The sequence below is a fragment of the Domibacillus iocasae genome, assembly GCF_001750285.1.
GTDB classification, from domain to species: Bacteria; Bacillota; Bacilli; order Bacillales; family Domibacillaceae; genus Domibacillus; species Domibacillus iocasae.
The window spans coordinates 57,672-115,342 of the sequence record NZ_MAMP01000006.1 but is presented as its reverse complement, the minus strand read 5'-3'; the positions used below and the strand labels follow the sequence as shown (position 1 = coordinate 115,342).

At 44.0% G+C, this 57,671-nt stretch carries 58 protein-coding genes (2 of these 58 cut by a window edge); 8 read left to right on the top strand and 50 right to left on the bottom strand.

The window, feature by feature from the left end; genetic code table 11:
• From uvrB to BA724_RS03315, 18 genes are all read right to left on the bottom strand, one after another.
• On the bottom strand, positions 1-810 hold the 5' end (the start) of the coding sequence (gene uvrB / locus BA724_RS03390; RefSeq protein WP_069937278.1) for an excinuclease ABC subunit UvrB. The gene continues 1,167 nt to the left of window position 1, outside the view; only the first 810 of its 1,977 coding nucleotides appear in the window; the start codon lies at positions 808-810; its stop codon lies beyond the left edge, outside the window.
• A gap of 251 nt (positions 811-1,061) precedes the next feature.
• Positions 1,062-1,298 carry a CsbA family protein gene (locus BA724_RS03385; RefSeq protein WP_069937277.1) on the bottom strand — a complete coding sequence of 79 codons (237 nt, stop codon included), beginning with the start codon at positions 1,296-1,298 and terminating at the stop codon, positions 1,062-1,064.
• 63 nt (positions 1,299-1,361) lie between these two features.
• A complete protein-coding gene (locus BA724_RS03380; protein WP_069937276.1) occupies positions 1,362-2,000 on the bottom strand; it encodes a YfbR-like 5'-deoxynucleotidase in 639 nt (212 codons plus the stop codon).
• Between the two features lie 121 nt (positions 2,001-2,121).
• Complete coding sequence (gene yhfH, locus BA724_RS17785; protein ID WP_083256032.1) at positions 2,122-2,250, bottom strand: protein YhfH; 129 nt, start codon at positions 2,248-2,250, stop codon at positions 2,122-2,124.
• Positions 2,251-2,383: 133 nt separating this feature from the next.
• Positions 2,384-3,577, bottom strand: coding sequence for a PDZ domain-containing protein (locus BA724_RS03375; protein WP_069937275.1), 1,194 nt, complete (start codon positions 3,575-3,577; stop codon positions 2,384-2,386).
• Positions 3,578-3,668: 91 nt separating this feature from the next.
• Positions 3,669-4,799 (bottom strand): trans-sulfuration enzyme family protein, encoded by a 1,131-nt coding sequence (locus BA724_RS03370; protein WP_069937274.1) that lies wholly within the window; start codon positions 4,797-4,799, stop codon positions 3,669-3,671.
• 76 nt (positions 4,800-4,875) lie between these two features.
• Positions 4,876-5,415: a redoxin domain-containing protein gene (locus BA724_RS03365; protein WP_069937273.1), complete on the bottom strand. Its 540-nt coding sequence runs from the start codon at positions 5,413-5,415 to the stop codon at positions 4,876-4,878.
• Positions 5,412-5,981, bottom strand: coding sequence for a hypothetical protein (locus BA724_RS03360; RefSeq protein WP_069937272.1), 570 nt, complete (start codon positions 5,979-5,981; stop codon positions 5,412-5,414). The genes BA724_RS03365 and BA724_RS03360 overlap by 4 nt, the downstream gene beginning before the upstream one ends.
• 101 nt (positions 5,982-6,082) lie before the next feature.
• Positions 6,083-6,190, bottom strand: coding sequence for a YjcZ family sporulation protein (locus BA724_RS17780; protein WP_083256031.1), 108 nt, complete (start codon positions 6,188-6,190; stop codon positions 6,083-6,085).
• 137 nt (positions 6,191-6,327) lie between these two features.
• Positions 6,328-7,686: a murein hydrolase activator EnvC family protein gene (locus BA724_RS03355; protein ID WP_083256030.1), complete on the bottom strand. Its 1,359-nt coding sequence runs from the start codon at positions 7,684-7,686 to the stop codon at positions 6,328-6,330.
• Between the two features lie 36 nt (positions 7,687-7,722).
• Positions 7,723-8,607: a permease-like cell division protein FtsX gene (ftsX, locus tag BA724_RS03350; protein ID WP_069937270.1), complete on the bottom strand. Its 885-nt coding sequence runs from the start codon at positions 8,605-8,607 to the stop codon at positions 7,723-7,725.
• On the bottom strand, positions 8,597-9,283 hold the full coding sequence (gene ftsE / locus BA724_RS03345) for a cell division ATP-binding protein FtsE (protein ID WP_069937269.1): 687 nt from the start codon (positions 9,281-9,283) through the stop codon (positions 8,597-8,599). Before ftsE ends, ftsX begins: the two co-directional genes overlap by 11 nt.
• A 363-nt stretch (positions 9,284-9,646) precedes the next feature.
• Positions 9,647-10,030, bottom strand: coding sequence for a cytochrome c551 (gene cccB, locus BA724_RS03340; RefSeq protein WP_342669984.1), 384 nt, complete (start codon positions 10,028-10,030; stop codon positions 9,647-9,649).
• Between the two features lie 201 nt (positions 10,031-10,231).
• Positions 10,232-11,092 carry a DUF421 domain-containing protein gene (locus BA724_RS03335; protein WP_069937268.1) on the bottom strand — a complete coding sequence of 287 codons (861 nt, stop codon included), beginning with the start codon at positions 11,090-11,092 and terminating at the stop codon, positions 10,232-10,234.
• A 31-nt stretch (positions 11,093-11,123) separates the two neighbouring features.
• Positions 11,124-11,330, bottom strand: coding sequence for a DUF1657 domain-containing protein (locus tag BA724_RS03330; RefSeq protein ID WP_069937345.1), 207 nt, complete (start codon positions 11,328-11,330; stop codon positions 11,124-11,126).
• A 19-nt stretch (positions 11,331-11,349) separates the two neighbouring features.
• Entirely contained in the window at positions 11,350-12,357 is a 1,008-nt protein-coding gene (gene spoVAD, locus BA724_RS03325) for a stage V sporulation protein AD (protein WP_069937267.1), read from the bottom strand.
• A complete protein-coding gene (gene spoVAC / locus BA724_RS03320; RefSeq protein ID WP_069937266.1) occupies positions 12,357-12,836 on the bottom strand; it encodes a stage V sporulation protein AC in 480 nt (159 codons plus the stop codon). Before spoVAC ends, spoVAD begins: the two co-directional genes overlap by 1 nt.
• A 92-nt stretch (positions 12,837-12,928) precedes the next feature.
• A complete protein-coding gene (locus tag BA724_RS03315) occupies positions 12,929-13,135 on the bottom strand; it encodes a DUF1657 domain-containing protein (protein WP_069937265.1) in 207 nt (68 codons plus the stop codon).
• A gap of 137 nt (positions 13,136-13,272) precedes the next feature.
• Here BA724_RS03315 and BA724_RS03310 point away from each other — a divergent pair, with 137 nt between their 5' ends.
• Positions 13,273-14,247, top strand: coding sequence for a M23 family metallopeptidase (locus BA724_RS03310; RefSeq protein WP_069937264.1), 975 nt, complete (start codon positions 13,273-13,275; stop codon positions 14,245-14,247).
• Positions 14,248-14,414: 167 nt separating this feature from the next.
• Here BA724_RS03310 and prfB read toward each other — a convergent pair.
• From prfB to flaG, 8 genes are all read right to left on the bottom strand, one after another.
• Positions 14,415-15,513, bottom strand: a protein-coding gene (gene prfB / locus BA724_RS03305; RefSeq protein WP_141719860.1) for a peptide chain release factor 2 whose coding sequence is annotated in 2 segments (ribosomal slippage) — positions 14,415-15,440 and positions 15,442-15,513 — 1,098 coding nt in all. Because the reading frame shifts where the segments join, the coding sequence is not laid out codon by codon here.
• A gap of 54 nt (positions 15,514-15,567) precedes the next feature.
• A complete protein-coding gene (gene secA, locus BA724_RS03300; protein WP_069937263.1) occupies positions 15,568-18,078 on the bottom strand; it encodes a preprotein translocase subunit SecA in 2,511 nt (836 codons plus the stop codon).
• A gap of 253 nt (positions 18,079-18,331) precedes the next feature.
• Entirely contained in the window at positions 18,332-19,381 is a 1,050-nt protein-coding gene (locus tag BA724_RS03295; RefSeq protein ID WP_069937262.1) for an SEC-C metal-binding domain-containing protein, read from the bottom strand.
• Positions 19,382-19,482: 101 nt separating this feature from the next.
• On the bottom strand, positions 19,483-20,034 hold the full coding sequence (hpf, locus tag BA724_RS03290; RefSeq protein WP_069937261.1) for a ribosome hibernation-promoting factor, HPF/YfiA family: 552 nt from the start codon (positions 20,032-20,034) through the stop codon (positions 19,483-19,485).
• A gap of 144 nt (positions 20,035-20,178) precedes the next feature.
• On the bottom strand, positions 20,179-20,523 hold the full coding sequence (gene fliT, locus BA724_RS03285) for a flagellar protein FliT (RefSeq protein ID WP_069937260.1): 345 nt from the start codon (positions 20,521-20,523) through the stop codon (positions 20,179-20,181).
• A complete protein-coding gene (gene fliS / locus BA724_RS03280; RefSeq protein WP_069937259.1) occupies positions 20,523-20,927 on the bottom strand; it encodes a flagellar export chaperone FliS in 405 nt (134 codons plus the stop codon). Before fliS ends, fliT begins: the two co-directional genes overlap by 1 nt.
• Positions 20,928-20,956: 29 nt before the next feature.
• Positions 20,957-22,783, bottom strand: a complete 1,827-nt coding sequence (fliD, locus tag BA724_RS03275) for a flagellar filament capping protein FliD (RefSeq protein ID WP_083256029.1) — start codon at positions 22,781-22,783, stop codon at positions 20,957-20,959.
• A gap of 14 nt (positions 22,784-22,797) precedes the next feature.
• Positions 22,798-23,148 (bottom strand): flagellar protein FlaG, encoded by a 351-nt coding sequence (flaG, locus tag BA724_RS03270; protein ID WP_069937258.1) that lies wholly within the window; start codon positions 23,146-23,148, stop codon positions 22,798-22,800.
• Between the two features lie 176 nt (positions 23,149-23,324).
• On the opposite strand from flaG, the gene BA724_RS03265 reads away from it, so the two are divergent.
• Positions 23,325-23,783, top strand: a complete 459-nt coding sequence (locus tag BA724_RS03265) for a choice-of-anchor I domain-containing protein (protein WP_069937257.1) — start codon at positions 23,325-23,327, stop codon at positions 23,781-23,783.
• Between the two features lie 123 nt (positions 23,784-23,906).
• Complete coding sequence (locus BA724_RS03260; protein ID WP_141719859.1) at positions 23,907-24,452, top strand: S-layer homology domain-containing protein; 546 nt, start codon at positions 23,907-23,909, stop codon at positions 24,450-24,452.
• Positions 24,453-24,625: 173 nt separating this feature from the next.
• Here BA724_RS03260 and BA724_RS03255 read toward each other — a convergent pair whose 3' ends face one another.
• The 16 genes from BA724_RS03255 to recQ all read right to left on the bottom strand — a co-directional run bounded on the left by BA724_RS03255 (position 24,626) and on the right by recQ (position 44,998).
• Positions 24,626-25,492 (bottom strand): alpha/beta fold hydrolase, encoded by an 867-nt coding sequence (locus tag BA724_RS03255; RefSeq protein WP_069937255.1) that lies wholly within the window; start codon positions 25,490-25,492, stop codon positions 24,626-24,628.
• Positions 25,493-25,518: 26 nt separating this feature from the next.
• Positions 25,519-25,911 carry a hypothetical protein gene (locus tag BA724_RS03250; RefSeq protein WP_046178161.1) on the bottom strand — a complete coding sequence of 131 codons (393 nt, stop codon included), beginning with the start codon at positions 25,909-25,911 and terminating at the stop codon, positions 25,519-25,521.
• Positions 25,912-26,185: 274 nt separating this feature from the next.
• A complete protein-coding gene (locus tag BA724_RS03245) occupies positions 26,186-28,075 on the bottom strand; it encodes a sigma-54-dependent Fis family transcriptional regulator (protein ID WP_069937254.1) in 1,890 nt (629 codons plus the stop codon).
• 140 nt (positions 28,076-28,215) lie between these two features.
• On the bottom strand, positions 28,216-29,268 hold the full coding sequence (locus BA724_RS03240; protein WP_069937253.1) for an alpha/beta fold hydrolase: 1,053 nt from the start codon (positions 29,266-29,268) through the stop codon (positions 28,216-28,218).
• 307 nt (positions 29,269-29,575) lie between these two features.
• A complete protein-coding gene (locus tag BA724_RS03235; protein ID WP_069937252.1) occupies positions 29,576-30,550 on the bottom strand; it encodes a ring-cleaving dioxygenase in 975 nt (324 codons plus the stop codon).
• Between the two features lie 12 nt (positions 30,551-30,562).
• Complete coding sequence (locus BA724_RS03230) at positions 30,563-31,003, bottom strand: MarR family winged helix-turn-helix transcriptional regulator (RefSeq protein ID WP_069937251.1); 441 nt, start codon at positions 31,001-31,003, stop codon at positions 30,563-30,565.
• A 515-nt stretch (positions 31,004-31,518) separates the two neighbouring features.
• On the bottom strand, positions 31,519-32,160 hold the full coding sequence (locus BA724_RS03225; protein WP_069937250.1) for a YitT family protein: 642 nt from the start codon (positions 32,158-32,160) through the stop codon (positions 31,519-31,521).
• Between the two features lie 26 nt (positions 32,161-32,186).
• On the bottom strand, positions 32,187-33,158 hold the full coding sequence (locus BA724_RS03220) for a 2-hydroxyacid dehydrogenase (protein WP_069937249.1): 972 nt from the start codon (positions 33,156-33,158) through the stop codon (positions 32,187-32,189).
• A gap of 54 nt (positions 33,159-33,212) precedes the next feature.
• On the bottom strand, positions 33,213-34,217 hold the full coding sequence (gene pdxA, locus BA724_RS03215) for a 4-hydroxythreonine-4-phosphate dehydrogenase PdxA (protein ID WP_069937248.1): 1,005 nt from the start codon (positions 34,215-34,217) through the stop codon (positions 33,213-33,215).
• Between the two features lie 23 nt (positions 34,218-34,240).
• The gene (locus BA724_RS03210; protein WP_069937247.1) at positions 34,241-35,446 is read right to left on the bottom strand and encodes a hydroxyacid-oxoacid transhydrogenase; all 1,206 of its coding nucleotides are present in this window, start codon (positions 35,444-35,446) and stop codon (positions 34,241-34,243) included.
• A gap of 12 nt (positions 35,447-35,458) precedes the next feature.
• A complete protein-coding gene (locus BA724_RS03205; RefSeq protein WP_069937246.1) occupies positions 35,459-36,892 on the bottom strand; it encodes an aldehyde dehydrogenase family protein in 1,434 nt (477 codons plus the stop codon).
• 19 nt (positions 36,893-36,911) lie between these two features.
• Positions 36,912-38,177: a nickel pincer cofactor-dependent isomerase, group 22 gene (locus BA724_RS03200; protein WP_069937245.1), complete on the bottom strand. Its 1,266-nt coding sequence runs from the start codon at positions 38,175-38,177 to the stop codon at positions 36,912-36,914.
• Between the two features lie 92 nt (positions 38,178-38,269).
• Complete coding sequence (locus BA724_RS03195; RefSeq protein WP_069937244.1) at positions 38,270-39,562, bottom strand: four-carbon acid sugar kinase family protein; 1,293 nt, start codon at positions 39,560-39,562, stop codon at positions 38,270-38,272.
• Between the two features lie 188 nt (positions 39,563-39,750).
• Entirely contained in the window at positions 39,751-41,637 is a 1,887-nt protein-coding gene (locus tag BA724_RS03190) for a PrpR N-terminal domain-containing protein (RefSeq protein ID WP_069937243.1), read from the bottom strand.
• Between the two features lie 300 nt (positions 41,638-41,937).
• The gene (locus tag BA724_RS03185; protein ID WP_083256027.1) at positions 41,938-42,882 is read right to left on the bottom strand and encodes a PD-(D/E)XK nuclease family protein; all 945 of its coding nucleotides are present in this window, start codon (positions 42,880-42,882) and stop codon (positions 41,938-41,940) included.
• Positions 42,875-44,998, bottom strand: coding sequence for a DNA helicase RecQ (gene recQ / locus BA724_RS03180; RefSeq protein ID WP_069937242.1), 2,124 nt, complete (start codon positions 44,996-44,998; stop codon positions 42,875-42,877). The genes BA724_RS03185 and recQ overlap by 8 nt, the downstream gene beginning before the upstream one ends.
• Before the next feature lie 230 nt (positions 44,999-45,228).
• Here recQ and BA724_RS03175 point away from each other — a divergent pair, with 230 nt between their 5' ends.
• From BA724_RS03175 to BA724_RS03155, 5 genes are all read left to right on the top strand, one after another.
• Positions 45,229-46,146: a proline dehydrogenase family protein gene (locus tag BA724_RS03175; protein ID WP_069937241.1), complete on the top strand. Its 918-nt coding sequence runs from the start codon at positions 45,229-45,231 to the stop codon at positions 46,144-46,146.
• 15 nt (positions 46,147-46,161) lie between these two features.
• Positions 46,162-47,703 (top strand): L-glutamate gamma-semialdehyde dehydrogenase, encoded by a 1,542-nt coding sequence (pruA, locus tag BA724_RS03170; protein ID WP_069937240.1) that lies wholly within the window; start codon positions 46,162-46,164, stop codon positions 47,701-47,703.
• A 281-nt stretch (positions 47,704-47,984) separates the two neighbouring features.
• A complete protein-coding gene (gene putP / locus BA724_RS03165) occupies positions 47,985-49,457 on the top strand; it encodes a sodium/proline symporter PutP (RefSeq protein WP_083256026.1) in 1,473 nt (490 codons plus the stop codon).
• 12 nt (positions 49,458-49,469) lie between these two features.
• Positions 49,470-50,699 carry a PucR family transcriptional regulator gene (locus BA724_RS03160; protein ID WP_069937239.1) on the top strand — a complete coding sequence of 410 codons (1,230 nt, stop codon included), beginning with the start codon at positions 49,470-49,472 and terminating at the stop codon, positions 50,697-50,699.
• A 34-nt stretch (positions 50,700-50,733) separates the two neighbouring features.
• Complete coding sequence (locus tag BA724_RS03155; RefSeq protein WP_069937238.1) at positions 50,734-51,201, top strand: low molecular weight protein-tyrosine-phosphatase; 468 nt, start codon at positions 50,734-50,736, stop codon at positions 51,199-51,201.
• 398 nt (positions 51,202-51,599) lie between these two features.
• Here BA724_RS03155 and BA724_RS03145 read toward each other — a convergent pair whose 3' ends face one another.
• From BA724_RS03145 to BA724_RS03115, 8 genes are all read right to left on the bottom strand, one after another.
• On the bottom strand, positions 51,600-52,214 hold the full coding sequence (locus BA724_RS03145) for a histidine phosphatase family protein (protein ID WP_069937236.1): 615 nt from the start codon (positions 52,212-52,214) through the stop codon (positions 51,600-51,602).
• Positions 52,215-52,258: 44 nt separating this feature from the next.
• The gene (allB, locus tag BA724_RS03140; protein ID WP_069937235.1) at positions 52,259-53,629 is read right to left on the bottom strand and encodes an allantoinase AllB; all 1,371 of its coding nucleotides are present in this window, start codon (positions 53,627-53,629) and stop codon (positions 52,259-52,261) included.
• Between the two features lie 34 nt (positions 53,630-53,663).
• A complete protein-coding gene (locus BA724_RS03135; RefSeq protein ID WP_069937234.1) occupies positions 53,664-54,740 on the bottom strand; it encodes an ABC transporter substrate-binding protein in 1,077 nt (358 codons plus the stop codon).
• Positions 54,741-54,772: 32 nt separating this feature from the next.
• Complete coding sequence (locus BA724_RS03130; protein ID WP_069937233.1) at positions 54,773-55,630, bottom strand: ABC transporter permease; 858 nt, start codon at positions 55,628-55,630, stop codon at positions 54,773-54,775.
• Between the two features lie 14 nt (positions 55,631-55,644).
• Positions 55,645-56,367, bottom strand: a complete 723-nt coding sequence (locus tag BA724_RS03125) for an ABC transporter ATP-binding protein (protein ID WP_069937232.1) — start codon at positions 56,365-56,367, stop codon at positions 55,645-55,647.
• A gap of 211 nt (positions 56,368-56,578) precedes the next feature.
• Complete coding sequence (locus tag BA724_RS19105; protein WP_342669983.1) at positions 56,579-56,881, bottom strand: hypothetical protein; 303 nt, start codon at positions 56,879-56,881, stop codon at positions 56,579-56,581.
• Positions 56,878-57,000 carry a hypothetical protein gene (locus tag BA724_RS19100; protein ID WP_342669982.1) on the bottom strand — a complete coding sequence of 41 codons (123 nt, stop codon included), beginning with the start codon at positions 56,998-57,000 and terminating at the stop codon, positions 56,878-56,880. Before BA724_RS19100 ends, BA724_RS19105 begins: the two co-directional genes overlap by 4 nt.
• Positions 57,001-57,315: 315 nt before the next feature.
• On the bottom strand, positions 57,316-57,671 hold the end of the coding sequence (locus BA724_RS03115) for an OmpL47-type beta-barrel domain-containing protein (protein ID WP_069937231.1). It continues 4,477 nt past the right edge of the window; 356 of the gene's 4,833 nt are visible here — the last part of the coding sequence; the start codon falls outside the window, past its right edge; its stop codon occupies positions 57,316-57,318.

Here is a 57,671-nt window from a genome sequence, read left to right as displayed (position 1 = left end):
CCGCTCTTCCAGCTCCTGTTCAATATTGCCGATCGCAATGTTCATTTTTTCTTCCCGGGTAACGAAGTGGCTTGCCGGGAAAATAGCAACGTGATCACGGTCGCCCATAATTTCACCAGTTAAAGCGTCCACTTCCCGAATACGGTCAATATCATCGCCGAAAAATTCAACCCGAATACATCGTTCATCTCTTGATGCTGGAAAAATCTCGACAACGTCGCCGCGAACCCGAAAAGTACCGCGCTTAAAATCAATATCGTTCCGTTCATATTGAATGTCAACGAGCCGCCGCAGCAAATCGTTCCGGGCAATTTCCATGCCGGTCCGGAGCGAAATAACCATCTCTTTATATTCTTCCGGCGAACCGAGGCCGTAAATACACGAAACAGACGCGATAATAATCACATCATCGCGTTCAAATAAAGAAGACGTTGCCGAATGGCGAAGCTTATCAATCTCATCATTGATGCTGGCGTCTTTTTCAATAAATGTATCGGTCTGCGGCACGTAAGCTTCCGGTTGATAATAGTCGTAATAACTGACAAAATACTCAACAGCATTGTCGGGAAAAAATTCTTTGAATTCGCTATATAACTGACCGGCGAGCGTCTTATTGTGCGCAATAACAAGCGTTGGTTTCTTTACTTCCTGTATGACATTGGAGATCGTAAATGTTTTTCCTGTACCGGTCGCACCAAGCAGTGTTTGATGTTTTTTACCGCCGCGGATGCCCTCCGTTAATTCTTTGATTGCGGCAGGCTGATCCCCCTCCGGCTTATATTTAGAAACTAAATTAAATTGCTGCGCCAACGTGCAGGCCCCCTGTCTTTATCCGTTCTTTCTTTTTATACTTCCCATTTTAACACGATCAAAACAAAAAAAGCCAACAAAAAGCACACACTTGTTCGGACCGCATGCTTTTGCTGCTTTTTAAAGAACATCAATCCAAATTTCGGATTTTGCACCCGCGATTAAAAAGCTGGGAGCCATTATAAAACTTTTATGTTCATTTTTTGGCCGGCTTAAAAGCAACAAAAAAACACCGAAGTATTTTTTCGGTGTCAGTTGAGCTTCACTTTTAGCTGCTTCATCATCCGGTTAGATAACCAAAGACCGGCTGTTAGTGAAAAAGCATCAATAATAATTAATTCCCACATATGGGTGTATCCTTTATAGGCGGATGCGGCAATAAGTGCGACTGTTAAAATCAGACCGAGAAACTGGTTGTACGTTACGCGTGAAAAAAGCAAAACGAGCAAAGCGGGCATAAACAACGCCAGAATCATCTTATCAACCATCATCTTCCTCCCAGCTGTTTTCTTTTATCATACTGGATTTTTCCGAATTCGAAAAGACCCGATTCATTCAGACCGGCTGATAATGCGCTCTGTTAAATCACGCAGCTCGCTGTGCGGCATAAATTTTTCCGCCAGCATGTCGGGCATAATGTGATCAATAAAATATTGAACACAGTGAAGATCCTGAAATTTCAAGATGGTGTTTAGCGCCTCTTCGTAAATTTCAAAAAAAAGCGGGTCCGGATTGCGCTTTAAAATTTCACCGTACGCTTCATATAGTAAATCCACTTTATCCGCTACTGATAAAATACGTCCTTCAAGCGAGCTGTCTTTCCCTTCCTTCAAACGGCGGAAATACGCTTCGTGGAATTCTGCCGGAAATTCCGCTTCAATAAACCGTCGCGCCATTTTTTCTTCCACTTGAGAAAACAATTCTTTTAACTCGACTGTCGCATATTTGACTGGTGTTTTTATATCACCGGTAAACAATTCTGCATAGTCATGATTGAGCGCTTTTTCGTAAAGCGACCGCCAATCGACTGTTTCCCCGTTCATTTCTTCCACCGTTCCTAAAAACTGCGCAATTTTCGTCACTTTAAATGAATGAGCCGCTACGTTATGCGACTGGAATTTAAATTTTCCCGGCAGGCGGTATAAGTGCTCCAGATCTGATAACGTTTTAAAATATGTATGAACTCCCATAACACCCACTCCTTTTTCTACATTTTAACGATAAATAAACAGAAAAAAAAGAAAAATCCGCTCTGTTAGTTAAGAAACAGACGGATTTTTCAAATGAATTCGGTTACATTGTTCAATACAGTTACTCCTCTATTTTGCTTAAGCAGCGCTCACATTCTGTGTGATAAGACTCGTGCTGTTCTGTTATTTGTGAACCACACTGGCAGCACTCTTTTCCTGGAATGTTACGGTAAAATTCTAATGGCATCATGTTGATTTCCTCCTTTAATTTTTTATTAGTGTGTTGCTGTTAAATTCATTGTATTATAACAGTGATAATAAGTCAACAACTGTTATACAATAATTTTTAAAAAAATAAAAAACGCCCTCTTGATTGAGGACGTTTAATCAGAAAACACGGAGTCATCCATATATTCTTTTTCTTCAGGTGCAAACAGCAGCCCAAGCTCATGATGCTCATTTTCATAAATAGAGCCTTGCACAAATCGCAGCTGGCCGTTTTTCCCAATGACTTCAAGCTTGCAATACGCTGCATTTTTTTGCAGTGCTTTATAAAATTCCGGCTCTGTATGGACTGGTATACCGTTTACTTTAGTGATGATCTCACCAATGACAAGCCCCATTTTCCGGGCAAGAGCTCCAGGCAGTACCCCAACAATCATAATCCCTTTAGGCTGCGTTGTAAAAAAGTACGGGCGATGCTTTTCATAGCTGTAGTGGCGGCGGGTGATTGCGATTCTAGCAACGGCAGCAAACAGAACGGCTATAGCCGAAAGCTGCCATACCCAATAAGAGCCTGCTGCTATAAGCAAAGCAAGGATGCCTGCAAAAATCACACTTCTGCCTGTCGACTGCACAGCGAGCTCCGGCAGTGTACTGCGGATCGTCATTGAAAAGCCAATTAAAAATGGAAACAAAACAAGGTAGTAGCTTTCTGCCCCAATTGGAATGATCGGCCACCAGTCCGCAAATGAATCAAGAGGGCGGCTTGCCGGTACCGGCAAAAAGACGGGCACGAGCCAAAGGCGGCGGGCAAGGTGAACAGCCGTTTTTTGCCCCCGCTTGCTTATTTCCAAACGGGGAGATGTCCCTTGATGACCGCGCTTGCGGATAAGCACGCCTTCTGCTATGACGAGAAGAGCCGTTAAGACCGCTAAAATGGTCAAGATGGCACTCATTTTAAGAGATTCATAGGAAATAAACGAATAACCGAGCCGTTCAGACAGGAAAAAAACGGCGTATGCGGCTGTTAATGTCCATGCAGGCGATAGAAGGAAAAAACCGCCAATGCTGAAGATAATGAACAATGCAGCAATAAAACTTAACAGATCAGCCGGGAGTGCCAGCCCAAGCGTAAGTCCGATCAATGATAATACCAAACCGACCGCTAAGCTGGACGGCAAAATAAAACGGATTTCCTGATATATGTCATACACGCGCGTGTCGAAATCTTTGCGCTCACGTGTGACACGAAACATGCCAACGATAAAAGCGAGAATAAATGAAAAATAAAAGATAGGATGAAGCAATAATTTTCCTGCCGCAGCACCGAGCTGCATAAGCCAGTCCAAAGCCATAAAAGTCCCTCCAAAGCGTTGCACAAAAGTCTTTCTCTTTATTGTATCAGAAAGTTCGTGCAATCGTTAACAGACTTATGACGCTTTTTCATCAAGCTTCGTTCAGCGCCTTTTCAAGCTCCTTAATAATATCTTCTGCTTCTTCAATACCGATTGAAATGCGCACGGTCTTTTCCGACACACCGACTGCCGCTTTTTCTCCAGCCGTAAGCGAACGATGAGACGTGCCAAACGGCCATGAAACAGATGTTTCAACACCTGCTAAGGAAGGGACAATTTGAATCCAGCCAAGCGAACGGAAAAAAGCAGATTCATCGGCCTGATCGGCTAAATGAATCGTGACAATGGCGCCGTTGCCTTTTTTGGATACGCCTTTTGGGTAAAATACGTTTTTTACCTTCGGCTGTGTGCTGAGCCAGTCCGACACTTTCTGCGCATTCGCTGACTGGCGTTCCATCCGCAAACCAAGCGTCTTTGCTCCCCGGCAGGCAAGCCACGACTCAAATGGGCTTAAATTTAAGCCAATGTTCACAACCCGGCTGCGTGCAGCTGCTATATATTCTTCTTTTCCGACCACAACACCTGCTGAAACGTCGCTATGTCCGCCGATATATTTTGTCGCAGAATGAACGATCATGTCCGCGCCCAGCTCAAAAGGCTTTACAAGATATGGCGTTGCAAACGTATTGTCTACAATAAACACGAGTTCTTTTTCTTTTGCGAGCGCTGATATGAATGCTAAATTTTCAACGCGTAAAAACGGATTTGTAATCGATTCTGTATATAAAATGACCGTTTCCGGACGAATTGCTGCCTTGATCGCCTTTTCATCTTCAAAATCCACAAATGATGTGTCAATGCCCATCCGCGCCAGTTCTTCTTTCAGCATATAAAATGTGCCGCCATAAACGTCCCGTGCCGCCACGATGTGGTCGCCGCTTTTCGCTACGGCAAGCAACGCTGCCATAATGGCACCTAGTCCTGACGATGCAGCGACACCAGCCGGGGCACCTTCAAGCCGTGCCGTCACGTTAGCCAGCTCGTCCGCGTTTGGGTTGCCAACTCGTGTATATAAATACGGCGCTTCGCCGTTATAATAGCCTTCCATTTCTTCTAAACTATCAAATGAAAAAACCGATGTCTGGTAAATCGGCGTCACTTTGCTTTGAATATTTTTTGGCAGCTTTTCGCCGTGTACAGCTTTTGTATTAAATGAATCCATGGTTCCCACTCCTTTTCACCTGTTTATTATATTCCGAAAATTGCACAAAAACAAATCCGCCTTTTGAAAAGGCGGATTACTTTACAAGTTCTTTCATCATTGGCTCATCCATCGGGCCCACGATTTTCTGATGCACCGTGCCGTCTTCATTTAACACATATGTGGTCGGGATCGTATATACTTCATATATTTCTGCCACTGTACCATCCTTGTCCATTAAAACTGGGAACGTTAATTCATATTGATCAGCAAAATCCTTCGCTTTCTCATTGCTTTCTTCTACATTAACCGCTAAAATTTCAACGTTCTCCGGTTTTTCCTCATAAAAAGACTGCATATGCGGCATTTCCGCTTTACACGGAGGGCACCACGTTGCCCAGAAATTTAAAAAAACTTTTTTCCCTTCGTAATCCGATAGTTTGACTTCTTTTCCATCTACTCTCTGCAGTGTAAAGTCAGGCGCTTTGTCACCAACTTCTATCCCATTTTGGTCATTATTAACTGCAATGCCCGCTTCTCCGATATCGGTGACCTCTTTACGGTCATTGTATAAATTAAAGCCGGCAATACCGACTAATAAAGCAATCAGCAAAATGCCAAACCACTTTTTGCTCATGTCTTTTTCCTCCAAATGATAATATAAGCCGTAACGACTGTATATACGATTGCTTCGGCGCCAAAAGCCTGTCCATCCGCTGACAAAAAAAGCAGCTGCCAAAACAGCAGTAAAATAAGCGCACGCTCCACACCTTCTTTGGCGACAAAGAAAAAGAGCATGCTTCCGGCTGCTTGAATTCCATCCCAATAAGTCCATGACCCACTTAACAGAGCAAACGCGAGCGGATAAATAACGACCATGACCGCCCAGACCAGTGCCGCTTTATAGGCGGACATTTTTTTCATCCACATATAAGCAAGAGCCGCTGCAATGCCAAGAATAAAACCATTTGTACCGCCATTAAAATAAAGAAGGGATAATGGCGCTTTAACAACAAGGTCAAATTGAAATAACAAAATACTTAATTTCCAAACAGCAATAAAAAGAAATGCCGCACTGCTTACCTGTTCTGAGAATGCTTTACTGATGATTAAGCGTGCATACAGCCATGATCCAAATAAAGCAAGCGCCACGGCTGGCTGCGCGACAGGAAACGTTATATTCCCAATTTGAATAACATCCATATTTTATCCTTTCTATCATATCATATGACTCTTTTTCATTCATTATATACACATATGGGTATAAAACAAAAAAAGCCGCCTGTTCAGCGGCTTTTCATTCATCAGCTGCCCCAGCCAATATAAGCGGCGCCTACGATGATAAGCAAAATGAACAACACGACCACCAACGCGAAACCACTGCCGTACCCGTTGTCTTTGTATTCGCTCATGCTAATCCACCTCCCTGCTCGTTACTCTTACAGCGTATGCACAAAAGGAAGAAGGGGGAAGAGCACGCCGCCTATAGTAATAAAAAAGTGCCTGTTCCCCAAAACGCGTCAAAGCGGTGGGGAACAGGCACTGATCATTAAAAACTAATATATTGCGCCGGATCTACAGCATTTTCTTTTCCGAGTGTCCAGGGACCTTTATGAATTTCAAAGTGAAGGTGCTGACCGTAAGAACGGCCTGTATTGCCCATATATCCGATTGTCTGGCCTTTTGACACACTTCCGCTATTCACAACACGTTCTGACAGGTGCCCGTATACAGTTGTGTACACTTGTCCATTAATAGAGTGTGAAATAAAGATCGCATTTCCGTATGTATCCGAGTAATACGAACGGCTGACAACACCATCTGCCGCTGCAACAATCGGCACACTTGCGCTATTCGCGATATCGATGCCTTTATGATCACCTAAAGAACGCTGCCCAAAACCTGATGTGAATGTTCCTTGTGCCGGACGCATAAACATGCCGCCTGAATCAGCAGGTGCTTCTGTTGCACGAGGAGCCGGAGCCGGATCTGGCTCTGAAGTTTTTTCAGCCACAGCCGCTTTTGAAGCAGAAGACTCTGCTGACGCTTTTGCAGAAGCTGCTGCTTCCTCTGCTTTCTTTTTCTCTGCTTTCTTTTTCTCTGCCGCAGCAGCAGCTGCAGCGCGCTCTTCTTCCACAATACGCGCTTTTTCTGCCTTGATAGCAGCCTGAATAGACGCTTCCTGTGAATCAAGCAGACTCTGTTCTTCTTCAAGACTCAGCTTTTGTTCATGTGCTTCATGCTCATCTGCCACGAGCCCTTTCATGACATTATTTTTAGCCGTGCGCTGCTTTTGGAGCTCTGCATTCATTTTTTCCAGTTCGGCAAGCATCTCTTCTAAACTCGCAAGCTGCTCTTTTACTTTTTGTTCATTTGCTTCAAGCTGCTTTTTATCGTTTTCCTGCTCTTGCAAAATATCTTTATCTGCATTAACAAGCGTCGTTACCGCTGTTGCACGATTGACAAAATCACTAAAGCTTTCAGCACCCAGCAAAACATCAATGTAGCTTGCTGATCCGCCGCTTTGCTGGATCGAGCGGGCGCGGTCTTCCAAGACAACGGTACGCTCTGCAATACGAATCTTTAATTCTTCGATTTCCGCACGAAGCCGTTCAATCTCTGCTTTCGTTTCAGCGATTTCTTGTTCTTTCGCACGAATCTTTGACTCTGATTCTGTGATGGCGCTGTCCAGCTTACGGATTTGGGCTGTTACGCTGTCCTGTTGCTGCTGAAGTTCAGAAATTGTTTGTTCTTTTTCGGTAATGTTGTTTTCTAGTCCGGATTTTTGCGACTCAATTTGCTGCTGACGCTTTTGCAGGTCAGACAAACTTTCCGCAGAAGCCCCCCCTGCAAAGCTGAATCCGAGTGACGCTGCGACTGCAAGCGCCATGTATGAACGTCTTTTCAACTGATTGACCCCTCTCGTCCCTGTATCCATTTTTCTTTATACATTCAAAAAGCGTCTGACTGAAATAAAGCTGCCCCAGATGCCGATAAAAACCGCAATGACAAGCATAAGAGCCGTCACTGGCACAACAAGTGGAATGTAACCAATAAATTCAACGAAATGTCCGGTGAGCTTAGCTGAAATCGCTTGCTCCGCATAATAATAACCAACTGCAACCGCTGTAATCGGGATAATCGAACCTAGCAGCCCGATCCATAATCCTTCCAATAAAAACGGCCAGCGAATAAACCAGTTTGTTGCTCCGACGAGTTTCATAATTTCAATTTCTTTCCGGCGGGCAAAAATAGTAATTTTAATTGTGTTTGAGATTAAAAACATCGCAGTAAACAGAAGGCCTGCTACGAGGACAACCCCAACGTTTCGTGCTGTTTTCATAAAGCTGAATAAGTTTTCAACCTTTTCTTCTCCATACACCGCTTTTTCTGTTTGAGAAAACTGCTCGATTTTCCGCGCTGCCCCTGGTGTCTCCTGCGGCCGTACTGTTTTCACTACAAATACATCGTACAGCGGATTACTTTGTTCAAACAATGTGTAGTCGCTGCCCATATCTTTAATGAGGTTTTGCAGTTCCTGTTCTTTTGACGAATACTCGACATCTTCAACTTCAGGCAGATTTTCAATTTGCGTCCTCAGCTGCTCTTTATCAGCTTCAGCTGCATCCAGCTTCACGTGAACACGAATTTCCACATCGTTTTCAATATCTGTGCCTATTTTGTTTAAATTAAGCATAATGACAAGGAAAATACCGGTTAATAGCAGTGTTACTGTAACAGCCGAGACAGCCGCGAATGTCATCCAGCCGTTACGACGAAGGTTTTTAAAACTTTCTCTAAAATGACGGCGAAATGTTCTAGGCTTCATAGCCGTAATCACCCCGCTGTTCATCCCGGACAATCCGTCCATTTTCAATTGCAATCACGCGGCGGCGAATCGTATTCACAATATCTTTATTGTGCGTTGCCATCACAATGGTGGTTCCACGTTCATTGATGGTTTCAAATAACCGCATAATATCCCACGATGTGTCTGGATCCAGATTCCCTGTCGGTTCATCGGCGATGACCACCTTTGGGTCATTAACGATCGAGCGGGCAATCGCAATTCGCTGCTGTTCGCCGCCAGACAACTCTGTCGGCAGCATGCGGGCTTTATGTTTCAATCCCACCAAATCCAATACTTCCATCACCTGTTTGCGAATGACAGCGGGCTCTTCCTCAATCACTTCAAGTGCAAATGCCACATTTTCATATACATTTAAAAGCGGCAGAAGCTTAAAATCCTGGAAGACAACCCCGACTTTCCGTCTCAGCGCTGGAATGGACCGCTGTTTTAATGTTGCAATATTCATCCCGCCAACTATAACCGTTCCGCCAGTTGGCTTTTCTTCTCGATATATTAATTTAATAAAAGTTGATTTCCCGGCACCGCTCGGACCGACAATATATACGAACTCTCCTTGCTTTATCGTGACATCAACGCCTGATAGTGCAGTGACTCCGTTTGGGTATTTTTTTGTCACGCCTTGCATATCGATCATTACATCACCTTGTTTCTTTAATTCGGGGCGCTTATTACCCTCTTTTGCCGCCCAAAAAACATTATAACACTCTTTCTTTTGTCACAATGAAAAGAATTTGTTACAGATTCATTTCATTACGTAACATTGTTTTGCTTTTTAACAAACAAAAAAAGCGCCTTGATGGACGCTTCAAAGTATAGACACACCTCTTTTCTCCACAAAATGAATGAAGAGAAGATCACTGGACTTTTAACGGCACCATATTTAGATTTCCGGCGCCTGAAAACTTCTAGATATTGGGGTCTTTTTTAAAATGAAAAATGGCTGCCGACTTTGTCGACAGCCTAAAGAGCCGACTCCAGTCAGCTCTTTTTTCATTCATTATTTTTTTTCTGCAAGCCATGCTGCTACAGCTTCAGCTTCTTCGCCTTCTACAACGTTTGGCGGCATTTGTCCTTTTCCGTTATGAATAATGTCTAAAATCTCATCTTTGCTGTATTCTGCGCCTGCTTTGTCAAGTGCCGGACCAAATCCGCCTTCAAGATTGCCGCCGTGGCAGCTTAAACAGCTTTGCTGATACACTTCTTCACCGGCGGAAGCAGTTGTTTCTTCCGTGCCTTCATCCGTTGCCGGCGCTTCTGTTTCCGTTTCTTCTACCGTTGCGTCATCGGCTGTATCTTTCGCCGCATCGTCTCCGCCACCGCATGCCGCCAGCATAATAGATGAGCCCAACATAAGCGCCAATACTGATTTTTTAAATTCCAATGGTAATCCCCCTCTTTTGTATGAAATCCACCGTTAGTATACCAAAATCTGCTGTTTTAAAAACGTACGTACTCGTGACGAAATAAGCAAGATTGGTTTCTAGGGAACATTTCCCTCATTTATCCTATAAAAAACGGAAAGAAATGAATTTTTATAGATGATGTGCATGTTTTGACCGTTTACTCATAAAAAAGACCACCATTATCCTTTCAAGATGGTGGTCACTTGATCTATTGTCTTTTGCAGCTTTTCACTATTTTTTGCATACATTTCTTTCGCTTCTTTCGCTTCTGTTGAAAAAGAAAATAATTCCAGATCAGCCTGGCATTTTTTCATCGCCGCAAGCAGCAGCGGCTTTTCCTGAGGAGGCGGGACCTCAAGTTTATCATCAAAAAGATCAACCGTTAATTGACCGGAGGAATCCACTTGGCCGAGAAAAACATTCTCAATGGCCACCCCCAGCTTGTCTAACTCTGTTTTCAGCCATCCCCTGCTTAAGTTAACCGTTGACAATGGTTCATCAAGTACTTTCCCGTCCATAATGACGGTCTGCGGCTCCTTTATAGGCGCGACTTTTACACCCAAATCTTTTGCTGTCAACGGCTGGTTTTCTTTTTTCAGCAAAACACTTAAATCACCGGTGGCTTCTAATACGGCAAATTCCACATCCGCAACTTGAAAAACATCCTTTTTGCGTAGCAGCTCCAGTAATTCGTCCGTTGTATATCGTTCTTTTTTTAAATTTTCCTCCATAATTTTTCCGTTTTTAATAAATACGACCCCTTTACCTTCCATGAGGTCACGAAACTTTTTGCTTTTTAACGAAATCATGCCTGCTAAAAAAGGGATACCCGCAAAAACCACTAGTCCGAGTATTCCATGCATAATGTTTCGTTCCAGTCCCGTTACAACCTCCGCCCCAATACTCCCAATCGTAATCCCGGTAACATATTCAAAAAAAGATAGCTGGGAAAGCTGCTTTTTCCCAAGTAACTTTGTAATGGCAAAAAGAACGACTAAAAACAAAAGCCCCCGCAGTACAATTTCTACCCACTCCGGCACGGCTTATCACCTCCTGCAAAAATTCGTTCGTTTAAAACCCTTTATACTGCCCTTCTTCCCGTTCCAATTCTCCGACTCTTTTTTGCACGTCCGCTACTGTTTCACTTACTGTCATCATGGCGCTGTGCAGCGTTCTTTTCGATTCATTGTCCTGCGAGAGCATCGCTAAAGTCGATAAACTGGCCTCAATTCCTTTCAAGCTGGATAAGCACTGCTTTACTTCTGATGCAACGGTCATTTCATCTCCTCCTTCTTCTTTATTCGCCGAATTCAATTGAAACGGCATGAGCAATACAAGGAATCGTTTCCCCTTGCTGAAAGCTTAGCGGAGACAGTAAAGCACCTGTTGCGACAACGAGTATTCGTTTAAACTCCCCCTTTTTCATCCGGTTGAGCAGGTGTCCATATACAACGGTTGCCGAGCAGGCTGGTCCGCTTGCTCCCGAGAGAACAGGCTGCCCTTCCCGGTAAATCATCATTCCGCAATCTTTATATTGTTCTTCTTGTATCGCAGTACCATGTTTTTTAAATAAATCAAGCGACACTTCATGTCCGATTTTCCCTAAATCACCGGTTACAATAAGGTCGTAATAGGAAGGATCTACATTTCGATCGGTTAAGTGTGCTTCGATCGTATCAACCGCAGCCGGCGCCATGGCACCACCCATATTAAATGGATCTGTCAGTCCCATATCCACTACACGCCCAATCGTAGCGGATGTAACACGCGGTCCCTCTCCTTCATCGCTTAACAAGGCAGCACCGGCACCTGTTACCGTCCATTGAGCAGTAGGCGGCTTTTGTCCGCCATATTCCGTTGGGTAACGAAACTGCTTTTCAACGGCGGCATTATGACTTGAAGCTCCCGTCAGTAAATACTTCGCACTTTTTGAATTTACTATTAAAGCTCCAAGTGCCAGTCCTTCCATTGATGTTGAACAGGCGCCAAATAAGCCGATGTACGGTGCACCTAATGTATGGCAGGCGAAACTGGTCGGGGTAATCTGGTTAATTAAATCCCCCCCAAGGATAAATTGAACCTGCTCTTTCCGAAGTCCCCCTTTTTCCATTGCTTTTAGGCAGGCTTCTTCGAAGAGTACTTTATGGGCTTTTTCGTAAGATTCCTGTTCCAGCCATAAATCGCTGTGAAGGAGATCAAAATCATCTGCCAGCATCCCATCCGCTTCAAATGGGCCTCCGACTGTTCCTGTGGCCATAATGACCGGTTTTTGGTCAAAAACCCATGTGCGATGACCGGCTAACATTACAAACCACCCCACATTGTTAAAAGTGTTTTAATTGTTGCCACGACAAAAGCAGAAAAAACACCAAATAAAATAACTGAGCCAGCCAGCTTAAACATATTACCGCCCACCCCCAGCACAAACCCTTCCGTCCGGTGCTCAATAGCTGCTGAGATAACCGCGTTTCCGAACCCTGTTAGTGGAACCGCCGATCCGGCTCCGGCAAATTGCGCAATGCGGTCATAAACACCAAATCCCGTCAAAAGCATCGCGATGAAAATCATTGTACCTGCCGTTGGATTGCCAGTTGTTTTTTCCGTAAAATCAAAAAAGAAAATATAAAAGTATTGAATTGCCTGCCCGACCACGCAGATCAAACCACCAACGAGAAAAGCGTTTATACAGTTTCTTACAACAGGTCTTTTTGTTTCTCTCTGTTGTTGAAGCTCCTGATATTCCTGCTGTACCGGTGTTAATTCTTTTTTTTGATTATCTGACATGTCATTCACTTCCTCTTTTATTTCTTACAATCATCTGTTTATTTAATAAAAGGAAGAAAAAGGCTGGTTAATAAAACCAACCTTTTTCACTTTTATAGTTGTTTATATTGAGGCTCTTCCTGCAGAATTTGATCAATGCGAGGAGCGAACTGGTCAATAATGGTTTGAGTTTGCTGCGCCGCATCCTGATAAAGCTTTTTTGCCTGCTGATTATCTGTGCTGAGCGAAAACGTTTCAAAGCTTGCCTGTACCGTTTTAAGACCGGCCATTGTTTGTTTTACATCACTAATAACTGTCATGTTTTTTCCTCCTCTTTTCATTTGAACACCTATAGCATGGCAATAAAAAACGCTGTTTATTCATCCAACAACTAACAGGAAATGTTGACGGGCAGATGGGCACGATAAGCGGTGTAAAAGAACGGAGGGGTGTGTAAATGTCAAAGTGGAGCCGGCTGCCAGTGGCATGCCTCGCCTTTTATTTTTTCTTTGCTTTGCCCGTTTCAGCAGAGGATCTTTTAAACGAACGGATGGCGTATTATGAAAAAGTTGAAAAAACAACGTTGCTGCCCTGGTATTATCTCGCCGCCGTTAATCAGTATGAACGCAATATTCAAGTTGTCCGTGATGATATTCCGGATAAAGACGGTCCAGCTGCTATACACTTTTCCCGTGCATTTTGGGCTGGAAAGCTGAACCCGATGAAAAAAACGACAACACCGGCGCTTATTTCTTTTTTTGGCGGATACGGCCAGGATGGAAACGAGGATGGAAAAGCCGATCCCGATAACCCAGATGATGTCTTTTATACGATGGCGCATGTATTAACGAAACATGGCTTCACAGAAAAAGACATTCAGAAATCGTTAAAAAGCTATTATAAAAAAGACGAAACGGTTAAGCAGATACTGACTATTGCTGCACTATATCAACACTTTGATAAAATTCAGCTTGATGATCACTCCTTTCCGCTGCCGCTTGGGCATGATTACAGCTACCGGAGCACGTGGGGTGATAAACGGGGCTGGGGCGGACGGCGCATTCATGAAGGAACGGATCTTTTCGCTTCTTATGGTGTTCCAGTCCAGGCCACAACATACGGAGTCATTGAAGTAAAAGGATGGAACGAATATGGAGGGTGGCGGATTGGCATACGTGACGCTCAAAATGTGTATCATTATTTTGCCCACCTGTCCGGCTTTGCAGAGAACATTAAAGAAGGCATGATTGTAAAGCCTGGCACCGTCATTGGATATGTAGGCAGCTCCGGCTACGGCAAGCAGGGCACATCTGGTTTATTCCCGCCTCATCTTCATTACGGCATGTACAAGTACAACGGCCGGACCGAGTGGGCATTTGACCCGTACCCTTCTCTTGCGCATTGGGAACAGCAGGACCGGCAATCACAATGATGGCTGGATAAAAATGTAGTGCCATTAGGCTTGTTTTGTGCGATGTTCTCATGCTATGGTGCGAATTGGACTCATTTCATGCGATTCAGCCTTATTTTGTGTAACTTTTCAAAGTTGTTTTATTTTTAATCAACAAAAAAGCTGCCTCGGCTGAGACAGCTTTTTTATTATAAGCGGGAGCGAAGATAGGCATTAATGAATGCACTAATATCGCCATCCATAACCGCTTGAATGTTCCCTGTTTCTTCGTTTGTCCGGTGGTCTTTCACCATAGAATACGGATGGAAGACGTAGGAACGGATCTGGCTTCCCCAGCCGATTTCTTTTTGCTCGCCGCGGATTTCCAGAAGCTCGGCTTCCTGCTCTTCCAGCCGGCGCTGATACAATTTACCTTTGAGCATTTTCATCGCATGCTCACGGTTTTTAATTTGCGAACGTTCGGTTTGGCACGTCACAACAACACCTGTCGGGATGTGAGTAATCCGGACAGCGGAATCCGTCGTATTAATATGCTGGCCACCGGCGCCGCTCGCCCGGTACGTATCAATTTTCAAATCTTCCGTCCGAATGTCGATCTCGATTTCTTCGTTAAATTCCGGCATCACTTCACACGACACGAAAGACGTATGACGGCGGCCTGATGAATCAAATGGTGAAATCCGTACGAGACGGTGAACGCCTTTTTCCGCTTTTAAATAGCCGTATGCGTTATGGCCTTTAATCAGCAGGGTAACACTTTTCACACCCGCTTCATCGCCCGGCAGGTAATCGATTGTTTCCACTTTGAAGCCGCGCTTTTCCGCCCAGCGTGTATACATGCGAAGCAGCAGCGATGCCCAGTCCTGCGACTCGGTTCCGCCGGCGCCCGGATGAAGCTCAAGGATTGCGTTGTTTTTATCATGCTGCTCGCTAAGAAGCATCTGCAGCTCATAATTTTCAAGACGTGTACTGAATTTTTTCATTTCCTCAGTAAGTTCTGCATGCAAATCCGCGTCATTTTCTTCTTTTAATAACTCATGAGTCATTTCAAGATTTTCCTGTGTCTCCACAAGGTCCTTATATTCATTGACCATCTCTTTCAATGCATTCGATTCATTGATGACCGTTTGGGCACCATTCTGGTCGTTCCAAAAATCAGGGTCAAGCATGCGGTCTTCAAGTTCCGCCATTCGAGCCTCTTTGTTTTCTAAGTCAAAGAGACCCCCTGAAGTCCGCCAATTTTTCGGCTGAATTGTCAAGCGTGTTACGAATTTCAAATAGTTCCATCTGATCCACCTCGGGTTAATTTTATAAGAGCTTCGTGAAGATTAGCCGCACCTGTTACTCTTGAAGTCCATGACAGTTTTTAAATTTCTTGCCGCTTCCGCACGGACATAGCTCATTACGGCCGATTTCCGGTGCTTTGCGGAGCGGTTTTTTCTTTTTCGCGCCTTCGTCTTCTTTCGGATTAACCGCTTGCCCTTTTGCGACTTCCTGCCGCTCCAGATTGCTGCGGATTTCCGCTTTCATGACGTATTTAGACGCTTCTTCATTAATCGCTTCAATCATTTGTTCAAACATCGCAAAACCTTCGTTTTGATACTCGCGAAGCGGATCAATTTGGCCGTACGCACGTAAATGAATGCCCTGGCGAAGCTGGTCCATCGCATCGATATGGTTAATCCATTTTGAATCGACCGCACGAAGCAGAACGACTTTTTCAAATTCACGCATTTGCTCGGCACCAAGCTGTTCTTCACGCTCATTGTAGCGTTTCATTACTTTTCCCGTAATGATGCCGCTGATCGTATCGAGGCTCTGGCCGCGAAGTTCATCTGCTGAAACCGCGCCTTCTTCAAGCAGGTTCGCGTTCACAGTATCCGCAATGCCTTCTGCGTTAAACGGTTCCGCTGCCTCATCATCGTTCGCATGTGCCGCAATGGTTGCGGCAATCGCTTTTGTTACCATGTCCTCTAAAATGTTGCGCAAGTTTTCGGATTCCAGCACTTCATCACGCTGCTTGTAAATAATTTCACGCTGCTGGCGTAATACATCATCATATTCAAGAAGCCGTTTCCGCGCATCAAAGTTGTTCCCTTCCACGCGTTTTTGCGCAGATTCGACTGCACGGGAAACCATTTTGCTTTGAATGGGCTGCGTGTCATCCATACCGAGTTTTGCCATCATCGACTTCATGTTATCCGAGCCGAAACGGCGCATCAATTCATCTTCCATCGATAAATAAAACTGCGTTACACCCGGATCGCCCTGCCGCCCGGAACGCCCGCGGAGCTGATTGTCAATCCGGCGTGACTCATGGCGCTCAGTTCCGATAACCGCCAAGCCGCCAAGGTCTTTTACGCCATCACCAAGTTTAATATCGGTTCCGCGTCCAGCCATGTTCGTGGCAATCGTAACCGCACCCGGCTGACCCGCATTTAAAATAATTTCAGCTTCTCTTTCATGATTTTTCGCATTTAACACATTATGTGGAACGCCCTTTTTCTTTAAATGAGCAGAAATAAGTTCGGACGTTTCGATCGCAACAGTCCCGACTAGAACGGGCTGCTTTTTCTGATAACGCTCATAAATATCTTCCGCGACTGCCATAAATTTGCCATTCATCGTCGCATAAATTAAATCGGCCCGGTCATCCCGCGCAATTGGACGGTTTGTCGGAATCGCAATAACACGCATATTGTAAATATTGCGGAACTCTTCTTCTTCGGTTTTCGCCGTACCGGTCATCCCGGATAGCTTTTCATACATGCGGAAATAGTTCTGAAATGTGATCGTCGCCATCGTCATGCTTTCATTTTGAATGTTGACGCCTTCTTTCGCTTCAATCGCTTGATGAAGCCCATCAGAATAGCGGCGCCCTTTCATTAAACGGCCGGTAAACTGGTCAACGATCACCACTTCGCCGTCCTGAACGACGTAATCAACATCACGGTGCATCGTAATACGCGCTTTTAATGCCTGTGTAATATGATGATTTAAACCGACGTGTTTTAAATCAAATAAGTTTTCGATGCCGAATGCTTTTTCTGCCTTCGTCATCCCTTCTTCTGTTAACAGCACGCTTTTCGTTTTAATGTCCACCGTAAAATCATCTTCTTCTTTTAACGTGCGGACAAATGAAAACGCGTGAATATACAGCTGTGTTGATTTCGCTGCCTGGCCGGAAATGATCAGCGGTGTCCGCGCTTCATCGACTAAGATGGAATCGACTTCATCGATGACGGCATAGTGAAGCGGCCGCTGCACTTTATGCTCTTTATACAACACCATGTTGTCGCGCAAATAATCAAAACCGAATTCGTTATTCGTTCCGTACGTAATGTCTGATTCATACGCTTCTTTTTTCTGTTCTTTCGATAAACTGTTTAAATTTAAGCCAACGGTTAAGCCGAGAAATTCATAAAGACGGCCCATTTCTTCCGCATCACGGGACGCTAAATATTCATTGACGGTAATAACATGAACCCCTTTACCGGAAATCGCATTTAAATAAACCGGCATCGTCGCCGTCAGCGTTTTCCCTTCACCGGTTTTCATCTCGGAAATATTGCCTTCATGCAGGGCAATCCCCCCCATGAGCTGCACCCGGTAAGGATAAAGACCGAGCACTCGTTTCGCCGCTTCCCGCACAACCGCAAACGCTTCTGTCAAAAGCTTATCAAGCGATTCGCCTTTTTGATACCGCTCTTTAAATTCTTCCGTTTTCGCTTTTAATGCAGCATCCGAGAGCGCTGCCGTCTCATCCGCAAGCGCTTCAACTTTTTCTGCCATTTTCTCAAGCTTTTTTACTTCTTTTTTATTTGCATCAAACACTTTATCTAATAAACCCATTTAAAACGCTCCTTTTCAGGTTCAACAGGGCAAAACCTTCGCATTTTTCCTACTTAGATAGTACCATTTCTAAGGATGAGCGTACACTCATATGGTCAGAGTGTAGACAAAGTTAAAAAGCAGACTGATTGAAAACGTTTGTCTTTCCAGGAACGCCGCCGGGCGGGAAGCGGAGTGACCCTTGGGAGGTCCTGAGCATTCACGCCCGGCAAGTGACACCGAAAGCGAGCGTTTGTCAACAGTCTGATATGGTTTATTTTTGCCCGCTGCCGGCTGTCAGCAGCTTCTCTTCAAGCACGACCTCCATTTCTTTCTGGCGTTTCGAAAGCGTTGACGCCGAAATAGCATAGCGTCCGGCAATCGCCGCTTTTGATTCTTTTGTTTCTATTAAACCATGTGCCTGCAGGAGACCGATTAAAGCAGCTGTAAACACTTCAGGTTTCCGCACCGCCGGATCTTCTTTTGCGCAGTAATAATTCCAAAGCAGCACCGCCATTTGTGCGACGGGCTGTCCAAACTGTTCCTGCTCAAACGACGATTCAATATGTTCAGCCGTTTCCCGATGTGCTTCTTTTGTCCAGACAAGTGTCGTCAAATCAACAGCTGCATGTCCTTTTTCATAAACCGCAAATAATGTATCCATCACGGTGGCGAAATCATGTGTAAAAAAGTCTTGCGTATCATCGAATGGAGAAGCTTTATACATTTCTCCAATCGCTTTTGTCATCGCCTGTGCATGCGCCGCTTCAAAATGAAAATCAGTCATAAAGAATGTATGGTCCTCTTCATGCGGCAAAAGGGCACCGGTCACAAAAGCCCCAACAAGATCTACACTTCTGAGCGCGCGAATGGAATACGTTTCATCCGTCAAAATGTCGCGCACTTGATACCTCGGTCCGTCACATAATTCAATGACGCCTGCCATAAAGCGGTAGTCGATCCACGATGACACAATTTCTGCTGTACGCTGGCGTGAAATTGAAGGCACACGCCGCTTGACGAATTCTGTTAAAATGGTTTCATTTTCCTTGATCGTGCGTGTTAAAATCGCCCAAATTTCAAACGTTACTAAAAAGACCTGCTCATTTTGCCGCAGTGTTTCATTCAACTGCAGCAGCGGCTGAAATTCTTTTTTCAGCATGGCCGAATGATGTTCCATCGCATAATCAATTAATTCCCGCTGGATCGCGCTTGATTCTTCCACAAGAACCGCTGTAATTGCCGCACCTTCCGTTTTCCCGCAGCATTTTTTATATTTTTTTCCGCTGCCGCATAGGCACGGATCATTTCGTCCAATTGACATGTATATTTTCCTCCTCGTGCAAAATCACGCTCTTTATCATATCATGAATCGCAGACACAAAAAAGAAGCCCGCGTCTGTTGCGGGCTCCTCATCAAATTATTTAGGTTGTTTCAATTAAGCCATACTTTCCGTCGCTTCGTTTGTACACGATGTTTGTGGCATTTGTTTCAGCATCTGTGTAAATGAAGAAGCTGTGGCCAAGCAGGTTCATTTGAAGGACGGCTTCTTCAGAATCCATCGGCTTCAAATCGAATTGTTTTGTCCGGACCACTTGCATATCATCATTTTCTTCTTCCACTGCCTCGTTATCAATCTGCACCGCAAAATAGTCCTGCGGATCGCCTTTTTCACGGAATTTGCGGTTTACTTTTGTTTTATGTTTGCGGATTTGGCGCTCTAGTTTATCTGTAATCAAATCAACGGCTGCATATAAATCCGGATTGCGTTCCTCAGCGCGAAGAACGAGATTTTTCATCGGAATCGTCACTTCTACTTTTGCATTTGTATTATTGTACGTTTTTAAATTAACATGCACATTCGCATTAGGAGTTTCGGTGAAATAACGCTCCAGCTTACTAATCTTTTTTTCTACGTGCTCCCGGATTGCCGGAGTCACTTCAATATTTTCACCACGAATGTTATAGTTCATCATGCGGAACTCCTCCTTCAACTAATTGCTATACTTTAATATTCTTTACATACCCTTCATAATCCTTCTTAATCCACAAAAAAATTTGTCGAATTTTCAAATAATTATTTATACAAAAAAAAACCGGGCTTTTCAGCACCGGAGCAATTAATTGCGTTTATCATAAAAAACGCCGTCTGTCTGTAAAGCTTCGTATGGATTTGAATATTTGCCCATCGATTGTTTTTTCACACTGACTTCACGCAAATCTTCTTTTACCGCCTGGCTTAGCTTTTGAAGATGTGCTTCAATTTCCTGATTCATCAAATTAATTTCACGGCCAAGCTGCTGCTCTTCTTCTGTAAAAGGCGGCTGGATGCCCGGAAGAATCTCTCCGCGCTGATCCAGCAGTTCTTCCGCCTGCTCAATTTGACTGTCACGGTCCTGATTCGCCGCTTCAAGCAAATCAAGAAGCCTTCTTGTCATTTTGTGACAGTCATAAACCGGCGTCATTATACCCGACCGCCGGCACCGACTTGCTGGATGCGGCGGTTCTCCTGAATAACTTGCTTCCACGTATCCCGGAATTCTGTTACAAATTCTTCAACTTCTTTTAAAATCGCCGGATCATTTTTAATATTTGCTGCAACAAGGCGCTCATGAAGAAATTCATAAAGCGAAAGCATATTTTTACCCAAGTCTGTATCCGTTTTAAGTGTAATGCTTAACTCACGGATAATGGCCTGTGCTTTTTGCACATTGATATTTTTTTGCTCAATATTATTTTCTTTCATTGCTTTTTCTGCATAGCGAATAAATTTAATACATCCATTGTATAGCATCAGTGTTAATTCACCTGGAGATGCCGTCGTGACGGAGTTGTTCGCGTATGCCTGCTGTGGATTTGTGATTGCCAAAGAAAGACACTCCTTTTATTAATGTAATCTTACATGCTGAATTGCTGCATCAAATAAGCAGACTGTGAATTCGCATTTTGCATCGCTTTTTCCATCGCCGTAAACTGCTTCCAGTAGCGGTCTTCTACTTGCAGAAGGCGGTCTTCAAAACGGGTGATACTATCATCCACATCTGAAAGCTGGCGGCCAATCGCAAATTTTTGGTTTGTTGAACTGGTGGTTCCGGCACGTTCTTGTAATACATCCATTGTTTTTTTAGCTGTGGCATTTAAACGGTGAATAATCCCTTGCTCGCTAACAGGAGATTTACTTGAACCACCTGTAAATAACGCTTCAACCGCCTCCGGATTTTCCGCGAGCGCTTTTTTCAGCTTTGTTTCATCGATTTCGAGCTTACCGCCTTCACGGTAGTTCTTTGTCGTCGTAATCCCGATTTCAGCCAGTTGGTTATAATCAGCATTTGTGTTACTGTTTGTCACCGACTGAGAAAAGTTGCTTCTCATAGCAGAAAGAACTCCTGTAAGAGCCGTATCCCGGCGCAGTAAGCCACTTTTCGCTTTTTCTTCCCATTGTTCCTGTTGCTTGTCTGACAGTTGCTCGCGTTGATCGTCTGTTAACGGCGTGTATGAACGATATCGAGCTTCATTTGTCTTTGCACTGATTGCAGCAATTAATGTATTGTACTTTTCCACAAAATCTTTAATGTTGTTGTAAACCGTGTCTGTGTCTTTTGAAACCGACACGGAGACTGCTGCTCCTGCATCGCTTGCCGTGCCGCTGTTAAGGGTAGATTTTAATGTAAACGTTACACCGTTCATTTCAAACGTATTAGATGGACGTTCCGTATCAAGTCCATTTATTGTAAATTTGGCATTTGCTCCTTCTGTAGCTGTAGCATCTCCCGTACTCAATTTTAATATATTAATAGTAGCAAAATCCCCGGTAATGGTGATGTTTCTTCCTCCGCTATTGAAGTTGCCTGTTTCTTTTTGCATCATCGATATTTTCTTCGTGAAGGAATCGTAAAGCATCGATACGCCAGCTGAAGAACTGTTCACTTTATTGATTACCTGATTAATGTTTTCCGAGTCATTTACAAGAATCGTTTCCTTTGCTGCTGTTGCGCCCGATCCTTTCGTCTCTATTTGAAAGCTTGTATATTTTTCTCCGGCAGCCGTTGCTGTTTTGACGAAGTTCACTTTAATAGAAGCATTCGCCGCAGGAGCTGTTCCACCGAAAGTCAGCGTGCCATCAGAAGGGTTAATTTTCACTTGCCCATCTGTTGGAGCCGTTCCATCGGGATCAACAACCGTATAGGCGGTTCCATTAACAGTAACAGTCATATCCTCCCACTGCTCGCCTGTCGTATTCGCAATCGTCTCCCCGCTGCCAAGTGTAAGTTTAGCCGATCCCGTACTTGGCATAGTAATCGTTTGAGAAGCAGCGACTCCCTCTTTCCAGCCAGTAGTCAGTCCTTGAGCTTTAAATGTTTGAGTTGTATCTGCTGTAACAGCTGCTGAAACCCAATTTTCTGCTTTGGCAAGACTTGAAATCGATGTGATTGAAAAAGATCCTTGCGAAGCAGCTGTAGAAACCGTTGCCGAAACAACTGATTCATTTGATGATGTCACCGCACTGGCTCGATAATTTTTGGTATGAAGCATCCCGGATATAGACGTTAAATTACGGAAATCCTGTAGCAAGATATTCATTTCTCGATACTGATCCCGCTGCCACTCTAACGTCTGTTTCTTTTGTTTTAGTTTATCAAGCGGCATCCGTTCTGCCTTCATTAAATCTTTAACAATGGACTCTGTGTCCATTCCACTTGCCATTCCGCCTACGCGAAGCACCATAATTGTTGTCCTCCTTATGCTTTTTTATCGACAAACAACCCGATGAACTCGGTCATTGCCGCATACATATCCAATATTTTTTTTGATGGAATTTCTTTAATAATTTCCTCTGAGTTGTTGTCCACAATGACCGCATAATATTCTTGCAGATCTTCATGGTATTCAAATTGAACATGTGTCTGGGTCGGCTGCAAAAACGTGTTGACTTGGTCGGCGAATTTCTGCAGCTCCTCTTCTTTTAATGGAGTGTTTTGTTCTGCCGGCTCTGTGACAGGCTTTTGCTCCATTTCCACTGTTTTTATATCTTTTGCTTCAATCGGTTTGACGACGGCCTGCGCCGAACTTTCTCCTATACGATCAATCATCGTTTTGCCCCCTCCTTACACTTTTTCTTCATTTATATCGGTCCGCTCTTTGTTTTGTTAAGCAAAATCTGGACAATTCGTCTGATTTTACAAAACGTTTACACCATGTTTATACAGATTCTATATAAGAACCCTATGCTAAAAAGAAAAAAGTGAGGGGATTCTTAGGTGTCTACATGCCAGACGCCATTTCTACAGTAACGGTGAATGGCGAAGATTATTTACTGACGGCTAATGAAGGAGACGCAACGGAATGGGAAGAATTCGTGAATGTGTCGGACTTTGGCGACTGGAAAGAAAATGTGCCAGGCAGCGTGCTGGCTCAAACAGACAAATACGACAAGCTTGAAGTGCTGACTGATCGAGGCACGGATGCCATTTACACGTTAGGAAGCCGCTCGTTCTCAATCTGGAAAGCAGACACGATGGAGCAGGTGTTTGACAGCGGCAGCGATTTTGAAACCATCACAGCCCAGCGGCTGCCGGACTACTTTAACTGGTCAAACGACGATGATGAAATGGACAAGCGCAGTGCCAAAAAAGGGCCGGAACCCGAAGAAATTAAAACAGGCATTATTGACGGAAAGCTTGTGGCCATGATCGGGCTCGAGCGCATCGGCGGCGTTATGACGTAGGATATTTCCAATCCTGAAAAGCCCGTTTTTTTAAATTATACAAACACGCTTGATTTTAGCTAGAAGATAGCCGGCGACGTGGCACCGGAAGGCTTCGATTTTATCCCGGCCGAGAACAGCCCGATGAAAAAGCCGATCCTGCTTGTCGGCAACGAGGTGAGCGGCACCATATCTGCTCTTGAATACCGCGGCACTTCATCCATTGGCAAAAAAGCATTTATAGATGGATTTACAGGTGGAACATTTCGGCCGAACCAGCCTGTTACACGAGGAGAATTAACTGCTTTTTTAGCAAGAAATCTTAATATTTCCGGTTCCGGATCACCTTTTAAAAATGTGCCGGCTGGCAGCCGTTTTGCGGATTCTATTGCGGCGGTTTCTGCCCAAGGACTACTCAGAGGGAAATCCAACGGCACATTCGGGGCTGCTGATTCGCTGACTCGTGCTCAATTTGCGATGATGGTAAGCCGTTATATGCATTCTGTTTGTGAAGATGCTGCATTTGCGTCTTACTGTGCACTTCAGCCATCAACAGTGGCCTACAGGGATATCACAAAAGATCATTGGGCGAATGAAGCCATTTACGCGGTGTCTGCAGCCGGCTTAATGAACGGATACGGGAACAGCGAATTCCGCCTTAAAAAACAGTTACCCGTGCTGAAGCGGTAAAAGTGCTGCATCCATTATTCAGCCGAAATACGCCGGACAAAAAAAGAGCACCATTTACGGGTGTCCCAGTCAATCATTGGACGTTTAACGAAATCGAATCCGCTGTAAAATAAAAAACACTAGCACAAACCAACGCCATGGTTTGTGCTAGTAATCCGATATGAGCATGTATTTTACGCTTTTGCTTTATTTGCTGCGCTAATAATGTCCAATGCTTCTTTTAAATAGTTTCGAAATAATTCATGATTTTCACTCATCGGGAAATGGCCAATACCAACCATTTCAATAAATTCCGCATTTTTTATTTGGCTGGCAGTACGCCGTCCATCTTCAGGGGTAGTTAAATAATCATAGTCTCCTGTAAGCATTACTACTTTTACCTTATCCCCTTGTATTTGGTCAAGCTTTCCTCTTAGGTCGTGATCAACGGAGTAAAAATACAAGTCACCCTTAAAAGCCTCTGATCCTTGAGAGTAATAAAACCATGTCGCCCAGCGATCTTTATCCGGTGATTGTGGAGCCATAAGATCCCACACGCCACTTGCACACACTTGAGCAGCGTTCGCATGTGGATGCTGCCACCAATCCAAATAAAACCCTGGGGAATGGTCAGCAGCTTCTACAGGAATTACAGCGTCAAATCGGTCAGGATAGTAAAGGGCCAACTGAAGAGCCACGTTTCCACCAAAAGACGACCCCATAAAAATAGGGTTTTCCAGTTCAAGTGCATCGCAAAGAGTGACGATAAATTTCGTATAGAAATCAGCAGTTAATTTATACTCCTCTTTCCACCACTCCTGGTTAAGCGGCGGATCGGATTTTCCATGCCGAGGAAGGTCATAAGCAATAACGCGATAGTTTTGAGTGAACTCTTCATCTTCAAGAAGCCCCCGCCACTGATGATTGTGACAACCCGCCGTGTGCTGACAAACAATGGGCTGACCGCTCCCATTTTCCAAATAAAATACTTTGTATTCATCTCCCTCAACCTCAATAGTGACATACCGGCCTGTAACAGGTGAAAACTTAGCTTTTGGCATTATTATTTCCTCCTCATCCATTATATTTAAACTGGTGCACCAACAACTCGAAGAATTTCTAGTTGAGCTGTGAGACACCGAAGATTTTGCATTAAAACAAGCAGGTCACCTTCCAATTTCATGTCACCCTGGAAGCTTGCTGCCCAAATACCATGATACATTGGAGGTGGTGTAGGCATCGCAAACTTTCTCCAAGTATCTGCACTGGCACGAATGGCGAATTGATAATGATCAAGCGGGCCAGGATCAACGTTAATTGTGTCAATTTTCCCTGAATGTGTTCGAATAAGAATCTTTTTTGTTTCCATGTCCAATAAATAGGAGCAGGTAAAAAACTTTCCGTGTGCACTTAATTCTTCATTTCTATCGTTCTCTTCTTGAAAACGAGTGGACCATTCGTACTCTGCAGCAACTGCCATAATTAATTCCTCCTTTTAACTATGCTTTAGTAGAGTGCTTTTATTCCTCTACTACTTTTTATAAATGCAATATGTGTGCCAAAAGGATGAAGAGTTTAATAGAAGGATATTACAGCTTCTTTTATTGTTTTGCCCCTTTAATTTATATGCAGTACCTGTTCCGCAGCACGATCAGTGTCCGGGCATCGGGACATTTTATAAAACGATAAAAGAAAAAAGTCTGTGCAAAATCAGCGGTCACTGACTTTTGCACAGACAATAATACTGTTAGCAATTACATGCTGTACTTTTCTAATTTACGGTATAAAGCACTTCGTGAAATATTTAGCTCTTTGGCAGCTTGTGCCCGATTTCCTTTTGTTTTTCTTAATGCCAATTGGATCTGTTCACGTTCATTTAAAGAGAATATGGATGTTTCATCTACATCCAAAAAGTCTTGGATTTGTAATGTGTCAATTTGGTCTTGGTCATGAAGATAAGTAATTCGCTCAATAAAATTCCGAAGCTCACGTAAATTACCGGGCCATTGATAGCTTTTAAGAAGTTCAATTGCTTGTGGAGTGAAGGTTATGATTTTACGATGAGCTTCTTTACAAGATGAGGAAATCATGCTATTAATCAATGACTCTAAATCTTCCGGCCGTTCTCGTAATGGAGGAAGCTGAACAGTAAATACATTAAGACGATAAAACAGGTCTTCCCTAAATTCCCCCTTTTCAACTAATAATGGCAAAGACTTATGGGATGCTGCAATGAATCGTACATCTACGGGGACAGGAATGGTACTTCCGATTCTTGTTAATTGTTTTTCTTCCAATGTACGGAGAAGAATCGCTTGAAGGTCAAGAGGCATATCAGCAATCTCATCCAAAAATAAAGTACCTCCATTTGCTGCTTCTATTTTTCCGATGTTCCCTTTCTTGTTTGCTCCTGTAAAAGCCCCTGGAGCATAGCCAAATAGCTCAGAAGCAATTAGTTCTTTCGGTAAAGAAGCACAATTTAACGCTATAAAAGGTTTGTTATACCTGCTGCTTTCCTGATGTATTGCCCGCGCCATGAAATCTTTGCCGGTACCGCTTTCCCCTTTAAGAAGAACACTCGCATTGCTTTTGGAAATTTTCACTATTCTATTTAAGGTTTTATTAAACACAGTATTCTTTGTTTGAAAGGTATTATGAATATGTGATTGGTCCTGATGTGTGTTTTTTGCTGTAGAATAGAAAGTTTGCTTATTAACTTCGGGTTTGATTAGAATAATTGTGGCTATGTCTTGATTCCATTTCGTTAATAGCTTTGATTCTATGAGGTATCTTTTCCCCTTCAAAACAATTTCTTCGTTCTTCTCTTTTACTTGATTTTTCAAATAATTAAATATAGAGTGCTCGTTCCTTCTATTCGAAAAATGTTCCTGCTGGAGTAATTGGATAAATTGAAACGCTGACTTATTTTTGTATATCATCCTGCCCCATTTATCAAATGAAAGAATACCAGTGGACTGTAAATTAATATCCCCGGAGTGAATGAGAATTTGGGATAATACTTCTGTCTCTATTCTATTTTTCTCATAATGCATTCTTTCCGCTATAGCCCGTGCCCCTGAAATCGCTAATGTGTACAATTCACGTATATCATTTCCAGGGCCTACCCGACACACATCGAACACACCTACAAACTCGCCATCTACAAAAATAGGGCATGCCGAACAATCCCACACTCGAAAGGCTGTGCAATAATGTTCCATCGCTGATGTGGCCATAGCGGTCCGGGTTCTAAGAGCGATAGAAAGTCCTGTAGAACCGACACTATCTTCCATCCATCTCGCGCCAGGGTAAATCCCCCCGGGATCGCATATTCGCTGCGCTTTTGCATCCGCCATCATCTCAATTAAATACCCATCCGCATCAGCAAGTAAAAGCAAGTAGCCGCCGCCTTTTAAGCAACTGTATAATTCTCTCATAACCGGAGCGGCCGCTGATAACAGATCTTCGTTTTTTTCACGCCTTTTTGCAAATTCATTATTGCTGATATGACTTACTACTTGATCCAATTCATGAGAAATACCTAATTGTTTACACATTCTCCATGAATCTAAAATTTCTTTCCTAATGTCTTTATCCGTTTCTCCGTGGAGTACAAACTGCTGCCATGAAAGCGTAGCATTCAAAGGTTTTCCCCCTTTTAAGTAGGAATGTTGATGTTCAGGTTCGTATCCGGCCGTACTTATCGATGTCTTAAAGTATCAAGCTATACTAGAAAATCCCACACCCGACTATAAAGAAAGCGATTACAAAATAATTCTGAATGTTAAATTTTTATGGCCAAAAGGTCAGAAAGGTGTTTATCTATCTGCTCGGAATAAGCTGTTCCTTCTGCTCCAAACAAAGCGTAGTGGCCACAGATACTTTTAATGACTCTAAATTCACTATTTGGAATTAATGTTTGCTCATCTTCACAATCTTTTGGCGGAAAAAACATATCCGAATCAATAGGCATAACAAAAACTTTTGCTTTGATTCTCCCAAGTGCTTCTTGAAGATCGCCACCTGTCATTCTGCTCACATCGCCCCGCTGCCATTTCCATGCCATCCAAAGAAGGGCATTCGGATCCATTTCACAAAACAAGGGCTCAAGAAAATCATGTATAAATTCGTCTAAAGAGTTCACACCATATAAGCGCCAGGCTTCTTGTTTATAAAATTCAGTGCTCAATCCCATGACACTCCATAATTTAGCATGCCTTTTCAGCCCGGCTGAAACGTCTTTACAGGATTGATAGTTACCGTCATTCCAGTTTGGATCGGATGTAATGGCTTCAATTAGTGTTTCCGCATATAGAAAATCATGTATGGTATTTTTGGCGGTTCCTGCAATCGGCGCTGCCCGTTTAACCATATCGGGATAACGAACTGCCCATTCATAGGTTTGCTGGGCTCCCATTGACCCGCCCACAACGAGAGCTAATTCTTCGATTCCAAATTTTTCAGTAATAAGCTTGTGCTGAGCACGGACATCATCACTGATCCGTACTTTGGGGAAGTTTGCCATGTTTAATGGTGCCGGCGTATTATGCGGAGAGCTTGAAAGCCCATTCCCTAACTGGTTAACGATGATAATGAAATACTTTTCTGGATCCAGCGCTCTTCCGTTTCCTATGTAGGTCTCCATTATTTTACTCGTACCGGAAAACCAGGTTGGAATTAGAATGGCATTGTCTTTTGTTTTATTTAATTCACCAAACGTTACATACGCAAGCTTGCCATTTTGAATGGCACCACCTTCTTCTAACTGAAAATCACCTAAATCATAACTTTCATAAGGCCCATGGATCTCTTGTGTGTAATACTCACTTTTAATCATCCCAACACCTCTTTTTTTGAAAATTCTGAACTATAGGATTATACTATTTTTCTTTATTGCTGTCTATACGAGCTACTCTCATGTTTTTATAGTCTTGTATAAATTTATGAAGGTTTGCTTGCTGTATCGATTTTTACTTTAGTATAAAAAAGTAAGTCATCCTTCAAACCGGCTAAGCGGAGGATTGACTTACTTTCTGGAGATGCCTGAATCCCTAGGGAATTTCCTTTGCAAATCCGTTGATTTTTGCTGCACCGCCGGGCTTTTTAAATCTATTTGATGCCATCATTTGTTGTGTCATTTATGTTTATTTAAAATTTGTTGGCAGCGGCTTTAAACGGGCTTCAATCTGCTCACGTTGTGGCTCTAAAAATGGCGGCAGCGCGAGCGATTCACCGAGATGCTCCAGCTCTTCATCCGTGTCAAAGCCAGGTCCGTCTGTCGCGACTTCAAACAAAATGCGGTTTGCCTCGCGGAAATACAGTGATTTAAAGTAAAACCGGTCCACAAAGCCGGAATTGCCAATGCGTGCCTCACGCAGGCGCGCGATCCATTTGTGCAGTTCTTCTTCATCCTCCACACGGAATGCCACGTGGTGAACGCCTCCGCGTCCCTGCCGTTCAGGCGCCAGGTCGTTGCGCTCTTCCACATGCACCTCCGCCCCGGTACCGCCCTCGCCTGTTTCAAATACAATAACGTCCGGCTGCCCTTCTGCTGGTGACGGATAGCGGCTTACTTCCCGGAAGCCCATCACTTGCGTTAATGTATCCGCGGTTGGATTTAAAGAAGGAACGGTTAAATGAACCGGACCGAGACCGATTATGCCGAATTCAGCTGGAACCGGGCTTTTTTTCCAAGGTGAACCGCCTTGAACACCATCATTTGTTTCATCTGAAATTAAGAAAAAGCGTTGTCCTTCAAAGTCCTGGAATGGCATTGCTTTGCGTCCTCCCTGATCAATGACATCCTGATACGTTACACCAAATTCATTAAATCGATTTTTCCAGTATTCAAGTGCTGCATCATTCGGCACACGGAGTGACAATCCTGAAATAGAGTTGTTGCCATTGTGATTTCTTGCTGCCATCGGAATTTCAAAAAAGGTTAATTCCGTGCCGGGATTTCCTTTTTCATCACCGTAAAATAAGTGATACATAGACGTGGAGTCTTGATTGACCGTTTTCTTAATTAACCGCATCCCTAAAACTTCTGTATAAAACTTCACGTTTTCTGCCGCATTCGCTGTAATCGCCGATACGTGATGAATTCCTTTAAATTCCATGTGATTCACTCCTCAAGATTGTAATTTTTTCAGCAAAAAAAGCAGCTGCTTTTTTTCGTCTATAGAAAGCTTTCCAAACTGATCCGCTTGAAACTGTTCCTGCGCCGGCAGTACGTTATCCAGCAATATACGCCCTTCTTCTGTAAGTGTAATGTATTTCGTTTTCCACTCACGCTTCCGCTGAACCCAGCCAAGCTGCTCCATTTTCGACAGCATATGAGTCATGTTGCCTTTTGTGACGAGCAGTTTTTCAGCCAGATCCCGCTGGCAGATGCGCTCGTTCGCTCCAACCTGTGCCAAAATATCAAACTGAGCGATCGATAAACCCCACTTTTTCAAATGCTGATTCGACCGGCGGATGCTTTTATTGTAAAAACGCGACAGCCGAAACCAGGCCAGAATACTGATCATCCGCTCCCGCTTCTGCACCCTGCTCACTTCCTTTTCATTCATGCTTTCAGTTTAATATTAAACTGATGAACAAGCAACAAAAGCACTGACTTTTTTAAGAGCGGAACTTGTTAATCATCCAGATGGAATCATGAACAGTGTACTCCACGAGCGGGTTTCATAGAATATTTTTAAGTCCGTACCACTAACCTTGAAAAGAATGAAGCTGCTGTTTCTTGCTCGAAAAAGACCTGAACATGATCCGAATCCTTAGTCATTCTGGCAGCGTGAAAGCAGCGAAAATACTAATAATCTACTTCGTGAATTTCTTCAAAGAGGGACCGGTTTTAAACAGTATAAGAAAAAAGAAAGATAGATATCCGTATTGAAGCGAAACTAAAACAGCCAGCCACCGGTCCAATACCGGCAGCTGGCTGTTTAAAAGATGTTTTGATTCCTATCTCAAAAGCGTGGATAGTTTTCAAAGAGGAGCTCCATAACGCAGCCAAGCACTCTGCAGACATATCAGGTGAACTTTCATTTTCAATCCGACTGTTCAAGGTTTCTTGTTTTTGTTCTCAGGCTAATTTTCTATTTATTGCTGTTTTTTTCGATACGAGATAAATACCAAGCGCACTGAAGAATGTAAGTACCAATGAGAAAATCGTTTCTGTCATCCCAATTAAAAATAATGATAATGGATAAACGGAAGCATCAATAAAAAAAACAGCTTTGGTCAGGGAAACACCATAATGGTCATGCAACATTTTTCCAAGCATCGATCCACCGCCGAGGCTGGCGTTCATGCTGGCTAAAATTCCAAGTGCAACACCCATCCACAATCCGCCAACAGCGCTGCCAATCCAAATGTTCTGAATGCCATACGCAAGAAGCGGCTCTTGCAGAAATCCGATCAGCAAAGAAACGGTTAGCATGGAAATAGCCGACTTGTAGAATAATTCTTTGTAAAAGAAAAAAGCCGTTATAAATAATGGCATATTTAAAAGAAAAATACCGAGCCCTATGTTAAATTCATATAAATAATACCCCATTTGACTTAAACCGGTCATGCCGCCGTTCATAATTTGATTCGGAACAGCGAATAAAATATTTCCTATAGCAAAAAACAAAATCGCCAAAAAAATGAAAAAAGATTGCTTAATATTTTTTTTGTTGAAATGCCCGGCCATTTGGCTGTGCTTTCTTCTGTTTTCACTCATGATATAAGTTCTCTTTCCTCCACGGTTTAAGTGATTTTCACTTCAAACGGCAGCTCTTTATTTTCTATACCAGCAATTAAATTTTCAGCTGCAATGAGCGCCATTTTTGTTCTTGTGGCCACACTTGCGCTTCCGATATGCGGCAGAACCGTGACATTCGGCAATGTCAGCAGAGGGTGGCTTGTAGAGACAGGCTCCTCCTCAAATACATCCAGCCCCGCAGCCCAAATTTCTTTACTTTTAAGCGCCTCGAACAATGCAGTTTCATCGACATTTGTGCCGCGTGATGAGTTAATAAACACAGCGCTTCGCTTCATACGCTTAAATTGTTTTTCTCCCATTATGTACCCTGTTTCAGCCGATCCCGGCGCTAAAAGTACAACGAAATCGGATCTCGTCAACAGTTCGTCCAGTGAACAATAGGAAGCATTCAAATTCTCTTCCATTTCAGGACGGCGGTTCCGATTGTGATATAAAATATTCATATTAAAGCCCGCTGCCCGGCGTGCCACACCTTCACCAATCCGCCCCATGCCAATAATGCCGATCGTTGCACCGTAAATATCCTGTCCGGTCAGCAGCATAGGCCCCCAGCTCTTCCAGCGGCCCTGCCGTACATAATCAGAGCCTTCCACGACTCTTCTTGCAGCTGCCATCAATAATGCAAAAGTTAAGTCAGCCGTCGTTTCTGTCAAAATACCCGGCGTATGCCCAACAGCAATTCCTCTCCGTACAGCTTCTTTAACATTTATATTATCAAACCCGACTGCCATCGTGCTAATCGCTTTTAAATTTGGCGCCTGATCGAGCAGCGCTTTATCGATTCGGTCCCCCACGTTTGTGTACAGGCCTGCCGCGTCTTTTATTTCTTCCGATAAGATTTCGTAAGGCATTGGCAGCTCCTCGTAATCCCACATGTAAATCTCTCCATGCGCTTTTAGACGTTCAAGCGCTTGTTCCGGTATCTTTCTTGTCACAACAATTTTGCGTTTATTCATGCTATCCCTCCTAAAATGAAGAGGAACAGCAAATGTGCTGTTCCTTCGTGAAATTTATATAGTGCGCTTCGGTGCAAGTTCAATTCCTTGTCGAATTGCTTCTTTTAAGCTTAGTTCATCCGCAATTCCTTTTCCAGCAATATCAAAAGCAGTACCATGGTCCACGCTTGTACGAATAATCGGCAAGCCAACCGTGATATTTACGCCTGACTCAAGGCCAAGTACTTTGACAGGACCATGCCCTTGATCATGATACATGGCAACCACAATATCAAAATCACCGCGAACCGTTCGGAAAAATAGTGTATCCGCTGGCAGCGGACCGACAACGTGAATTCCTTCTTTTTGTGCCTTTTCTACTGCAGGAATAACTTTTTCCTCTTCTTCACCGTAGCCGAACAGGCCATTTTCTCCGGCATGTGGATTAATCCCGCAAACGGCAATGCGCGGTTCTTTGTAGCCCGCTTTAATAAGTGTATCATGTGCGAGCTTAATAACCGTATACACGCGAGAAGGGTTGATTTTCTTTACAGCATCTATAATACCAACATGAGTCGTCACATGAATGACTTTTAAATTCGGTGCAGACAGCATCATTGAAAAATCTTCTGTATTTGTCAGTGTAGCGAGAATTTCCGTATGGCCCGGATAAATATGTCCACCTTTATGCAGCGCTTCTTTATTTAAAGGCGCTGTACAAATTCCATCAATTTTCCCTTCATTCGCCAATTTGATCGCTCTTTCAAGATAGCGGAATGCTGCATTGCCTGCTTTTGCGGAAATTTGCCCGAATGGCAGGTCTTCCGGCAGCAAGTCTAAATCAACACACTCGACAATTCCGTATTCAAATGTCGCTTGATCAGGGGAAGAAATCCGTTTTACTTGTGCGTGATTATTCACAATTTTTCCGGCTCTCTCCAGCATTTTTGCATCTCCAATAACAAATGGAGCACATGCGTCATACACTTTTTCATCCTTCAGCGCTTTCATAATAATTTCAGGCCCTACACCGGCGCCGTCACCCATTGTAATCCCGATTATCGGCTTATTCATTGACATGCCGTCATCACTCCCCTCGTCTTTTAAAAAGCGCTTTGCAAGAGTTCTTCAAATCCTTTTTGTGTCGGAACCCGTGGATTGTTGCGGACTAATCGAGCAATCTCTAATGCTTTTTCTGCGATGGAAGGAATGTCCTCTTCTTTAATACCAATTTGTGATAAATGAGTCGGCAAGCCAATGTCTTTTAATAACTGCAGTACGGCATCCCCAGCAGCCTGTGCTTTTTCCTTTACCGAGAGCCCTTCAGCAGCTACACCGAAAGCATCTGCGATATTGCCCATTTTTTCCGTTTCAATTGCTGCATTAAATTTCATTACATACGGCAGTAACAGCCCTGTTACTTCTCCATGAGGTGACTTCACCAATCCGCCGATAGGATAAGCGAGCGCATGTGCAGCGGCTGTTCCCGCATTTGAAAACGCCATGCCGGCAAGCAGACTGCCAGCGAGCATATTTCCTCTCGCTTCTACGTTGCTTCCCTGCTGTACAGCAAGCGTCAAGTTGTCAGCGATCAGCTTAATCGCATGCAGAGCAAGTGCATCACTAATTGGAAGTGAGCCCTGGAATAAAATATTTCCTTCTGCTTGAATGTACTGTGATTTTTTCGCTGTGTATGCCTCTACTGCATGAGACAGTGCATCGATCCCTGAGCATGCCGTCACATATGACGGGAGACCAAGGGTCAATTCCGGATCAAGAAGTGCTACCGCCGGACGCAAGTAATTATCAGAAATACCAGCTTTAATATTGTTTTCTGTATCTGTTAAAACGGCTACAGATGTTACTTCAGAACCTGTACCTGCTGTTGTTGGAATCGCAATAAGCGGTGCAATTGGTCCAGGAATCTGGTTTTCCCCACCGTAATAATCGAGCGGGTGTCCACCATATTTAATAAGCAGCGCAGCGATTTTCGCCATATCGATACTGCTGCCGCCGCCAAGTCCGATAATCGCATCTGTTTCCATTTGTGATTTCGCAAATTCATAGCATTCAATTGCACTTGAAACAGGCGGCTCCGGCACTACTTTATCATATACCACCACGTTATAATCAGCGTCTTTCAGAAGGGTAATAATCCGATCCGCAATGCCTGCGTTGACAATCCCTGGATCCGTGACCAATAAAACATTTTTTGCATTTAATCGTTTTAAAATAGAATCAAGCTGCTGTACCGCTCCATTGCCAAATACAATTCTCTCTGTGGAGAAAAATTCCCAAATATTTCTCATTTTTCATTCTCCTTATAAATTAATTACAACGATTTTTTCGTCTGTCATTTCCTGTACCGCATAACGAGGACCTTCTTTACCAAAGCCGCTGTCTTTTACACCGCCATACGGCATAACATCTGCCCGGTACGTAGATACATCATTAATGATGACTCCGCCAAATTCCAGCTCGAGTGCAGCACGCATAGCTAACTGAATATTTGATGTAAATAATCCAGCCTGCAAGCCAAAACGGCTGTCATTTGCTTGATCAAATGCATCTTGAATTTCTGAAAAAGGAATAATCGTAATAACCGGCGCAAATACTTCCTGACACACTACTTTCATATCCGGCTTCACATCCGCTAGAATGGATGCGTCAAGGATGCTGCCATTTCGCTGTCCCCCAAAGAGCACTTTTGCACCCTGTTCTTCAGCTTCACGAATCCATTCTTCTGCACGCATTGCTTCTTTTTCAGAAATCATCGGTCCGATGTCCGTTTCCGGATCTTCCGGATTGCCTACACGCAGTGAACCGGCAACCTTTACCGCTTTCTCTACGAACGACTCGTATACATCCTCGTGAACATACACACGCTGCACAGAAATGCAGGCTTGTCCGGCATTTGAATATCCCCGTGTTACGCATAGTTCTGCTGCTTTATCAAGATCAGGTGCATCATTATGTACAATGTTAGGAGAGTTGTTTCCAAGTTCCAATGTCAATCGGCGGAGTCCTGTTGTGCTCTTAATATGGCGTCCTACCCCGGGGCTTCCTGTAAATGTGAAATGGGCGATTCTTTCATCTTCCAATAAATATTGTCCCGTTTCACGGCCAAGACCATTAACCACGTTAAAGAATCCTGCCGGCAAGCCCGCTTCTGTTAAAATTTCTGTCATTTTGCAGGCGATAATCGGCGTTACCTCAGCTGGTTTTAAGACAATCGTATTTCCTGCCGCAATAGCAGGCCCGATTTTATGAACAGTAAGATTAAACGGGAAATTAAATGGTGTAATCGCTGCAACAACGCCAACCGGGACACGCACAGTAAAAGCAAGCTTTCCATCGTTGCCAGGCTGTCCAAGCGGAATTCCTGTGCCAGCGATTCGTTTCGCTTCTTCTGCCGATGCAATAAACGTTTGGATGCCGCGGTCAATTTCAGCGCGTGCATCTTTCAAAACTTTCCCGACTTCCCGAACAAGAATAAGCGCAAGCTCCTCTTTGCGTTCTTTAAAAATGTCAGCAGCCCGCATTAAAATCTCATATCTCTCATAAGGGCTCAGCTTTTTCGTGCGGAATGTTTCAAGTGCATTTGTTACCGCTTGATCCACTTCTTCACGTGATGCTTTTCCGATATGTGCATATTCCTCTCCTGTAAATTTATTGATCACAGGGAGTGTTTCTTGTGACGTATGCCATTCACCATTAATATATTGACCGTATGTACTCACTTGTGAATTACTCATTTATATCATCCCTCCATTTTTATTCATGACTCCATTTTGGAAAATACCCATTTTCATCAAAAACGATTTCTTCTGGCTCACCTATAATTTCAATGTGATCCAGGTTAGCGATCTCAGGAAGCAACGATTCCGACACATATAAATATTCGAGATGAAGCGTATTTGGAATGCGCATAAATCGCATATTTTCCGATTCAATTCCCCAATTGGCGCGAGTTGCCGCTGTTATCGCTTCACGATCATTTTCCATAACAATTGGTATCATTGCCCGACTGAGAAATGTACTTGTGATCACATTTTCATTCATTTTTTGATGGTTTACTTGATCAAATAGCCGCTTTGTCGTTAAATCTGCAAGACCAATACCGAGTGCATTTCCATGTGATTCCTCACTTACATTACTGGCTACAATGTATTTAATACGAGGAGATACCGGCTCCTCAACACCAAGAATGCGGATTCGGCCGATAATATTCGTATCCATCCCGGTTCCGCTGTAGTTTTTGCCGATTTCGTCTACAACGAGAACATCAATGTCCTCTACAGGGAGCCTCGGCATAAGCGCTGCTGACGTTTCAAGCAGCTCCGCTTCCCTTTTTTGAATGGACTCGGTCGGGATCGCTTCCAAAATGGCTGTCTGCTCAAATGCATTTTCTAAAATCGCGACTCCGCATAAAATCTTTGTTTTCTCGAACAACACGTTCGCCACTTCTGGCATAATATCTCGAATTCCATGCACACCATGGCTATGAATAAGCAATGCCTGCTTATGTTTGCCAAGACCAATGGCAGCCATTTTCATCAAGCCGCTTTCAATGCCAATAGGTGATTTAAAATCGGTGTGTACTTTGACGCGTCCCATTAAAATAATACCGTCTGCTTCCCATGCGTTTTGATCGATGTGCACAGACATGCCATCCGGTGTATCGCCTACATGCACGACATCCATCGAGGAAAGAATTGGGGCACCACAGAAATCTTCTGTAATACCCAGGCTGTTCAGCACTTCAACCTGTCCTTCTGCTGTAGCCCCGCCGTGACTGCCCATCGTCGGTACGATAAAGGGTTCTGCTCCCAATTGTTTCAGTTCATCTGCACACGCCCGGATAATCTCTGCAATATTCGCAATGCCGCGGCTCCCTGCTGTAATCGCAATTCTCATTCCCGGTTTTACTTTTTGAGCAAGCTTCACACGGGCAAGTTGCTGTGCAATTTCTGCCTCAATGTTTTCCACAACGGGACCTTGAAAATGCTGCTTGACTTTAACGATACGAGGAAATTTCACTACTTGTCGAACCTCCACCGCTGCAAGCTGATAACAAAACCATTGATGATACTGCCATTACGCCTAAAAACTTTTTCATTTCTTTGACCTCCCTATGATAAATCGTTCATTTTATTCATCGCATTCACTAAGGAGTGCGGATTTCCAAATGCTCCTGCCTTTGTGACAACAGGCAAGCCTTTTAATGTCCCATCTAATATTTCACAAAATGGAATCCCTTCTTCTGCCTCATCAACAATTTGAAGACTCTCCACACCCAGCTGTTCAAATGTGCGGTATGCGATATCGCCGCCGGTAAGTATAAGACCTGAAACCTCACAATCATCTAAAACAGAAGCCGCAATTTGACCGAGTGATAAAGCAATCATATTCCCGATCTCCATTCCATTTTTACCATTCCACTTTTGCAGCTGCTGCCTTATTTCCTCAGAATCATTTGTTGTTAAAACAGGGGCATATCCCTTTTTCAATACATCAATAATCTCTTCGACCATTTGTTTCATCTCTTTTTCTCGAAGTTCATGGTTTACTAAATTTAGAGGCTCAGCCGCAACAATCTGTACACGATCTTGAGATGCAAGAGACTGAATTTGACCTCTGGTGATAGCGCTTACACTTCCCGCAATCGTCAAAACAGAAAATGTTTCTTTCGTCTTTCTATTTAATTTTCCTTGTATGCAACTCGGTTTTTGTTCAAATGTTTCCGCAAAGCTTTCGGCTAAACCAGCAGAGCCCACCCAAAGGACTTTCAAGCCACTTTTCCCCACAGCGTTTGTAACCGTTATCAAATCAGATTGTAAAAAACCGTCACACACAATAATCTTTTCATTTCGCTGAAGGCTCCTGTGTATGTGCTCTACAATTTCGTTTTTTCTAATTTGATTAATGTCTAGATGACTGATTTTCCTGCTGCTCTGACTGCCAATCAATGTTGGGATATGTGAAGTTTCCACAGGGCATTTCGGGTCCTTTGCTATTTCTGAATCTTCCAGCAGACAGCCATTAACAATGTGGTACCCGCCCACCGTCACTCTTCCGTTTTTTGGATAAGCAGGAAGAACAATTGCTATATCAAATAAATTACTGTCCAATAATGCATCAATTTCTATTCCAATGTTCCCGCGCAATGTTGAGTCAATTTTTTTATACACATGAGGAAATGAATAAATGGTCAAATATTCTGAAATATTTTTTATTTTCTGGAAAGCTTGCTCTGCGCTCAATGACCTTGTTTCTGCATTTATGACGACGACGTCTGCCACATTCTGCTTATCAATTTTTTCAGTTCTTAATAGAGAAATTGTGCAAAATCCTTTTTTTGCAAACTGGACGCCTGCATCATTAGCCCCTGTCAAATCATCTGCAATAATTAATAAACTGCTCACTTCATTTATCACCTGCCATCTTTTAAAACGTTTTCATTTTTTGCTACTTTCTGCAATTATCATATATCAGCATGTTGCATATTACAATACATTTCTCGAAAATTTTATAAAAAATGTTTAATTTTGATACATTTCTGTTTTTTTGTTGCTTTTTGTTTTATTTAGAAACACAAAAAAATAACGAATTTTCATTCGTTATTTTTTGTTTCTTCTTTAATTTTCCGCCATAAAGTTGATCGATTAATTCCGAGCCTTTTTGCGGCGCGCGACTGATTGAACCCTTCTTCTTCCATCACTTGATTAATAATTTCTTTTTCAAGTTCGCCTAATGTTTTATTGTTTATGTTAATTAAAGAGCTAGTAAGGTCACTATTATCATTTTTTAAAAATAACTCATCTAAAATCTTGCCCACATCATTTTTTTCAATAAAAGAGCCTGTGGTTTCCATACACATTCTTTCTATAATGTTTTTTAATTGCTGAATATTCCCTGGCCATTTTGCTTTTTTTAACTGATTCATTACCTCTGGACGGACCCCGACAATCTGCTTGCCAAGCCTCGCATTAAAAGATGCGATAAACCAGAGAACTAATTCAGACATATCCTCAGGTCGATTCCGCAGCGGCGGGATCAACAGAGTGGCTCCATTTATAAGATGAAACAAATCTTCACGAAATTGCCCTGTCTCTAATTTGCTGTTTAAGTTAAAAGAATTAGCAGAAATAATCCGGACATTTACCGGAATGGCATGTGTTCCATTAATGCGCGTCACCTTGTTTTCTGTCAGTACATTTATTAATTTCGCCTGGATCGACAGTGGAAGCTGGCCAATGGCATCAATAAAAAGTGTTCCGTTGTGTGCAGCTTCAAATACCCCTTGCTTCTGCTCCGCTCCCTCAAAACCAAAGATTTCTTTTTCCAGTTGCTGTTCTGAATACGCTTCACAATTCAAAAAAACAAAAGGAAAATCTTTCTGGGCGCTTTCGTTGTGAATGGCTTGTGCAAGACTTTGTTTTCCAGTCCCCGGCTCGCCGTAAATAAGAATTCGAGTATTCGTTTTACTGAGTTCATTAGCTGCACTGATTTGCCGTTTCATTTCCTCATTTATTGCTACTAAATTATTAAAGTGCATTTTAGGCTGTGCAGAATGAGTAAATAAACTGCGTCTAATTCGACTTTCAATCCTTTGAACCTCTTTCGTTTCTTCTAAAATCAAAATATCTCCTAACATATTTCCTTGGCGTTTCAGTGGAAGCCTTCTTAGAACATATTGTTCTCCTCCAAGGATACAAATTGTCTCAGTGAGTTCCAGATTAGAACGAAACAAATCCTCTCTATACAGCTGTGGTATAACCTTGATCAACTTTTGGCCCTTTATCTCTGATTCTTTTAAACCAAGAAACTTCTCTGCTTTATCATTAAGCATTTGAATATCCCCATGGCTGTCAATGCCAACAAGACCTTCCGGATATCCTTTTATGACACTTTCAAAAAATTCACGGTTTACTTTTTCGTTCTTTGTATAAAAATCTATTTGTTCTGCTTCATAGATAGAATCCTCTACCGCTTCTCGACCTGATGCAATAAGAATGGCATTCAATCCGAATGAAGTAGCAACAGATGTTGTAATAACGTCACCGATAATAACCTGAACGTCTTCTTTAAGCGCTTTTTTGATACCAATTTCAATTTCATTTTCTTCGTTAATTGGAAAGAAGGATAAATTCATTTCCAGCAGCGTTCCAATGACATCTGCTCCTTGAATCGTATTAAAATAGCTCATTAAGCCTATTTTCCCTGAATAACCTCTTAAAAGAGTCAATGTTCTAAGAATGTCATAGCCAGTAATTTTCACTTCAACGACGGGCAGGGAACAATGTTTTCGAAGAAGATGAGCCGTTGCGCCCCGGCTTATGATAACATCATACCCTTCATTCTCCAGCTCTTTTGCAATTGACAGCCCTTTATAAAGATCTCCAACCTCTATATGTACGTCCTTTTTTAACCCACTGGCCACTTCAAGAAATAAATCCTTCAATCCTTCATAAGGAGCAACCACTAAAATTCTTGCCATACTTACGCCTCTTTTCCGAAAGCTATATAACCGTTGCATTTTGCTACACTCATTGTATAGTGAAAATTATAAAAATACAACATCGCTTAATATTTACAATGAATTTTTTGAGTAAAAGCACGTTTTCAGCTTTGAAATTTTATTTCGGTCTAGTACGCCTCCTGAATAATTTAAGTTTTTCCCTGCTCTTTTTCCTGTGGCTTGCGCGGGCCGCCCCCTTCAATCAGCATAGTATTCAGTTCTTCGAAGTCCGGCCAACTTCATTGATATCCAACCGTCCAAAAAGAGAAAAGACTGCCACTAATTATTTTGTGACAGTCCTAAACAAACTTCTTTATAATTGCACGTTTCACAGCGCCGCTCGTATTCTGTTCTTGGAAAGTCCCTCAGCTCAACTGGTTCATTGGAGATCATATCAAGCTGGTAGCGGCGCATCATGTGAATGCTTTGTTTCATTTTTTGAAGCATAATTTCAATGTCCGCTTCACTTAGTTGATATGACTTTTGCACGCCGGTCAGCACGTATTCGTTGCGGATTTCAATTTCTTCCACGCTTGCGCCATATTTTTGTATAATGTAATATGCATACAGCGCCAGCTGGCTCCGGTCATCGTCCGCTTCTTTACCGGTTTTCCAGTCAACAATCACCCATTTGTCCGCTTCCAGGTCCCGATACAATAAATCCATGACGACAAAGATTTTGACACCGTCCACTGTCATAAACCGAAATTCTTCAGCTTGCTGGAACTGCATCGTCTGCGGGCGTTCGGTTATGTCGCGAAATGAACCGCTCCAAAGCAAATTTTTAAACACAATGTGCAGGCGGCGTCTGTATTCTTCCGCTTCCATTCGGTTCAACTCGCCGCCGTAATACATATCGTACAGCATATGAAACCGGGCTGGTTTTTGCATCCATTGCCGCTTCTGGTCGCGTGAATCGGTATACGCCCGGTTCATCATGCCACGTGCTTGTCCGATCAATTCCGATTCCGTCATGACATGCCCATGCTCTAGAAAAAGACGGACCGCTTTTTCGGCCAGTTCATGCACAATTTGTCCAAATGCGATCGGCACATTTTTCAGCTTTTTCAGCCGGTATACGTGCTTCACAGATTCATCGGCATCATACAGCCAGCCGTTATGACCCGCATAATAGTCATATCCATATTTCCGTGCGCACGTCATCAACGTTTTATGCCGCGAAAACGACCAGGAAAACTCGGGGAATTCTTTTACCTCAAACATGGTTCCGTCTCCGTATCTCCAGGAATACTTTAATCATGCCGTACGTCACGTCCTCAGGCACCAGCTCTTTAATTGGCTTCAGCCGGTCCGCCCCTGCTTCATCAACCGCTTTTTGAATCGCTTCGTGGTAATGGGACGGCATAAGAAGGTCGAGATTCACATTCAGCCCTTCTTCCATACACTGAATTAAATGGTTTTCCACAGTGCTGACCGTTAGTTCCCGCTCAGCCGCGATTGCTTCAGCAGACATTCCTTTTTGGTGCATTTCGAGCGTATCCAGGTACGAATTTACAGACTTTTTCTTCGGGGCGGCGACCGGCTCGGCAGTCAAATCTTTTTGCCGCTCTGGATTCGCTTCCCTGTACACTTTTATTTCCTGCAAAAACGCTTTGCCGTATTTCGCCATTTTGCTTTCACCGACTCCGCTGACCGTTAAGAAATCTTCTTCATCCATCGGCAGCTTTGCGCACATATCATGCAGGGTCTTGTCGGAAAAAATAACAAATGGCGGCACACCCGCGTCTTCTGCAATCTCTTTCCGCAGAGTGCGCAGCACATCAAACAATGGATCGTCTGTTGCAATTCTTTTCGTCCGAACCGCTTCTTTTCGCATAACAGATTGTTTGCCAAGCAAAACATCGCGTCCCTGCTCCGTCACAAAAATGGTCGGAAACTGCTTTTGCTCCACCCCGATGAGTTCCTGCGAAATTAAAAACTCAATAAAATTGGTCACATCTTTTACGCTCTGCTTTTTCAAAATACCGTACGTCGATAATTCATCAAAGCCGAATTCAATCAATTTTTTATTGCGTGACCCGGTCAGCACCTGGGCAGTCATCGCCTTGCCGAATCGCTGTCCCATCCGGATGACGCAGGAAAGAACCATTTGTGCTTCTTTCGTAACGTCGACGCTGTCCCTTGAATCGGTGCAGTTGCCACAGCGCCCACACGGCTTCGGATACGGTTCGCCAAAGTATGAAACGATAAACTGCTGCAGGCACTTTTCGGTATGACAATAGTCGACCATTCCCTGCAATTTTTCCAGCTCTTGCGGAATGCGGTCGCGCTCAAGTGACTGGTCAATTAAAAAGCGCTGCGTCTGCACATCCTGTGATGAATAGAGGACAATGCATTCACTGTCGAGTCCATCCCGCCCGGCACGTCCCGCTTCCTGATAATAACTTTCCATGTTTTTCGGCAGCTGAAAATGAATCACATAACGGATATTTGACTTGTCAATTCCCATTCCAAACGCATTTGTCGCCACCATCACAGTCGCTTCATCCGTTAAAAACCGGTCCTGCTCGCTGACCCGGTCGGCGTCCCCCATGCCGCCGTGATAGCGGGCAACCGAAATGCCGCTCTTTTGCAGACGTTCGTACAATTGGTCAACGGTTTTACGTGTAGCCGCATAAATAATGCCGGATTCTTTTTCGTTTTTCTTTAAGTAGTCTTTTAAAAAGCCATTTCGGTCTTGTCCTTGAATAACGGAAAACGATAAATTTTTCCGTTCAAAGCCGGTAATCACCGTATTTTTTTCTTTGATTGAAAGAAGCCGGCAAATGTCTTCCCGCACGTGCGGCGTCGCAGTTGCTGTCAGTGCCAGTACCGCCGGATCGTTCGGAAAAAGCTCTGCCATGCGCTGAATATGACGGTAGCTCGGCCGGAAGTCATGTCCCCATTGGGAAATACAATGGGCCTCATCCACCGCAATAAGCGGAACCGTCAGCTGCTTCAGCTGTTCTACAAACGAGTACGATTCAAGCCGCTCGGGCGCAATATAAAGAAGTTTATATTCCCCATTCCGTGCAGATTTCATCGTTTCATATAAATCCGCACTGCTTAGCGAGCTGTTTATGTATGCCGCCGGAATGCCTGCCGCAAGCAGCGTGTCCACCTGGTCCTTCATTAAAGAAATGAGCGGTGACACGACAATCGTTGTACCTTCTAACACGAGCGCCGGAATTTGGTAGCAGATCGACTTCCCTCCGCCTGTCGGCATGACGCATATTGTATTTTCGCCGCCCAGCACTTGTGAAATCGCCTGCTCCTGGCCTGTCCGGAATGAATCGTAGCCGAAGTGCGACTGCAAAAAACTGCGTGCTTGATCCAGCATGAAAACACCTCTCTGTTTTTTCTTTCATTGTAGCACAAAAAGTACAAGGCGGACGTTCAGGCCCGACAAGTATAAGCCGTCTGAAACCAGGATTATTTGAAAAACGAAAAGTGATTGTCACCCACCCACAATAGAGCGCTTACATTTTTAGCTTCCTTCCACATTGTGAATATACTGAAACGAGCATACAGTATGAATAAGGACATCATTCCGTTTAGGAGGTGCTTTTTATGGAAGCGGTGACGAGAGATTTTTTTTTATTTCTTTCTAAAAACAAAACACTAAACCAATTGGCTAAAAACAGATGCAGCCACTTCGCCACCGGTAAAATTATTGGCGGAACTGATTTTGCGAGTTCCATCGCCTGTATTAAAGCATTAAACACGCAAGGCTTATCTGTTACAGTTGACCATCTTGGTGAATTTGTGGACTCTCCTGAAATAGCAGCCGAACGGACCGAGGAATGCATTGAAACGATTAAAATGATTTACACTGAAAAGCTTGACTCCCACGTGTCGCTGAAAATGACATCACTTGGCCTTGATATCGACCGGAATCTTGTCGTACAGAACATGACACGAATTTTAGAGACTGCGGAGCAATACGATATTATGGTCACGATTGATATGGAAGATGTCACCCGCTGCCAGGCGACAATCGATTTGTTTAAACAATTCAAAGATCTTTATAAAAATATCAGCACGGTGCTGCAGGCATATTTATACCGAACAGAGCAGGACCTTGCTGAGTTAAGCAAAATGAAGCCATTTTTACGCCTCGTCAAAGGCGCTTATAAAGAAAGCCCTAAGCATGCCTTTCCGGACAAAGCGGACGTAGACACCAACTATATGAAGCTCATTGAAAAAAGCCTGCTTGCCGGCAACTATACCGGCATTGCGACGCATGATGAAAACATGATCGAATTTACCAAAACGATGCAGCGGAAACATCATATTCCGCTGGACCAGTTTGAATTTCAAATGCTGTACGGTATGCGCACGAACTTACAGCAGGCACTTGTTAAACAAGGCTATCGTGTCCGCGTCTACGTCCCATACGGCATGGACTGGTACGGATATTTTATGAGACGGCTGGCGGAACGGCCCGCAAATATTGCCTTCGCTTTTAAAGGCATCATCCAAAAATAACGAGGAGTGATTTTTATGATTCCATATAAACATGAACCGTTTACGGATTTTTCCAAAGAAGAAAATCAGACTGCTTATAAAAAAGCAATTAACAAAGTGGAAAAGGGGCTTGGCGGGCACTACCCGCTTGTGATTGGCGGAGAGCGCATCTCAACAGAAGAAAAAATTGTTTCCTTCAACCCGGCGGACAAACAGGAAGTCATCGGTTCTGTGTCAAAAGCGGATCAACGCTTGGCAGAAAAAGCAATGCAGGCCGCATCCGACGCGTTTGGAACGTGGAAAAAAGTTTCGCCGGATATCCGGGCAGATGTGCTGTTTAAAGCAGCGGCAATCGTTCGCAGACGCCGCCACGAATTTTCAGCGCTGCTGACAAAAGAAGCCGGCAAGCCGTGGCGTGAAGCGGATATTGATACCGCAGAAGCAATCGACTTTATGGAGTATTACGCACGCCAAATGCTGGAACTTAAAAACGGTGCGCCGGTGCTCAGCCGTCCCGGTGAATTTAACCGATACAGCTACATTCCGCTCGGCGTCGGCATTGTTATTTCACCGTGGAATTTCCCGTTTGCGATTATGGCGGGGACAACGGTCGCATCGATTGTCACTGGCAACACCGTTTTATTAAAACCGGCTTCCACGACACCGATTGTCGCAGCGCGGTTTGTGGAAGTACTAGAAGAAGCGGGACTTCCGCCAGGTGTTGTTAACTTTGTTCCCGGCAGCGGCGCAGAAGTCGGCGATTACCTGGTTGACCATCCGAAAACACGATTTATTACATTTACTGGCTCACGTGACGTGGGACTGCGCATTTTTGAACGGTCATCGAAAATAAGCGAAGGCCAAATTTGGATGAAGCGCCTCATCGCGGAAATGGGCGGCAAAGATACGATTGTTGTCGATAAAGAAGCGGACCTTGATCTTGCGGCCGAGTCGATCGTCCAGTCCGCTTTTGGCTTCGCCGGCCAAAAATGCTCTGCCTGCTCTCGCGCGGTCATTGTTGAAGATGTATACGATGAAGTGCTCGAAAAAGCGATCGCCTTGACCAAGGAACTGACGGTCGGCAATCCGGTTGATAATCATTTTGTCGGTCCAGTTATTGATCAGGCGGCATATGACAAAGTCATGAGTTATGTTAAAATTGGTGAGGAAGAAGGACGCATTGTGACCGGAGGAACCGGGGACGATACAGCCGGTTATTTTATTCAGCCGACGATTGTTGAGGGTGTGGCGCCGGATGCCCGCTTAATGCAGGAAGAAATCTTTGGCCCGGTCGTCGCCTTTTCAAAAGCGACGGATTTTGATGAAGCGATTAATATTGCCAACAATACCGATTACGGCTTAACGGGTGCGGTCATTACGACAAACCGCTTTAACATGGAAAAAGCGCGCGAAGAATTCCATGTCGGCAACTTGTACTTTAACCGCGGCTGTACCGGCGCGATTGTCGGCTACCAGCCATTTGGCGGCTTCAACATGTCCGGCACTGATTCAAAAGCCGGCGGTCCTGATTACCTCCAGCTTCACATGCAGGCAAAAACAACATCAGAAATGCTTTAAAAAAGGAGGCTGTCTCTTACGCTGCCATCGCCGGCTTAAGAGACGCCTCTTGTTTAAATGGAAGGCGCAATTCCTCAGATTTCCGGCGTATTTCTCACTCATTCCAGTGCGATACAAAAAATGAACGGCGTTATACATCCTAGATATAACCAGATCGCACCGTTCGTGTTAAAAAATGCGCCACTTTTTTGGTTATCGCGCCCCTCCATCCATATGCATTTATATTGAAGCAGCCTTTTCCTTTTTCTTACTCTAAAAACCAATTGAAAGAAGGGATTTATTTGGTCGATACTTCATTAATTGTCTCGATCGTTGTATACATGTCCGGCATGCTCTTAATCGGCTACTATGCGTACAAACGAACATCGAACTTATCAGATTACATGCTCGGCGGACGCGGACTTGGCCCTGCTGTTACAGCTCTTTCCGCTGGTGCTTCCGATATGAGTGGCTGGCTCATGATGGGCTTGCCCGGTGCCATGTACGCAAGCGGCATCAGTGCCTCGTGGATCGCCATCGGCTTAACCCTCGGTGCCTGGGCGAACTGGCTGTATGTGGCACCCCGCCTGCGTATGTATACGGAAATTGCTGGAGATTCGATTACGATTCCAGCTTATCTTGAAAATCGGTTTCAAGACCGGTCAAAAATTATCCGTCTCGTTTCTAGTCTCGTTATTATCGTCTTTTTCACCTTTTACATCTCATCTGGCATGGTATCTGGAGGCGTTTTGTTCGAGACTACGTTCGGCCTCGATTACCATATCGGTTTATGGATTGTCGCCGGTGTTGTCATTGCGTATACGCTTTTCGGCGGATTTTTAGCGGTCAGCTGGACCGACTTTGTACAGGGAATTATTATGGTGTTAGCACTCGTATTAGTCCCGGTTGTGACAGTTATGCATGTTGGCGGGATCGGTCCTTCGATTGATACCGTTCGTTCTGTAGACCCGGCTCTTTTAAACATTTTTACAGGTACAAGCTTTATCGGCATTGTGTCCCTTTTTGCCTGGGGACTTGGCTATTTCGGCCAGCCGCACATTATCGTTCGCTTTATGGCTATAACGTCGGTGAAAGAAATTAAAAAAGCGCGCCGCATTGGCATGAGCTGGATGATTTTCTCCGTAGTCGGTGCGATGGTAACCGGCTTTGTCGGCCTTGCTTATTACACAAGCAATAATATGCAAATTGCGGATCCGGAAACGATTTTTATTGAACTCGGTGATATTTTGTTTCACCCGATCATTACCGGCTTCCTTATTTCCGCGATTTTGGCTGCCATCATGAGTACGATTTCGTCTCAGCTGCTGGTTACATCAAGCTCGCTTACGGAAGATTTATATAAAACGTTTTTCCGTCGCGATGCTTCGGACCGGGAGCTTGTATTCTTGGGCCGCCTGGCCGTTTTAATTGTCTCGATCGTTGCGCTTATTTTATCGTGGGAACAAAACAAAACAATTTTAGACCTTGTCGGCTATGCATGGGCAGGCTTCGGTTCATCATTTGGCCCGGCGATTTTGCTTAGCCTGTACTGGAAGCGGATGACCCAATGGGGAGCGCTTGCCGGCATGATTGTCGGTGCTGTGACCGTTGTTCTATGGACGAAAACACCTTTCGCAGACACAGTATACGAAATGATTCCCGGCTTTGCGGCCAGCTTGCTTGCAATCGTCGTGGTCAGCTTGCTAACAAAACCGTCTGTGGAAACAGCGCAGCAGTTTGAAAAGTTTGAACGGACGTTAAACGAATCAAAATAAGGAGGGTCCGTTATGGGTTTAAACCAGCCGCTTGAAAAAATTCTCTCGCTGAACGATTTAAATGAAATAACTGATATCATTAGCGGTGTGTTAAAAAAACCTGTTGTTGTTGAAAACGAGCAATTTTCTCTTTTGACGTACAGCTCGTATTACATCGAACAGTTTGACCAGGCGAATCAGCAGACGATTTTTTCAAAAAGCTGGACGACCTCCATTTTAAAAAAGTTTATGGACGAAGGCATTGTCGATCAGCTGAAATCTATGTCAAAGCCGTTTCGTGTAAAAGAAATGAAAGAAATCGGGCTGAATCAGCGTGTTGTTGTCAGCACTCAGTACAAAGAACAAATTCTTGGTTATATTTGGGTGCAGGAAACCGAGCCGCTTCTGACGGAGGGTGAGCTTACTTTTTTACATGACGTTTCACTTCATATCGGCAAGGTGCTGCATAAAAAAAAGCAGCTGGCGCGGCGTCGTGATGAAAAGAAAAATGATTTTTTCAAGAAACTGATTCACCAGTCGTACCGGACCGACAGTGAAATGAAATGGGAAGCGGCGCAATTAAATATTGCGTTGCCTTCTTCATTTATCGTCGCTGTGTTTACACTTGATTCGATTGAGGATGAAACGATTGATGACCTGCATGAAACGATTTTGCTTTTTGCCAATACGCTGGATCAGCCGGCGCATGTATTTACCGATCATTTGCAGGTAACCGTTTTGCTCGGCGGGACGTCGGATGTACTGCTTTCAAGTGCGCGTGTGCTCGCCCGAAACGTGAAAAGCCAGTTTCAAGATCACCAGCTTTATGCTGGAATCGGCAACAGCTATTCATCGATGACGATGCTTCGAAAAAGCTATCTTGAAGCGCTTGAAGTGTGCCGAACCGCCCAATTTTTGCATGGCAATGGTGAGGTGCCGGTCGAATACAGCCGCCTTGGCATTCTTCGCTATTTAGAAACGATTTCCGACTACCATTTTAACACCCATTATGTAAACGAAGATTTGCTGAAGATCCGTCAAAAAGATACGGATGGCCATTCTGAACTGCTGCGAACGATAGACGTGTATTTAATGAATAACTGCCGGATAAAGCCGACCGCAGAAGGGCTGTTTATTCACACAAATACGCTCAAATACCGGCTGAAACAAATTGACGAAGTAGCATCGATTGACTTTGATGACTTTAACACACGCTGTCAGCTTTATATCGATTTGCAGCTTATGAAGCGGGACCTTCATTGATGTATAATGAGTGGAAAAGGAGTGAGTGAAAGCCATGATTCATGTTTTATTCGTCTGCCTCGGCAACATTTGCCGGTCGCCTATGGCGGAAGCAATGTTCCGTGATGCAGTGCAAAAGGAAAACTTAAGCGGGCGCATTACAGTTGATTCCGCCGCAACAAGCTCATGGCATATCGGCTCGCCGCCGCATAAAGGAACACTGGCCAAGCTGAAAGAATATAACATTTCTTCAGAAGGGCTGTCCGGACGGCAATTGGATACAGCCGATTTTGAAAAATTCGACTACATTATCGGCATGGATGAAAGCAACATCTCCAACATCCGCGAGATGCTCGGCCAGCCGGATCATCCGAAAATTATGCGGTTTCTTGATTTAACCGATCATCAAAAAGACGTGCCAGACCCGTATTACACTGGTGATTTCCAAGAAACGTATGTCCTTGTGAAAGACGGCTGTGAAGCTCTTTTGAAAAAAATTCGCGCCGAGCATTCGCTTGTTTGACTTTGCGGGTGGACATACATTTAATTAAGCGAAAACATTCCCTTTTAAACGGACGCAAGAAGGACTGCCACCACAGGTAGTCCTTTTCTTATTTCATTTCCTGCTAACGCCGGAATAATCAAATTAGCGCTGAAATAACAAGCATGAACGCCGATAAAATATTTTATCGGCGTTCGCATATACTTTATCGGCGCAAGCAGAAATATACCGGCGTTCGCGCATGAAAAATCAACGCAATCCATTGATAACCAGCTTTTTAGGCCTCTTCTTCTTTTTTAGTGATACGTCTCTCCGTCGATATGACCCGGTTCATGATGCGTTTCCTGATCAAGAAAGCTCCCACCGATCAATGCAGCACCGCTCGCGCAGGTATCGGCGAGTTTCTCCTTCTCCATATTTCATTCATATGTATCATTCACATTCTCCAAATGAGACGTTTCATTCACAGATATAATCGACAGCTTTTTCCCGTTCCAAGACAGCCTTGTGATCGACGTGTTGTCAATTTTCCCGTGTCCCGTTCCTGCCTGGCCATCCGACAGTTTATGTATGAGTGCGTTTACCGCGCCGCCATGGGTGACCACAAGCGCCGGCGCTCCGTTTGTTTCTTTTGAAATCAAGGTGAGCACCTTTAGCATCCGCTCCTGCATCTCTTCAATCGATTCCATTCCGTGCGTCATCGGCATGCCGAAATTTTCCGCGTAATTCGGCACCTGTTCCAAAATCTCTTTCAGCAGCTGCCCTTGCAGCTCGCCATAAAATCGTTCCCTAAGCAGGCGGCTTGCCGTAATGGATTCAACCGGCAGCCATGCCGTCGCAAGCTTAGCCGTTTGAAAGGCGCGGTCCAAGTCACTTGAAAACACATACTCAAATGAAATGCCTTCCTGCTCAAAATAAGCGCCAAGCAGCGCTGCCTGTTTCCGGCCTTCCTCACTTAAGCCAATGTCCATCTGCCCCTGCAGGCGCCCAAGCGCATTCCATTTCGATTCTCCGTGGCGGACGAGGTAAATCATGTAGATAAACTCCTTTTTTAAGAAGCATATCATACAATGCTGTTTTAAAGCACCGGAGGACCGACAACATCAACCTGCCATTTTCCAGAAGCTCCTTCAGCAGGTCCCGTTCCGCTTGTAAACACTTCCCGACCTCGGACGTAAACAGACTGCACTGATGCCGGAAACGTTTCGTCCATATACACGCTGATCGGATGCTTTGCATAAAAATTGTCCGGTGTCACAACATGCGGCTGCTCCATTGACACGATTGCAAAATCTGCATCCATTCCCGGCGCAATCCGCCCTTTCCGTTGTGCAAGGCCAAACCGCTCCGCCGGCTTTTCAGCAGTCCACTTGGCAACCGTCGTCAGCGGAATATCCTCTTCTTTTACAAAACGAATCGCCGCAAGAAGTGTCTGCCCGCCGCCGCTAATACCGCCCCATGCATCTAAAAAGCTGCCGTTTTTCATCTCTTTTAAATCCGGTGTACACGGCGAATGATCGGAGGTTAAAAAATCAATTTTGCCCATTTTCATGACCTTCCGAAGCTTTGCCTGATCCGGCTTTTCTCGAAGCGGCGGCGCACATTTGGCCACAGCTCCTTTTTCCTTCAGCGTGTCATGCGATAAAAGCAAATAGTGCGGGCATGTTTCAAGCGTCACATTCACACCCTCGGCACGCGCATTTTGAATAACCGACACGGCCTCCGCGCTGCTAATGTGGACAAAATGAAGCGGACATCCTGTCAGCGTCGCGTAATAAATCGCCCGCTCAACCGCTTCCACTTCCGTCGAAATCGGCCGTGTCGCCAGGTAATCATCCGCACCGACACGGCCTGCACGGCGTTTTTGCTCCGCTAAAAACGTTGTCACCGGTCCGCTTTCCGCATGGAGTGCAATCACTTTACCGAGTTCTGCAATCCGCTTCATTCCTTCAAGCAAATCAAGATCCCCGACCGCTTCAAATTCTGCATTGCCGGTTGGAGACATAAAGGCTTTAAAGGCCATTGCACCCGCACCAGCCAGGCCTTCAAGCTCACCCAAATTCCCCGGCACAAGCCCGCCCCAGAGCGCAAAATCAACGAGTGACTTTTCTTCTCCAATTGCTGCCTTTTGAAGGAGCGCTGCTTTATCAATCGTAGATGGAATGCCGTTTAATGGCATATCCGCGAATGTAGTAATCCCTCCGGACGCAAGCATTCGTGAACCCGTTCGAAACCCTTCCCACTCCGCGCGGCCCGGCTCGCTGAAATGAACATGTACGTCAACCGCTCCAGGAAATATATGCAGTCCTGTCGCATCGATTTCTTTTTTTGCGTCTATACGAATTGTTGTGGATACTTCTTCAATCACACCATTTTGGACACCAATATCCGCTTTTTGTGCCGAACTAGATGTAACAACTGTACCGTTTCGAATAATTAAGTCGTACATACTCCATTTCCCCCAATAAAGAATAGCCCCCTTTTTAGGAGGCATTTCTTTTTATTTTGCNNTATTTTGCTGTGACAAGCGTCGGATCCACTTCTTCCAGTAAAGACAAATCAATATAGTCTGACTGTTCCGGTACGGACTTAATGTTTCCGACACTCATTAAGTAATCGGTAACGGCTGTTCCATTGCTTCCATCGATAAACGATTCATCCGCTGTCATGTTATACACATTCCGGTTCATAATTTCTGTCAGCTCTTCTTCTGACAAATGAAGCTCCGGTGCTAAAACCGCAACCGCTTCTTCACGGTTCTCATTAATATATGTGGTTGCTTTATTTAATGCGCGAATGACCGCTTTTACTGTATTCGGATTTTCTTCTAGAAAATCATCGGTTACTTGAAGAGTCGTATGAACACTCATCCAGTCAACTGGTTTCGCTTCTCCCTCAAGTGCATTCGATGTGCCGCTGAACAAAAATTTGCCTCCTGCCGCAATACCTTTTGTATTAAACGGTTCCCATGCGGCCATTGCATCAATGTCACCGCTTTGAAGAGCAGTCAGTGCATCACTCGGTGCCAGATTTGCTACTTTCACTTTATCCATATCAACGTCATATTCTTTTGCCATGTTATTGATCGCAATCACAACGTCTGCACCTGTCGGAATGCCGATTGTTTTTCCTTCTAAATCCTTCGGTGATTCAATGCCGGAATCTGGTCCCGCCACAACCGCCTGCGTTCCTGCAATTTGTGCAAGCGGCGCTACAATTTTCACGCCAACGCCTGTTGATGATAAAATAATATCCATGAAGTTTGTCTGCAAGCTGATCGGTGCGCTTCCCCCTGCAACCATCGGTCCGATGTCCGGCCCGCTTTCCACCAGGTTATTCGTTACATTCAGCCCTTCTTCTTTAAAATAGCCCATTTTGTCTGCAATAATTTGCTGGGATGAAATTTGTGCATCACGCACACCAACAAGTGTAAAATCAGTTAATTCCGGATCAGATCCTGATGCTGTGTCTGTCGCGGCCGCATCTTCTGTTTTATTTCCGCATGCTGCCAAAGCCAAGATTAAAATTGATGAAACAAGCAATAGAAACCATTTTTTCATTCTCTCTTCCTCCGCCATTCTCTAGTTTATTTTTATTTTTCAACAGCCTGGGAAAAGCCACCCTGTCTCCAGGAAAGCATCCGGCGATCGATTTGTTTTAATATGAATGAAAAGAAGCTATATTCAATCCCGATTAAAATAATCGCAACATACATATCGGATAATTTAAAGAAATTACGGGCATCAACAATAATGTAGCCTAGACCGGATGTCGCTCCCATCATCTCGGAGACAATGAGCGCTGAAAATGCAAGCCCAAGACTAATCTGAGCGCCCGATAATATATTTGGCAGCACAGACGGCAAAATGACTTTCCGGTAAATTTGTCTTTCACTTGCCCCAAGACTGAGTGCAGAGCGGATATAATTAGAATTAACCGATTTAATGCCTTCCACTGTATTTGTCAGCACCGGGAAAAACACTGTCCAGGCAATCAAAATCACTTTCGGTACCTCCCCAATACCAAACCAGATAATAAACAACGGCAGAAGTGCCAGCGAAGGAATAGGTCCTATCATATTTAAAATAGGTGTAGCCCACTCTTCCATTTTCTTCGACTTGCCAATCCAAAGTGCAAGCCCGATCCCCAGCGCCGCACCGATAATAAATCCGGCAAAAATCCGCAGCGTACTTGACAGAAGACTCGCAAACACAATCCCTTCCTGTATCATTTCCACAGCCCGAACCGCAATATGGCTTGGCGGTGGAAAAAACATTGGATTAGCGAGTTCTAACGCCATGTTCATTCTTGCAATAAGCTCCCAGGCAAGGAAAAACGTCAAAATCGGAATCATCCGTTTCGCCAAATGCTCCTTTTTTTCTGTGTTCATTTGTAAAGGAACAGTCGTCACAGGAACCTTCAGCTTGTCCATATTTTTAATTTGTTCCATGCTTTCTGTCTCCTTTACTGCACAAGTGTGCGTTCAATTTCTACAGCCATTTCCGCAAAGCCATCATCCGTATATTGACGCGGACGCGGAATATTCACCTTCATATCACTCGCGACATACCCTTCTTTCATCACAATAATCCGGTCAGCTAAATAAATCGCTTCCGATATATCATGTGTAATGAAAATAATCGTTGTTTTCAGGTTGGACCAGATATCGATCAGCTCATTGCGCATATTCTCTTTTGTAAATACATCAAGCGCACCAAACGGCTCATCCATTAATAAGATTTTCGGTTCCGCAGCAAGTGCCCGTGCAATGCCGACCCGCTGCTTCATTCCGCCGGAAAGCTGAGAAGGATAATGGTCCGCGTATTCACCAAGCCCTGTCATGTTTAAGTACTTTCTCGCTTTTTGCTCTGCTTCCTTTTTGTCGATCCCCTGAACGTCCGGACCAAACAAAACATTCTCAAGTACCGTGTACCATGGGAATAACGCATGCTCCTGAAAAACAACCCCTCGATCTTTTGAAGGACTTTTCACATGCTCCCCATCCACTACAACACTACCGGAATCCGGACGGGTAAATCCGGCAAGCAAATTCAATAAAGTTGATTTTCCACAGCCGCTATGGCCAAGCACACAAATGAACTCATGCGTTTGTATATGTAGATTAATGCCATTCAGCACTTGTTGCTGCTGAAAACTTTTCTTTACATCCTGAATAATCAATTCCATTTCTCCACCTCTTTATGTTATATTTCATAACATCAATGAACCTATTTACAGTATAATCTGAAAATGATGAAGAGTCATTGTACGATTTAACTAAAGATAAATTATATTTTATCTTTATTCTCTAATTTCCAATTATTTGTTGTTAGATTATCTGACAATAATAATTTGAAAACATCTAAAAAAAGCACCCTTGGTCTCAAGGATGTTTTTTTTAGGTTATGCACTTTTCGGCATATGCCTTGCGCGGATAATTTTGTTTCCACTCTTTACTCTTTTTCGCCATTACCGGCATCAAGAACCGGTCGGCGCCGTAGTACATCGCGCCTTTTGCGGCAAATAGGAGAACAACTGCGGCCAAAAGCAATGTCCGATTTGTGCTGACTGTGCCGGCCCATAAGAAGTTCAAATTCATAAACGCCCCAGCAATCAACGCCGGTACTGTAAGGACCCCGGCAATGAGCGCAATGCCGACAAGCAGCTCACCCCAGGGAATCAAAATATTAATGATCTTCACACTCGGCAGGGCACATTTTCCAAAAAACCTGTATAACCGGCACTGACTGTGGGCATCTTGCCAGTTGCTTTTTCAATTGCTCCGTATAAAAATCCGGATGCATCAAACTCGTCCACCACTTTGTGCCAGCCCTCCTGAATCCACTGAACCCCTAGCCACACCCGAAGCACAGTCTATAACGCCGCCATTACCTTGCCGTTCATTTGAACTGCTCCTTTGATTTTTGTGAACCAATTCACTTCAATCAATTGCTGAGTCTTATTTTTGAAATAATTTACATTTAATTTATACTCTTATCATACTCGACTTTTTAGCTTTTGAATATAGTTTGCTCACTAATTCACAAATACTTTATATTATAAATATCTGCCAACTAAAAAAGATCCTGGCTGAGCCAGGATCTAAAAAAAACTTATTTTAACTGCACAATTGATTTACTTAACCTCAACATTCTTGCTTCCAACCACAAGATAGCCGTTCAGCATGCCACGGAATTCGGCTTTGACAGTTCCAGGGTTCCAAGTGAAATCTTCTCGGTTAAACTTGAATTGTCCTTTCTTCGCTTGCTGCTCGAGTCCATTCGTTCCTGTATTAGCAGAAACACCGCTGAGCTTGGCACTGCCGAGGTCAAATTGTGCTGGGTTGAATCCTTTTGGCACAGTAACCTGCACCGTAATAACACCGGAATTTTGCTTAATGATGCCCGGGTTAACATCAATAGATGCTGGGATATAAACAACAAGTGTCTTTTTGATTGTTGTCGTCCAGCCCGCTTTATCTGTAACCGTAA

Coding starts and splice junctions, on each gene's coding strand:
- BA724_RS03385 (WP_069937277.1), bottom strand. CDS start 1,298: ATGGTTGATAAGATGATTCTGGCGTTGTTTATGCCCGCTTTGCTCGTT.
- BA724_RS03380 (WP_069937276.1), bottom strand. CDS start 2,000: ATGGGAGTTCATACATATTTTAAAACGTTATCAGATCTGGAGCACTTA.
- yhfH (WP_083256032.1), bottom strand. CDS start 2,250: ATGATGCCATTAGAATTTTACCGTAACATTCCAGGAAAAGAGTGCTGC.
- BA724_RS03375 (WP_069937275.1), bottom strand. CDS start 3,577: ATGGCTTTGGACTGGCTTATGCAGCTCGGTGCTGCGGCAGGAAAATTA.
- BA724_RS03370 (WP_069937274.1), bottom strand. CDS start 4,799: ATGGATTCATTTAATACAAAAGCTGTACACGGCGAAAAGCTGCCAAAA.
- BA724_RS03365 (WP_069937273.1), bottom strand. CDS start 5,415: ATGAGCAAAAAGTGGTTTGGCATTTTGCTGATTGCTTTATTAGTCGGT.
- BA724_RS03360 (WP_069937272.1), bottom strand. CDS start 5,981: ATGGATGTTATTCAAATTGGGAATATAACGTTTCCTGTCGCGCAGCCA.
- BA724_RS17780 (WP_083256031.1), bottom strand. CDS start 6,190: ATGAGCGAATACAAAGACAACGGGTACGGCAGTGGTTTCGCGTTGGTG.
- ftsX (WP_069937270.1), bottom strand. CDS start 8,607: ATGAAGCCTAGAACATTTCGCCGTCATTTTAGAGAAAGTTTTAAAAAC.
- ftsE (WP_069937269.1), bottom strand. CDS start 9,283: ATGATCGATATGCAAGGCGTGACAAAAAAATACCCAAACGGAGTCACT.
- BA724_RS03330 (WP_069937345.1), bottom strand. CDS start 11,330: ATGACCGTTGCATCAGAAGTAAAGCAGTGCTTATCCAGCTTGAAAGGA.
- spoVAD (WP_069937267.1), bottom strand. CDS start 12,357: ATGTTAGCCGGTCATCGCACATGGGTTTTTGACCAAAAACCGGTCATT.
- spoVAC (WP_069937266.1), bottom strand. CDS start 12,836: ATGTCAGATAATCAAAAAAAAGAATTAACACCGGTACAGCAGGAATAT.
- BA724_RS03315 (WP_069937265.1), bottom strand. CDS start 13,135: ATGACAGTTATTAGTGATGTAAAACAAACAATGGCCGGTCTTAAAACG.
- BA724_RS03310 (WP_069937264.1), top strand. CDS start 13,273: ATGTCAAAGTGGAGCCGGCTGCCAGTGGCATGCCTCGCCTTTTATTTT.
- secA (WP_069937263.1), bottom strand. CDS start 18,078: ATGGGTTTATTAGATAAAGTGTTTGATGCAAATAAAAAAGAAGTAAAA.
- BA724_RS03295 (WP_069937262.1), bottom strand. CDS start 19,381: ATGTCAATTGGACGAAATGATCCGTGCCTATGCGGCAGCGGAAAAAAA.
- hpf (WP_069937261.1), bottom strand. CDS start 20,034: ATGATGAACTATAACATTCGTGGTGAAAATATTGAAGTGACTCCGGCA.
- fliT (WP_069937260.1), bottom strand. CDS start 20,523: ATGACGCCGGTTTATGACTGTCACAAAATGACAAGAAGGCTTCTTGAT.
- fliD (WP_083256029.1), bottom strand. CDS start 22,783: ATGGTGCTTCGCGTAGGCGGAATGGCAAGTGGAATGGACACAGAGTCC.
- flaG (WP_069937258.1), bottom strand. CDS start 23,148: ATGATTGATCGTATAGGAGAAAGTTCGGCGCAGGCCGTCGTCAAACCG.
- BA724_RS03265 (WP_069937257.1), top strand. CDS start 23,325: ATGCCAGACGCCATTTCTACAGTAACGGTGAATGGCGAAGATTATTTA.
- BA724_RS03260 (WP_141719859.1), top strand. CDS start 23,907: ATGAAAAAGCCGATCCTGCTTGTCGGCAACGAGGTGAGCGGCACCATA.
- BA724_RS03255 (WP_069937255.1), bottom strand. CDS start 25,492: ATGCCAAAAGCTAAGTTTTCACCTGTTACAGGCCGGTATGTCACTATT.
- BA724_RS03250 (WP_046178161.1), bottom strand. CDS start 25,911: ATGGCAGTTGCTGCAGAGTACGAATGGTCCACTCGTTTTCAAGAAGAG.
- BA724_RS03240 (WP_069937253.1), bottom strand. CDS start 29,268: ATGATTAAAAGTGAGTATTACACACAAGAGATCCATGGGCCTTATGAA.
- BA724_RS03235 (WP_069937252.1), bottom strand. CDS start 30,550: ATGGAATTTAAAGGAATTCATCACGTATCGGCGATTACAGCGAATGCG.
- BA724_RS03230 (WP_069937251.1), bottom strand. CDS start 31,003: ATGAATGAAAAGGAAGTGAGCAGGGTGCAGAAGCGGGAGCGGATGATC.
- BA724_RS03225 (WP_069937250.1), bottom strand. CDS start 32,160: ATGAGTGAAAACAGAAGAAAGCACAGCCAAATGGCCGGGCATTTCAAC.
- BA724_RS03220 (WP_069937249.1), bottom strand. CDS start 33,158: ATGAATAAACGCAAAATTGTTGTGACAAGAAAGATACCGGAACAAGCG.
- pdxA (WP_069937248.1), bottom strand. CDS start 34,217: ATGTCAATGAATAAGCCGATAATCGGGATTACAATGGGTGACGGCGCC.
- BA724_RS03210 (WP_069937247.1), bottom strand. CDS start 35,446: ATGAGAAATATTTGGGAATTTTTCTCCACAGAGAGAATTGTATTTGGC.
- BA724_RS03205 (WP_069937246.1), bottom strand. CDS start 36,892: ATGAGTAATTCACAAGTGAGTACATACGGTCAATATATTAATGGTGAA.
- BA724_RS03190 (WP_069937243.1), bottom strand. CDS start 41,637: ATGGCAAGAATTTTAGTGGTTGCTCCTTATGAAGGATTGAAGGATTTA.
- BA724_RS03185 (WP_083256027.1), bottom strand. CDS start 42,882: ATGTTTGAGGTAAAAGAATTCCCCGAGTTTTCCTGGTCGTTTTCGCGG.
- recQ (WP_069937242.1), bottom strand. CDS start 44,998: ATGCTGGATCAAGCACGCAGTTTTTTGCAGTCGCACTTCGGCTACGAT.
- BA724_RS03175 (WP_069937241.1), top strand. CDS start 45,229: ATGGAAGCGGTGACGAGAGATTTTTTTTTATTTCTTTCTAAAAACAAA.
- pruA (WP_069937240.1), top strand. CDS start 46,162: ATGATTCCATATAAACATGAACCGTTTACGGATTTTTCCAAAGAAGAA.
- BA724_RS03160 (WP_069937239.1), top strand. CDS start 49,470: ATGGGTTTAAACCAGCCGCTTGAAAAAATTCTCTCGCTGAACGATTTA.
- BA724_RS03155 (WP_069937238.1), top strand. CDS start 50,734: ATGATTCATGTTTTATTCGTCTGCCTCGGCAACATTTGCCGGTCGCCT.
- BA724_RS03145 (WP_069937236.1), bottom strand. CDS start 52,214: ATGATTTACCTCGTCCGCCACGGAGAATCGAAATGGAATGCGCTTGGG.
- allB (WP_069937235.1), bottom strand. CDS start 53,629: ATGTACGACTTAATTATTCGAAACGGTACAGTTGTTACATCTAGTTCG.
- BA724_RS03130 (WP_069937233.1), bottom strand. CDS start 55,630: ATGGAACAAATTAAAAATATGGACAAGCTGAAGGTTCCTGTGACGACT.
- BA724_RS03125 (WP_069937232.1), bottom strand. CDS start 56,367: ATGGAATTGATTATTCAGGATGTAAAGAAAAGTTTTCAGCAGCAACAA.